The sequence below is a fragment of the Curtobacterium sp. MCBA15_009 genome (assembly GCF_001864895.1).
GTDB lineage: Bacteria > Actinomycetota > Actinomycetes > Actinomycetales > Microbacteriaceae > Curtobacterium.
Genome location: NZ_MJGO01000001.1, coordinates 1 through 55,815, shown reverse-complemented (window position 1 = coordinate 55,815; position 55,815 = coordinate 1). Strand labels below are relative to the sequence as shown.

General features: G+C 72.5%; 54 protein-coding genes (1 of these 54 only partly in view). 30 read left to right on the top strand and 24 right to left on the bottom strand.

What is annotated here, in order from left to right; all coding sequences use genetic code 11:
* Positions 1 to 1,289, top strand: partial view of an FGGY family carbohydrate kinase gene (locus tag BIU97_RS00265; RefSeq protein WP_071296791.1) — the 3' portion only. It extends 298 nt beyond the left edge of the window; only the last 1,289 of its 1,587 coding nucleotides appear in the window; its start codon lies off the left edge, out of view; its stop codon occupies positions 1,287 to 1,289.
* Between the two features lie 76 nt (positions 1,290 to 1,365).
* A complete protein-coding gene (locus tag BIU97_RS00260) occupies positions 1,366 to 2,352 on the top strand; it encodes an acetylxylan esterase (RefSeq protein WP_071296769.1) in 987 nt (328 codons plus the stop codon).
* A 7-nt stretch (positions 2,353 to 2,359) separates the two neighbouring features.
* On the opposite strand, the gene BIU97_RS00255 is transcribed toward BIU97_RS00260, so the two are convergent.
* On the bottom strand, positions 2,360 to 2,740 hold the full coding sequence (locus BIU97_RS00255; RefSeq protein WP_139195823.1) for a hypothetical protein: 381 nt from the start codon (positions 2,738 to 2,740) through the stop codon (positions 2,360 to 2,362).
* Positions 2,741 to 2,749: 9 nt separating this feature from the next.
* A complete protein-coding gene (locus BIU97_RS00250) occupies positions 2,750 to 3,214 on the bottom strand; it encodes a MarR family winged helix-turn-helix transcriptional regulator (protein ID WP_071253333.1) in 465 nt (154 codons plus the stop codon).
* Positions 3,215 to 3,398: 184 nt separating this feature from the next.
* Between BIU97_RS00250 and BIU97_RS00245 the strand changes: the two genes are divergently transcribed.
* The 7 genes from BIU97_RS00245 to BIU97_RS00215 all read left to right on the top strand — a co-directional run bounded on the left by BIU97_RS00245 (position 3,399) and on the right by BIU97_RS00215 (position 8,320).
* Positions 3,399 to 4,052, top strand: a complete 654-nt coding sequence (locus tag BIU97_RS00245; RefSeq protein ID WP_071296768.1) for a hypothetical protein — start codon at positions 3,399 to 3,401, stop codon at positions 4,050 to 4,052.
* Positions 4,053 to 4,168: 116 nt separating this feature from the next.
* On the top strand, positions 4,169 to 5,053 hold the full coding sequence (locus tag BIU97_RS00240; protein ID WP_071253335.1) for a S26 family signal peptidase: 885 nt from the start codon (positions 4,169 to 4,171) through the stop codon (positions 5,051 to 5,053).
* Positions 5,050 to 5,904 carry a LamG domain-containing protein gene (locus BIU97_RS00235; protein ID WP_071253336.1) on the top strand — a complete coding sequence of 285 codons (855 nt, stop codon included), beginning with the start codon at positions 5,050 to 5,052 and terminating at the stop codon, positions 5,902 to 5,904. Before BIU97_RS00240 ends, BIU97_RS00235 begins: the two co-directional genes overlap by 4 nt.
* A gap of 31 nt (positions 5,905 to 5,935) precedes the next feature.
* A complete protein-coding gene (locus BIU97_RS00230) occupies positions 5,936 to 6,421 on the top strand; it encodes a GNAT family N-acetyltransferase (RefSeq protein ID WP_071296767.1) in 486 nt (161 codons plus the stop codon).
* 75 nt (positions 6,422 to 6,496) lie between these two features.
* Positions 6,497 to 6,928, top strand: coding sequence for a chemotaxis protein CheY (locus BIU97_RS00225; RefSeq protein WP_071296766.1), 432 nt, complete (start codon positions 6,497 to 6,499; stop codon positions 6,926 to 6,928).
* The gene (locus BIU97_RS00220) at positions 6,925 to 7,236 is read left to right on the top strand and encodes a winged helix-turn-helix domain-containing protein (RefSeq protein WP_071296765.1); all 312 of its coding nucleotides are present in this window, start codon (positions 6,925 to 6,927) and stop codon (positions 7,234 to 7,236) included. The genes BIU97_RS00225 and BIU97_RS00220 overlap by 4 nt, the downstream gene beginning before the upstream one ends.
* 25 nt (positions 7,237 to 7,261) lie before the next feature.
* A complete protein-coding gene (locus BIU97_RS00215; protein WP_139195822.1) occupies positions 7,262 to 8,320 on the top strand; it encodes a glycosyl hydrolase family 18 protein in 1,059 nt (352 codons plus the stop codon).
* Here the strand turns inward: BIU97_RS00215 and BIU97_RS00210 are convergent.
* The 3 genes from BIU97_RS00210 to BIU97_RS00200 are packed head-to-tail and all read right to left on the bottom strand — an operon-like array spanning position 8,313 to position 11,078.
* A complete protein-coding gene (locus BIU97_RS00210; protein ID WP_071296763.1) occupies positions 8,313 to 9,296 on the bottom strand; it encodes a D-alanine--D-alanine ligase family protein in 984 nt (327 codons plus the stop codon). The genes BIU97_RS00215 and BIU97_RS00210 overlap by 8 nt on opposite strands.
* On the bottom strand, positions 9,289 to 10,431 hold the full coding sequence (gene alr, locus BIU97_RS00205; RefSeq protein WP_071296762.1) for an alanine racemase: 1,143 nt from the start codon (positions 10,429 to 10,431) through the stop codon (positions 9,289 to 9,291). Before alr ends, BIU97_RS00210 begins: the two co-directional genes overlap by 8 nt.
* Complete coding sequence (locus BIU97_RS00200) at positions 10,428 to 11,078, bottom strand: M15 family metallopeptidase (protein WP_071253352.1); 651 nt, start codon at positions 11,076 to 11,078, stop codon at positions 10,428 to 10,430. The genes alr and BIU97_RS00200 overlap by 4 nt, the downstream gene beginning before the upstream one ends.
* Positions 11,079 to 11,165: 87 nt before the next feature.
* Here BIU97_RS00200 and BIU97_RS00195 point away from each other — a divergent pair, with 87 nt between their 5' ends.
* The gene (locus BIU97_RS00195; protein WP_071253354.1) at positions 11,166 to 11,843 is read left to right on the top strand and encodes a response regulator transcription factor; all 678 of its coding nucleotides are present in this window, start codon (positions 11,166 to 11,168) and stop codon (positions 11,841 to 11,843) included.
* A complete protein-coding gene (locus BIU97_RS00190; RefSeq protein ID WP_071253356.1) occupies positions 11,840 to 12,922 on the top strand; it encodes a sensor histidine kinase in 1,083 nt (360 codons plus the stop codon). Before BIU97_RS00195 ends, BIU97_RS00190 begins: the two co-directional genes overlap by 4 nt.
* Positions 12,923 to 13,067: 145 nt before the next feature.
* Here BIU97_RS00190 and BIU97_RS00185 read toward each other — a convergent pair whose 3' ends face one another.
* The 4 genes from BIU97_RS00185 to BIU97_RS00170 form a co-directional block, all read right to left on the bottom strand.
* Positions 13,068 to 15,440 carry a glycoside hydrolase family 3 N-terminal domain-containing protein gene (locus BIU97_RS00185; RefSeq protein ID WP_139195828.1) on the bottom strand — a complete coding sequence of 791 codons (2,373 nt, stop codon included), beginning with the start codon at positions 15,438 to 15,440 and terminating at the stop codon, positions 13,068 to 13,070.
* Between the two features lie 137 nt (positions 15,441 to 15,577).
* A complete protein-coding gene (locus BIU97_RS00180; protein ID WP_071253358.1) occupies positions 15,578 to 16,459 on the bottom strand; it encodes a carbohydrate ABC transporter permease in 882 nt (293 codons plus the stop codon).
* Positions 16,459 to 17,481, bottom strand: coding sequence for a carbohydrate ABC transporter permease (locus BIU97_RS00175; protein ID WP_071253360.1), 1,023 nt, complete (start codon positions 17,479 to 17,481; stop codon positions 16,459 to 16,461). The genes BIU97_RS00180 and BIU97_RS00175 overlap by 1 nt, the downstream gene beginning before the upstream one ends.
* A gap of 2 nt (positions 17,482 to 17,483) precedes the next feature.
* Complete coding sequence (locus BIU97_RS00170; protein WP_071253362.1) at positions 17,484 to 18,779, bottom strand: ABC transporter substrate-binding protein; 1,296 nt, start codon at positions 18,777 to 18,779, stop codon at positions 17,484 to 17,486.
* Between the two features lie 146 nt (positions 18,780 to 18,925).
* On the opposite strand from BIU97_RS00170, the gene BIU97_RS00165 reads away from it, so the two are divergent.
* Positions 18,926 to 19,960, top strand: a complete 1,035-nt coding sequence (locus BIU97_RS00165) for a LacI family DNA-binding transcriptional regulator (RefSeq protein ID WP_071296761.1) — start codon at positions 18,926 to 18,928, stop codon at positions 19,958 to 19,960.
* 74 nt (positions 19,961 to 20,034) lie between these two features.
* Here the strand turns inward: BIU97_RS00165 and BIU97_RS00160 are convergent, their stop codons facing one another.
* On the bottom strand, positions 20,035 to 21,018 hold the full coding sequence (locus BIU97_RS00160) for an AraC family transcriptional regulator (protein ID WP_071296760.1): 984 nt from the start codon (positions 21,016 to 21,018) through the stop codon (positions 20,035 to 20,037).
* 122 nt (positions 21,019 to 21,140) lie between these two features.
* On the opposite strand from BIU97_RS00160, the gene BIU97_RS00155 reads away from it, so the two are divergent.
* A complete protein-coding gene (locus tag BIU97_RS00155; protein WP_071253370.1) occupies positions 21,141 to 21,587 on the top strand; it encodes a MarR family winged helix-turn-helix transcriptional regulator in 447 nt (148 codons plus the stop codon).
* 106 nt (positions 21,588 to 21,693) lie between these two features.
* Here the strand turns inward: BIU97_RS00155 and BIU97_RS00150 are convergent, their stop codons facing one another.
* The 4 genes from BIU97_RS00150 to BIU97_RS00135 form a co-directional block, all read right to left on the bottom strand.
* Positions 21,694 to 22,542: a carbohydrate ABC transporter permease gene (locus tag BIU97_RS00150; protein ID WP_071296758.1), complete on the bottom strand. Its 849-nt coding sequence runs from the start codon at positions 22,540 to 22,542 to the stop codon at positions 21,694 to 21,696.
* Positions 22,542 to 23,513: a carbohydrate ABC transporter permease gene (locus BIU97_RS00145; RefSeq protein WP_175472383.1), complete on the bottom strand. Its 972-nt coding sequence runs from the start codon at positions 23,511 to 23,513 to the stop codon at positions 22,542 to 22,544. The genes BIU97_RS00150 and BIU97_RS00145 overlap by 1 nt, the downstream gene beginning before the upstream one ends.
* Positions 23,510 to 24,829 (bottom strand): ABC transporter substrate-binding protein, encoded by a 1,320-nt coding sequence (locus BIU97_RS00140; protein ID WP_071296757.1) that lies wholly within the window; start codon positions 24,827 to 24,829, stop codon positions 23,510 to 23,512. Before BIU97_RS00140 ends, BIU97_RS00145 begins: the two co-directional genes overlap by 4 nt.
* A 661-nt stretch (positions 24,830 to 25,490) precedes the next feature.
* A complete protein-coding gene (locus BIU97_RS00135; RefSeq protein ID WP_254782798.1) occupies positions 25,491 to 26,507 on the bottom strand; it encodes a LacI family DNA-binding transcriptional regulator in 1,017 nt (338 codons plus the stop codon).
* A 202-nt stretch (positions 26,508 to 26,709) separates the two neighbouring features.
* Between BIU97_RS00135 and BIU97_RS00130 the strand changes: the two genes are divergently transcribed.
* The 9 genes from BIU97_RS00130 to BIU97_RS00090 all read left to right on the top strand — a co-directional run bounded on the left by BIU97_RS00130 (position 26,710) and on the right by BIU97_RS00090 (position 36,459).
* Positions 26,710 to 27,945: a sugar ABC transporter substrate-binding protein gene (locus BIU97_RS00130; RefSeq protein ID WP_071296756.1), complete on the top strand. Its 1,236-nt coding sequence runs from the start codon at positions 26,710 to 26,712 to the stop codon at positions 27,943 to 27,945.
* Between the two features lie 2 nt (positions 27,946 to 27,947).
* A complete protein-coding gene (locus tag BIU97_RS00125) occupies positions 27,948 to 28,913 on the top strand; it encodes a carbohydrate ABC transporter permease (protein ID WP_071253378.1) in 966 nt (321 codons plus the stop codon).
* Positions 28,906 to 29,775, top strand: a complete 870-nt coding sequence (locus BIU97_RS00120) for a carbohydrate ABC transporter permease (protein ID WP_071296755.1) — start codon at positions 28,906 to 28,908, stop codon at positions 29,773 to 29,775. The genes BIU97_RS00125 and BIU97_RS00120 overlap by 8 nt, the downstream gene beginning before the upstream one ends.
* A 53-nt stretch (positions 29,776 to 29,828) precedes the next feature.
* Positions 29,829 to 30,635, top strand: a complete 807-nt coding sequence (locus BIU97_RS00115; RefSeq protein ID WP_071296754.1) for a ThuA domain-containing protein — start codon at positions 29,829 to 29,831, stop codon at positions 30,633 to 30,635.
* On the top strand, positions 30,632 to 31,738 hold the full coding sequence (locus tag BIU97_RS00110; RefSeq protein WP_071296753.1) for a Gfo/Idh/MocA family protein: 1,107 nt from the start codon (positions 30,632 to 30,634) through the stop codon (positions 31,736 to 31,738). The genes BIU97_RS00115 and BIU97_RS00110 overlap by 4 nt, the downstream gene beginning before the upstream one ends.
* A gap of 51 nt (positions 31,739 to 31,789) precedes the next feature.
* The gene (locus BIU97_RS00105) at positions 31,790 to 33,160 is read left to right on the top strand and encodes a sensor histidine kinase (protein ID WP_071296752.1); all 1,371 of its coding nucleotides are present in this window, start codon (positions 31,790 to 31,792) and stop codon (positions 33,158 to 33,160) included.
* A complete protein-coding gene (locus tag BIU97_RS00100; protein ID WP_071253388.1) occupies positions 33,157 to 33,771 on the top strand; it encodes a response regulator in 615 nt (204 codons plus the stop codon). Before BIU97_RS00105 ends, BIU97_RS00100 begins: the two co-directional genes overlap by 4 nt.
* A 98-nt stretch (positions 33,772 to 33,869) precedes the next feature.
* The gene (locus BIU97_RS00095) at positions 33,870 to 34,763 is read left to right on the top strand and encodes a hypothetical protein (protein WP_071253390.1); all 894 of its coding nucleotides are present in this window, start codon (positions 33,870 to 33,872) and stop codon (positions 34,761 to 34,763) included.
* Between the two features lie 136 nt (positions 34,764 to 34,899).
* Positions 34,900 to 36,459 (top strand): AMP-binding protein, encoded by a 1,560-nt coding sequence (locus BIU97_RS00090; RefSeq protein ID WP_071296751.1) that lies wholly within the window; start codon positions 34,900 to 34,902, stop codon positions 36,457 to 36,459.
* Positions 36,460 to 36,626: 167 nt separating this feature from the next.
* On the opposite strand, the gene opgC is transcribed toward BIU97_RS00090, so the two are convergent.
* The 4 genes from opgC to BIU97_RS00070 form a co-directional block, all read right to left on the bottom strand.
* Positions 36,627 to 39,131 (bottom strand): OpgC domain-containing protein, encoded by a 2,505-nt coding sequence (opgC, locus tag BIU97_RS00085; RefSeq protein ID WP_071296788.1) that lies wholly within the window; start codon positions 39,129 to 39,131, stop codon positions 36,627 to 36,629.
* Complete coding sequence (locus BIU97_RS00080; RefSeq protein WP_071253394.1) at positions 39,128 to 39,538, bottom strand: ATP-binding protein; 411 nt, start codon at positions 39,536 to 39,538, stop codon at positions 39,128 to 39,130. Before BIU97_RS00080 ends, opgC begins: the two co-directional genes overlap by 4 nt.
* Positions 39,535 to 41,484 (bottom strand): glycosyltransferase, encoded by a 1,950-nt coding sequence (locus BIU97_RS00075; RefSeq protein ID WP_254782807.1) that lies wholly within the window; start codon positions 41,482 to 41,484, stop codon positions 39,535 to 39,537. Before BIU97_RS00075 ends, BIU97_RS00080 begins: the two co-directional genes overlap by 4 nt.
* Positions 41,485 to 41,799: 315 nt before the next feature.
* Positions 41,800 to 42,543 (bottom strand): TetR/AcrR family transcriptional regulator, encoded by a 744-nt coding sequence (locus tag BIU97_RS00070; protein ID WP_071296750.1) that lies wholly within the window; start codon positions 42,541 to 42,543, stop codon positions 41,800 to 41,802.
* Positions 42,544 to 42,669: 126 nt separating this feature from the next.
* Between BIU97_RS00070 and BIU97_RS00065 the strand changes: the two genes are divergently transcribed.
* On the top strand, positions 42,670 to 43,599 hold the full coding sequence (locus BIU97_RS00065; RefSeq protein ID WP_071253398.1) for an NAD-dependent epimerase/dehydratase family protein: 930 nt from the start codon (positions 42,670 to 42,672) through the stop codon (positions 43,597 to 43,599).
* A gap of 114 nt (positions 43,600 to 43,713) precedes the next feature.
* On the opposite strand, the gene BIU97_RS00060 is transcribed toward BIU97_RS00065, so the two are convergent.
* Both BIU97_RS00060 and BIU97_RS00055 read right to left on the bottom strand, forming a co-directional pair.
* Positions 43,714 to 45,072, bottom strand: a complete 1,359-nt coding sequence (locus tag BIU97_RS00060; RefSeq protein WP_071296749.1) for a fibronectin type III domain-containing protein — start codon at positions 45,070 to 45,072, stop codon at positions 43,714 to 43,716.
* Between the two features lie 363 nt (positions 45,073 to 45,435).
* Positions 45,436 to 47,229 (bottom strand): DEAD/DEAH box helicase, encoded by a 1,794-nt coding sequence (locus BIU97_RS00055; RefSeq protein ID WP_071296748.1) that lies wholly within the window; start codon positions 47,227 to 47,229, stop codon positions 45,436 to 45,438.
* A 148-nt stretch (positions 47,230 to 47,377) separates the two neighbouring features.
* Between BIU97_RS00055 and BIU97_RS00050 the strand changes: the two genes are divergently transcribed.
* Both BIU97_RS00050 and BIU97_RS00045 read left to right on the top strand, forming a co-directional pair.
* On the top strand, positions 47,378 to 49,426 hold the full coding sequence (locus BIU97_RS00050; RefSeq protein ID WP_071296747.1) for an MDR family MFS transporter: 2,049 nt from the start codon (positions 47,378 to 47,380) through the stop codon (positions 49,424 to 49,426).
* Between the two features lie 74 nt (positions 49,427 to 49,500).
* The gene (locus BIU97_RS00045; protein WP_071296746.1) at positions 49,501 to 50,088 is read left to right on the top strand and encodes a TetR/AcrR family transcriptional regulator; all 588 of its coding nucleotides are present in this window, start codon (positions 49,501 to 49,503) and stop codon (positions 50,086 to 50,088) included.
* Between the two features lie 122 nt (positions 50,089 to 50,210).
* On the opposite strand, the gene BIU97_RS18420 is transcribed toward BIU97_RS00045, so the two are convergent.
* Complete coding sequence (locus BIU97_RS18420; protein ID WP_302846688.1) at positions 50,211 to 50,336, bottom strand: hypothetical protein; 126 nt, start codon at positions 50,334 to 50,336, stop codon at positions 50,211 to 50,213.
* Positions 50,337 to 50,339: 3 nt separating this feature from the next.
* Here BIU97_RS18420 and BIU97_RS00040 point away from each other — a divergent pair, with 3 nt between their 5' ends.
* Positions 50,340 to 50,753: a VOC family protein gene (locus BIU97_RS00040; RefSeq protein WP_071296745.1), complete on the top strand. Its 414-nt coding sequence runs from the start codon at positions 50,340 to 50,342 to the stop codon at positions 50,751 to 50,753.
* A gap of 46 nt (positions 50,754 to 50,799) precedes the next feature.
* The gene (locus tag BIU97_RS00035) at positions 50,800 to 51,195 is read left to right on the top strand and encodes an arsenate reductase ArsC (protein WP_071296744.1); all 396 of its coding nucleotides are present in this window, start codon (positions 50,800 to 50,802) and stop codon (positions 51,193 to 51,195) included.
* A gap of 7 nt (positions 51,196 to 51,202) precedes the next feature.
* On the opposite strand, the gene BIU97_RS00030 is transcribed toward BIU97_RS00035, so the two are convergent.
* Complete coding sequence (locus tag BIU97_RS00030) at positions 51,203 to 51,472, bottom strand: hypothetical protein (protein WP_071296743.1); 270 nt, start codon at positions 51,470 to 51,472, stop codon at positions 51,203 to 51,205.
* Between the two features lie 99 nt (positions 51,473 to 51,571).
* Here BIU97_RS00030 and BIU97_RS00025 point away from each other — a divergent pair, with 99 nt between their 5' ends.
* The gene (locus tag BIU97_RS00025; RefSeq protein WP_071296742.1) at positions 51,572 to 52,444 is read left to right on the top strand and encodes a DUF808 domain-containing protein; all 873 of its coding nucleotides are present in this window, start codon (positions 51,572 to 51,574) and stop codon (positions 52,442 to 52,444) included.
* Positions 52,445 to 52,502: 58 nt separating this feature from the next.
* Here the strand turns inward: BIU97_RS00025 and BIU97_RS00020 are convergent, their stop codons facing one another.
* On the bottom strand, positions 52,503 to 53,183 hold the full coding sequence (locus tag BIU97_RS00020; protein ID WP_071296741.1) for an SDR family NAD(P)-dependent oxidoreductase: 681 nt from the start codon (positions 53,181 to 53,183) through the stop codon (positions 52,503 to 52,505).
* A gap of 101 nt (positions 53,184 to 53,284) precedes the next feature.
* Here BIU97_RS00020 and BIU97_RS00015 point away from each other — a divergent pair, with 101 nt between their 5' ends.
* Positions 53,285 to 54,127, top strand: a complete 843-nt coding sequence (locus BIU97_RS00015; RefSeq protein WP_071296740.1) for a helix-turn-helix transcriptional regulator — start codon at positions 53,285 to 53,287, stop codon at positions 54,125 to 54,127.
* A gap of 20 nt (positions 54,128 to 54,147) precedes the next feature.
* A complete protein-coding gene (locus BIU97_RS00010; RefSeq protein ID WP_071296739.1) occupies positions 54,148 to 54,582 on the top strand; it encodes a VOC family protein in 435 nt (144 codons plus the stop codon).
* Positions 54,583 to 54,681: 99 nt separating this feature from the next.
* Here BIU97_RS00010 and BIU97_RS00005 read toward each other — a convergent pair whose 3' ends face one another.
* Positions 54,682 to 55,635 carry a manganese catalase family protein gene (locus tag BIU97_RS00005; protein WP_071253428.1) on the bottom strand — a complete coding sequence of 318 codons (954 nt, stop codon included), beginning with the start codon at positions 55,633 to 55,635 and terminating at the stop codon, positions 54,682 to 54,684.
* Between the last annotated feature and the right edge of the window lie 180 nt (positions 55,636 to 55,815).

Here is a 55,815-nt window from a genome sequence, read left to right as displayed (position 1 = left end):
TCCGCAGTGCGGCCGCGGCCGCGCAGATGGTCGACGAGCTCGGTCAGGAGGCGTGGGTCGCCCGGACGGGGCTGGTCCCGGTGGCGTCGTTCACCGGGACCAAGCTGCGGTGGCTCCGCGACGCGGAGCCCGAGAACGCCGCCCGCGTCGCGGCCGTGGCGCTCCCCCACGACTGGCTGTCGTGGCGGCTCCGCGGCCACGGCCCGGCGGACGAGAGCCCGCTCGGCCCCGACCTCGACGCCCTGGCGACGGACGCGTCCGACGCCAGCGGCACGGCGTACTGGGACCCGGTGCGCCGCGAGTACGACCCGGAGCTGTTCGAGCTCGCGCTCGGGCGGCCGATGCGGGCCGCCGGCGACGGTGCGTCGGGCGTGTCGTCCGCCCGGTCGTCCGTCCGGAACCAGGTTCCGGACGGAGAACCGCGGAAGAGCGCGGTGCAGAGCCCGGAACCTGGTTCCGTGGGCTCGTCGGACGCCGTGGTCGTGCCCCGCGTGGTCGCTCCCGACGAGGCGATGGGCACCCTGTCCACCGACGTCGAGCTGCCCGGAGGCGCGGTCGCTCGGGCCGGCCTCGTCGTCGGCGCCGGACTCGGCGACAACGCCGGGGCAGCGCTCGGCCTGGGTCTCGGCCCGGGCGACGTCGCGGTGTCCCTCGGCACGAGCGGCACGGTCTTCGGGGTCAGCGACGCCGAGGTGCGCGACCCGAGCGGGACCGTGGCGGGCTTCGCCGACGGGACCGGGTCGCGCCTCCCGATCGTCACGACGCTCAACGCGGCCCGCGTGCTCGAGGTGGTCGGCGGCCTGCTCGGCGTGGACCACGACGCGCTCGGCGAGCTGGCGCTGCAGGCGCCGGCCGGGGCCGACGGCCTCGTCCTGGTGCCGTACTTCGTCGGCGAGCGCACACCGAACCGGCCGGACGCGACCGCATCGCTGCTCGGCATGACGCCGGCGACCACCGACCGGGCGCACCTGGCCCGGGCGGCCGTCGAGGGGATGCTCTGCGCCCTCGCCGACGGACTGGCCGCGGTGCAGGACACCGGCGTGACCGTCGAGCGGCTGCTGCTCATCGGCGGCGCCGCGCGGAACCCGGCGGTCCGGACCGTCGCCGCACAGGTGTTCGGCCGTGACGTCCTGGTGCCGGAGCCCGGCGAGTACGTCGCCGCCGGTGCCGCGAAGCAGGCCGCGTGGGCGCTCACCGGTGCCCTGCCGACGTGGGACACCGCGACGACCACCGTGCCGTCCGACCCGCACCCCGAGGTGCTCGAGCAGTACCGCGCCGCGGCGCGCTGACCGACGCACCGGACCGACACCCGCCCCCGGCGCCCTCGACGAGGGTGCCGGGGGCATCACCGTCCCAGGAGGACCCGTGCCACTGACCGACCTGCCCCTCGACGCGCTCCGCGCCCACCGCTCGGACGTCCGTCGCCCCGCCGACTTCGACGCCTTCTGGGCGGACACGATCGCCGCCGCCCGGACCGCGGGCGAGGGGGTCGAGACGACCCTCGTGCCGGCGGTGACCCCGGTGACCGGGCTCGTCGTCGAGGACCTGACGTTCCCCGGGTTCGCCGGCGACCCGGTCCGCGCCTGGGTCACGCGCCCGCTGGCATCCGCGGACGCACGGCTGCCCGTCGTCGTCGAGTTCCTCGGCTACGGCGGCGGACGCGGTCGACCCGGCGAGCGCGTCGCCTGGGCGCTGGCCGGCTCCGTGCACGTCGTGATGGACACCCGTGGCCAGGGCAGCGGCTGGGCCGGCGGCGACACCCCGGACCCGCACGGGTCGGGCCCGCACGCCAGCGGGTGGATGACGAACGGCATCGGTTCGCCCGCCGACCACTACTACCGCCGCGTCTACACCGACGCCGTGCGGCTCGTCGATGCGGTGCGGACGCTGCCCGGCGTGGACCCGGAGCGCATCGCCCTGACCGGTGGCAGCCAGGGCGGCGGCATCACGATCGCGGCGGCGGCACTGGTCGAGGCGCACGTCGGCCCGCTCACCGCGGTCATGCCGGACGTCGCGTTCCTGGCCGACTGGCGGAACGGCACCGACGTCGCGGTCGGTGGTCCGTACCTGGAGCTCGCGCAGTACCTCGCCGTGCACCGCGACGCCGCCGACACCGTGTGGGAGACCGCCGCGTACCTGGACGGCGTGAACCACGCCCCGGGGATCACCGCTCCCGCGCTGTTCTCGGTGGCGCTGATGGACGACGTCGTCCCGCCGCGCACGACGTTCGCCGCGTACAACGCCCTCGGCTCCGACGACCGCGAGATCGCGGTGTACCCGTACAACGGCCACGAGGGCGGCGGCTTCCGGCACTGGGAGCGGCAGGTGGCGTTCCTCCGCGCGCGCGGCTGACCTGCGCTCAGGCGGGGCGGCCGAGCACCCTCCGGAGGAGCTTGCCGAACGCGGTCCGCCGCGGCCGCCACCCGTGGGCGGCGAGCGTCTCGTTCACCGGACGGGTGATGTACCCGGTGCTGAAGCGCCAGCTCGTCGCACCGGGGACGACGGACGTCACGCTCGTCGACTTCATGATCCGCGTGTACTCGGCGGTCTCGGGGAGCAGTCGGACGACGTACCGGTACGTCGTCCGCTGCGAGTCCGCCTGCAGCACGTAGGTGGCGACGTAGCGCCCCTCGGCGTCGACCGACACGTCGAACGGGTGCTCCGTCGACCGGTGCAGCGCCAGCAGGGCGTCGTGCACGGCGGCAGGGGGCGAGGGGGTTCCGGGACCGGGCGTCGTCATGCCGGCACGCTACCGGTCCTCGGCCCCGTCCTGCGCGGTCGAGTGGGACGCGACGGCGCTCTCGAGCAGCGCGTTCGCGAGACCGGCGAGCGTCGCCTGCAGCGCCCCGGGGTCCTCGCCGGCGACCGACCGCAGTGCGTCGGTGTACCGGCGCCGGAGGTCCGCCACGACCTCGGTGCCGGCGTCCGTCAGCCGGAGCAGCGAGCCACGTCGGTCCGCCGGGTTCGGCAGGCGCTCGATGAGCCCGGCTGCGGTGAGCCGGTCGACCATGTTCGTGACCGCGCCCGACGTCAGGCGCAGGTAGCCGGCGACCTCGGTGGGCGTCGAGTACCCGGTGTCGCTGATGAGCGTGAGGGCCTGCAGTGCCCGCTCGTGCACGCCGGTGCGGGCGCTGAGCTCGGCCGCGAGGGTCGCCTGCGCGCGGACGACCGCGTCGAAGGCAGCGACCAGTTCGTCGTCCCCGGCACCCGTCATCGCTGCGTCCCTCCGGTCGCGTTCGTCCGCACGAGAGTACCGGCAACGGGCCGTGTCCCCCCTGGTCCCCCTCATTGGGGACAACCGCGGGGTACCAACTAGGCCATCGGTTCGTTATCTTAATGACTAAGCAATCACCACCGCGAAATGGTGAACCATCAACCCACGAACATCGAGGTACCCCGTGTCGAACCCGCACCGCATCTCCCCGCTGAAGCGCCTCCGCTTCGCCCCCGTGGCGCTCATCGCCGGCGTCTTCGCAGCACTCCTGCTCTCCCTCTCGCTCACCGGCACCCTGTCCGGGTTCGCGGCGAGCATCACGAACACCAGCAACACCGCCGGCAGCGGCACCCTGATCATGCAGGAGCAGAACGCCGGCGCGACCGTCACCTGCCTCAGCACGGACAGCGGCTCCGTCTCGACGAACTCGGCGTCCTGCTCGACCATCAACAAGTTCGGCGGCAGCACCACGATGACGCCGGGCAACACGGTCAACACCGCGATCACGATCAAGAACACCGGCACCGCCGCTGCGAGCACCTTCACGCTCACCCCGGGCGCCACCTGCACCCAGACGAACAACGGCCCCTCGAACGGCTCCGCGACCGACCTCTGCGCGAAGATGAACCTCGTCATCACGTCGGGCTCGACCACGGTCTTCTCCGGCACGCTCGCCAGCTTCAAGGGCGCCGCCGCCTCGGCCTTCACGATGCCCGCCGCCCCCGCCGCCGGTGGGAGCACCCCGTTCAACTTCGCCGTGACGCTCGACCCGAGCGCCGGCAACGCCTACCAGGGCCTGGCGGCCTCGGTCCCGATGACCTGGACCTTCACCGCCTAGTCCACGAGCACCACCACCCCACCCCCACACCGGGTGGTGCCCGGCCGGACCCGACGGCCGAGCACCACCCACCCCCACGTCACCCCAACACGTCACCCCAGCAGCAGGAGCAGCAGATGAGCCAGGCAACGGTCGTGCCGCTGAGCGGAACGCTCACCCGCCCGCTCCTCGGCGAACCGTCGGCCACGCGCTTCGAGTCCGGGATCGCCTGGCTGGTCGCCCTCGTCGCCGCGCTCCTGCTCGCCGGCGCCGCGCTCTTCCTGATGAGCGGTGGCCGCTGGTTCGTCGTCGAGACCCCCTCGATGGGCGAGGCCGCCCCCGTCGGGACCCTCGTCCTCGACCTGCCGGTGGACGCCTCCACCCTGCGGGTCGGCGACGTCGTGTCGTTCCAGGTCCCCTCGAACCCCGACGTGACCTACACGCACCGCGTCGTCTCGATCGACCCGGACGGCGGTCTGCACACCCGCGGTGACGTGAACGGCGCGACCGACCCGTGGACGCTCACGCAGGACAACCTCGTCGGTGCGCCGATGCTCCTCGTCCCGCACCTCGGCTGGCTCTTCCGCGCCGCACCGATCCTGGTGATCGGCACCCTGCTCATCTGGCTGCTGACGAGCCCCTTCACCGACCGCGTCACGCGCGGCTCCCTCCGGATCGCCGGCAGCGCGCTGACCGTCGCCTACGCGGCGTTCGTCCTCAAGCCCTTCGTGAACGTCACGACCATCACGAACACCGCCACCCCGCACTCGGTCACGGCCACGGTGGTCTCGTCCGGCATCTTCCCCGTCCGCGTCGACGCGCACGGCGGCACGAGCGTGCACCTGGTGGACGGCCAGGTCGGACGCGTGCACATCGACCAGCTCACCGCGAACGGGCACTACCAGCTGCACTCGACGATCGACCTCGGCCCCGCCGGGTGGGCGCTGCTCATCGCCGCCTGCCTGGTCCCGCTCGTGCTCTGCCTGTCGATCGGGCGCGTCCAGACGGTGCAGTCCGCATGAGGCCCCTGCGTCTGCGCGACGGCCGGCTCATCGCCCTCGTCCTCGTCCTCGCACTCGTCGCCCTCGTGTTCGCGATCGGCTCCGCCCCGACGCGGTCCGCGTTCTCCGCCAAGGTCACGAACTCCGGCAACACCGCGGCGACCGCGACCTACTTCACCTGCACCGGCGCGGTCGGCGCGGACACCGCCAACGCCGTCTTCGCCTACCGGCTGACCGAGGCATCGAACGCCACGACCGCGGTGGACTGGTCCGGCAAGGGCGCGAACGGCACGTACCAGGGCGCCATGACCGCGACCACCCCGTCCCCCAACGCCTGCCCGCGCGACCCCGGCAGCTCCTACCAGCTGAACGGTTCGACGAGCTTCGTCTCGACGCCGGCCTCGGTGCGGAACCCGACGACGTTCAGCGAGGAGGTCTGGTTCCGCACGACGGTCGCCGGGGGCCTGCTCATCGGCTTCGGCAGCAACCAGGTCGCCACCTCCGGCCAGCACGACCGGCAGGTGTACCTCAACACGAGCGGGCAGCTGGTGTTCGGGACGTACAGCGGGACGACGCAGGTCGTCACCTCGCCGAAGGCCTACAACGACGGCGCCTGGCACCACGTCGTCGCGACGATGTCCGCGAGCACCGGCATGCGGTTGTACGCCGACGGCACCCTCGTCGCCTCGAACGCGGCCTTCACCGCCCCCGAGAACTACACGGGCTACTGGCGCATCGGCTACGACACGATCAGCGGCTGGCCGGGAGCACCCGCCAACTACTCGTTCACCGGGTCGATGCGGTACGCGGCCGTGTACAGCACGGTGCTGACCCAGGCCCAGGTGACCGCACACGCCGCCGCCGGCTCCTGAGCCGCCACCGACGGTCTGCGAGGATCGGCGGATGACCCTGCAGAACGACACCGTCGCCCTCGAACGGATCACGCCCGCGCTCGCACGGCGGATCCTCGTCCGCGACGAACGGCCGGACGACGCGTGGCACGCGGAGTACCCGCTGGCCGACGAACTCGACCCGCTCCGGACCCTGGCCGGTTCATCCTCGCCCGACCCGGACTTCACGATGTACGTCGTGCGTCGGGCGGTCGACGGGGTCGCCGTCGGCGGACTCGGCTTCTTCGGTCCGCCCGACGCCGACGGGCGCGTGGAGTTCGGCTACGGGCTGGTGGCCGCGGCGCGGGGCGCGGGGATCGCGACCGCCGCGGTGGCGCTCGCGCTCGCACACGCCGCCCGCCGCGGCGCCCGCACGGCGGCTGCCGACACCGAGGCCGACAACACCGCGTCACGCCGGGTGCTCGAGAAGAACGGGTTCACCGAGACGGGGCGGCGTGGCAGCCTCGTGTTCCTGGAGCGGCGGCTGTCGGCGGACTGACGCGGAGCACGAGTAGAAACCACTTGCCATTATGGCAAGTGCATGCCAACATGGTGGCAACAGAGGGGAACCACCATGCAGCACCACACGGACGTCACACCCACCGAAGCCCGCCGCCTGCTCGACGACGCCGGTCGGATCAGCCGGCAGGCACACGAACAGACGCGGTGGCCCTACGTCACCTTCATCCTCGCGCTCGGCATGGTGACCTCGTTCGGCACCCTCGCGATGGGCCTGACCACCGGCTCCGCGTTCGGGCTGACCTACGTCGCCACGCTGGCCGCCTTCTTCGCCCTGATCGTCTTCTTCGCGGTGTCGATCCGCGGCCGGTCCGCCTTCGCGCGCAGCCGTCGGTGGACGGTCTACATCGCAGCCTGGTTCGTCACCTACGCGGCGGCGATCGTCGTCGTCGCCTGGGTGCACGGATCGGTCCTGTGGTCCGGGGTCACGTCCGGAGCGGTCCTCGCCGTGACCATGGCCTGCGCGGCGTACGAGGCTCGGCGGTGACCGTGACCGAGCAGTCGCACCCGCGCCACCGGCTCGACGACCGGCTGCAGAACCCGGTCCGGTTCTCGATCGTCGCGGCGCTCGACCGCGCCGGCACGCTCGGGTTCCGCGAGGTGCGCGACGCCGTCGAGGTCACCGACTCCGCCCTGAGCAAGCAGGTCGCCCTGCTCGAGGCAGCCGGGTGGGTGTCGGTCCGGAAGTCCTTCGTCGGCAAGGTCCCGCGCACCGCGCTGACCTTGACGCGGTCCGGGCGCGCCGCCTGGCAGGCACACCTGGCGGCGCTCCGCGAGATCGCGGGCCAGGCCTGACCGGACTCCTGCCATGATGGCGTCGATGCGCACCTCACCCCGGACCTCCGTCTCCCGTCGTCGCCGATCCGCAGCGGTCGCCGCCGTCGTCGTCACCGCGGGGCTCGTCCTCACCGCGTGCACGGTCCCGGCCGCGCCCTCGACCGACGCGGCGGCCATCGGCTCGGACCGTTTCGACGTCACCGGCTTCCAGCCGGAGAACGCCGACCCCGCCCTCATCGACGCCGACGCGGCGGCGATGACCGTCGTCGGCGTCGACGGGCTCCTGCTGAACCGGGCGGGCACGCGGGTCTCCGCGCCGAGCCGGGCCGCCAAGGCGCAGCGCAACCGGGCGCACGCCCGAGGGCTCGACGCGCAGCTCCTCGTGAGCAACTTCGCGGACGGCGACTTCAGCGAACCGATCGCCCGCAGGCTGCTGCGGTCGCCGGCGAACCGTGCCCGGGTGGTCCGTTCGCTCGCCACCCACCTCGAGCACGGCGGCTGGGACTCCGTGATGATCGACCTCGAGGCCCTCTCGGCGGCGGACCGCCCCGGACTCACCGCCTTCGCCCGCGAGCTCCGGGCACGGGTCGGTGACGACGTCCGCCTCGACATCGCGCTCTCCGCGTCGACGACGGTCGCGGGCTACGCCCGGCTCGGCTACGACGTCCGGGCCCTGCGTGCGCCGCTCGACCACCTGACCCTGATGGCGTACGACCAGCACGGGCCGTGGGAACCGGACGCGCCGGGGCCGGTCGGCTCGTTGCCGTGGGCCACGAAGGCAGTCCGCGCGCTCGCCCGCCTGGCGCCGGCCGACCAGATCGTGCTCGGCGTCGCCGGCTACGGCTACACGTGGAAGGGCCCGCGGCCCTCGGCGCAGGTGTCCGACGCCCAGGCACGACGTCGCGTCCGTGCGGCGGACGCGACCCCGCGGTGGGACGACGCCGCCGGCGAGTGGACCGCGACGCTGCGGAACGGCGAGGTGCTCTGGTGGTCCGACGCCCGGTCGCTCGAGGTGCGGGTCGCGCTCGCGCAGCGGCTCGGCCTGACCGGCGTGGCCGTCTGGTCGCTCGACCTGTCGGACCGGATCGCGCCGATCAGCTGACGGCCGCGCACCCGGCCGGCCGCGGCACCGCGAGTGCGGCGTCGACGAGCGCCGTGACCAGGTCGCCGTACCCGAGACCGACCGCGGCGTACATGCGGGGCACCTGCGAGCGCTCGGTGAAGCCCGGGGTGGTGTTCACCTCGTTCAGCACGACGCCCGTGCCGGTGACGAAGAAGTCGAACCGAGCCACCCCGGCGCACCCCAGGACCTCGTAGAGCCGCACCGCGGCGCCGACGACCGCGGCGTGCTCGGCGGTCGTGACCCGCGCGGGCACGACGAACCGGGCGGTGCCGTCGTACTTCTGGTCGCGGTCGAACACCGTGCGCTCCGCCAGGTCGACCTCGAGCGTCGAGCCGATCCGCAGCGCCCCGCTCCGGTCGCGGAACACCGCCACGTCGACCTCGCGACCGGACACGAACGACTCGACGAGGACCACGCTGCCCGCCGCCCGCGCGAGCCGGACCGCGTCGTCGAGTCCGGAACGCTCGCGCACGATGCCGACGCCGTTGCTGGACCCGCCCGTCGTCGGCTTCACCACGAGCGGCGGCTCGAGCGCGACCGGCTCCCCGTCGGCGACGACGACCCCGGGGGCGGTGGCGATCCCGACGGCCCCGGCGACGAGCTTCGTCACCCATTTGTCCATCGCGACCGCGCCGGCGCGGACCGGTGACCCGACGATCGGCACGCCGACCAGGTCGAGCAGGCCCGCCACCGTGCCGTCCTCGCCGTGCTCGCCGTGCAGCAGCGGGAAAGCGACGTCGCAGGTCACCAGGACGGCCACCGCGTCGACGGCCGACAGGGGGTCGCCGGCCGTCGTGCGCCACCGCCCGTCCGTGTCGACGGTGAGCGCCACGACGTCCTCGCCCTGTGCGCGGAGGGCGTCGGCGACCGCCGCTGCCGAGGCCAGCGAGACGTCGTGCTCGTCGTTCGCGCCGCCGCCGATGACGGCGATCCGTCGAGGGGTCCGGTCAGACATGGTCGTGCTCCTGGGTGCTCGTGGTGTCGGTCGTCGTCCGGTGGACCCTGGCGACGCGGCTGCCGATGCGGGTGACGATCTCGTGCGGGATGGTGTCCGACCACGTGGCCCACTCGGCGACGGTGGGTTCGCCCCCGTCGCCGGGGCCGAAGACGGTCACGTCCTCGCCGGGCGCCAGGGCGTCGTCGCCGGTGTCGACGACGACGCTGTCCATCGAGACGCGCCCGACGACGGGCCGCCGGCGCCCGCGCACGAGCACCTCGGCCCGGTGCGACGCCGCGCGCGGTACGCCGTCGCCGTAGCCGATCGGCAGCAGCGCCAGGTTGGTCGACCGGGTGGTGACGTGTTCGCGGCCGTACCCGACGCCGGTGCCGGCCGCCGCCGTCCGCGTGCCGACCACCCGGGTCCGCAGGGCGAGCGCCGGGCGGAGCCGGTCGGTCGTGCCGGACGGGTCGATGCCGAAGAGGCCCGCACCGACACGGTGCGGTCCGAAGGCGCCACCCACACCCGTGACCGTTGCCGCGGTGGCCGCGAGGTGCGTCACCCGCGGTGCGAGCCCGGCATGGCGCGCGGTGCGCACGGCGTTCGCGAAGACCAGCCGCTCCCGGGCGTTCCAGGGATCGGTCGGACGGTCGGCGCTCGACATGTGGCCCATCACGCCGACCACCGCGACGGTGCCGGCGTGCTCGAGCAGGCGGGCGGTCCGGCAGAGCGCCGGCCAGGCGGGGACCGGGCACCCGTCACGCGCCATCCCCACGTCGACGTGCAGGTGCAGGCGGGCGACGCGTCCGGCCCGGTGCGCGGCGGCCGAGACCGCGCCGAGCATCCCGGTGTCGGACACGGCGAGCCCGACGTCGGCGCGCAGGGCCCCCTCGAGGTCCGCGTCCGGCCCGTTGAGCCAGCTGAGCACCGGTGCCGTGACGCCGGCCGCCCGCACGGCGAGCGCCTCGTCGATGCTCGTCACGCCGATCGACGAGGCCCCGGCCGCGAGCACGGTCCGTGCGACCGCGCCGTGCCCGAAGCCGTCCGCCTTCACCACGCCCATCAGGCGCCCTCCGGTCAGCGCGGCGAAGAACGCGGTGTTCGCGCGGATCGCGTCGTCGTGGACGACGAGCTCGGAGACCGGTCGGTTCACCGCTGCATCCGGGGGTCCGAGGTTGGGTCGACGTACATCTGCGGGCAGCCCTCGGACGGGGCTGCCGGGCGGAGTTCGAAGTGCCAGGCCTCGTTCGTGTAGATCTGGCACAGTCCGTACGCGGCACCGTGCTCCTGCAGCCAGGCCGCCGCGTCCCAGTCGCCGATGTCGACGGCCTCGCCGCGCACGTGCAGCGACGTCTGCGGGGTCGAGACCCACCGGGCCGCCTCCTCGCGCGAGCCGTACTCCGCGACCGCGTCGTCGAGCAGCCGCTCCTGCAGGGCCGGCGACCGCCACCCGCTGTTGAGGACGAAGTGCACGTCCTCGCCCTCGGCGTCCCGCGCGGCCTGGCGCACGGCCCGGAGCAGGTCCGGGTCCAGGCGCGTGACCGCCGGCAGGCCGTCGTCGAAGACGGACGCGCCGGAGGGGACCTCGCCGCCGGCCCGACCCGTCGACGACACCGGACCCCGTTCCATCGACGAGACCACGGCGCCCAGCGACCTCGAGGCCGTCGGGTCGGTCACGACGGTGCGCACGGCGACGAGCGCGATCGCGGCGAGGACCACCACGATCGCGGTGACGAGGACGGCGACCACGCGGCGGTGGCGGGTCCCGGAGCGGACGGACGGAGGGGTGGTGTTCGGCATGCGGACCACTCCACCGTGCCGGCCGTTGCCGGAGCGTATGCGTTTCCGCATACGCTCACGACACACCCGTCCGCCTAGCATCGTCGTGTGCGCGTGCTGATCGTCGAGGACGAACCCCTGTTGGCCGAGGCCGTCCGTGACGGTCTGCGCCTCGAGGCGATCGCCGCCGACGTGGCCGGCGACGGGGACACCGCCCTCGAGCTGCTCGCCCGCAACCCGTACGACGTCGCCGTCCTCGACCGGGACGTGCCGGGCCCGTCGGGCGACGAGATCGCCGCGGCCGTGCTCGCCTCGGGCAGCGGCACGCCGGTGCTCATGCTGACCGCGGCCGACCGCATCGAGGACAAGGCGTCCGGCTTCCGGGCCGGTGCCGACGACTACCTGACGAAGCCGTTCGAGATGCGGGAGCTCGTCCTGCGACTGCGTGCGCTCGCCCGCCGGCGGGTGTCGCACCGACCACCCGTGCTCGAGGCGGCGGGGGTCCGGGTCGACCCGTTCCGCCGCGAGGTCGCGCGGGACGGGCGGCACGTCGCGCTCACCCGCAAGCAGTTCGCGGTCCTCGCGGTCCTGGTGGAGGCGCAGGGCGGGGTGGTGAGCGCGGAACAGCTGCTCGAGCGGGCGTGGGACGAGAACGCGGACCCGTTCACGAACGCGGTCCGGATCACCGTCTCGTCGCTGCGCAAGCGGCTCGGCGAACCGTGGGTGATCGCCACGGTCCCCGGCGTCGGCTACCGCATCGACCCCGACGCGGGCCCGACGTCGTGACGCGTCGACGGCCGGGACCGAGCGTCCGGCTCCGCCTCACCCTGACGTTCGCGGCCGTCGTCGTGGTCACCGGCACGCTCCTGCTCGCCGTGGTCTGGCTGTTCCTGCTCCGCTACGTCCCGAGCGGGTCGATCGACACGGCCAGGGACTTCGTGCCGAACCGGCGGGACCTGGTCCGCGCCTTCGCCCCGGCGGCAGCGGTGGTGCTCGTCGCGCTCCTCGCGCTCGGCACCGTCGGCGGCTGGTTCCTCGCGCGCCGTGTCCTCGCTCCGCTCGACCGCATCGCCGAGGCGACCCGGCTCGTCGCGTCCGGCTCCCTGTCGCACCGCGTCGCGATGGCCGGCCGCGACGACGAGTTCCGTGAACTCGCCGACGCCTTCGACGGCATGCTCACCCGCCTCGAGTCCGACGTCGGCGCGCAGCAGCGGTTCGCCGCGAACGCGTCGCACGAACTCCGCACACCGCTCGCGATCACGCAGTCGCTGCTCGAGGTCGCCGAACGGGATCCCGGGCGCGACCCGGCCACGCTCGTCGCACGGCTGCGGTCGGTCAACACGCGTGCCGTCGACCTCACCGAGGCGCTGCTCCTGCTCAGTCGGTCGGAGCAGCACGCGGTCGCGCACGAACCGCTCGACCTGTCGCTGCTCGCCGAGGAGGCCGTGGAGACGCTGCTCCCGCTCGCCGAGGCCGACGCCGTCGACCTGCGGGTCGACACCGGGCCGGCACCGACGGCCGGGTCCCCGGCGCTGCTCCTGCAACTCGTCACGAACCTCGTGCACAACGGGATCGTGCACAACGGTCCCGACGCGCAGGGCGCGCGCTGGATCGGCGTGCGGACCGGCACGGAGGACGGCCGCGCGGTCCTCGAGGTCCGGAACTCCGGGGCGACCGTGCCGCAGGACGTCGTGCCGACGCTCACCGAACCGTTCCAGCGGGGCGCAGCCCGCACGCGCAGCGGGACCGGGACCGGGCTGGGCCTGGCGATCGTCGCGGCGGTCGTCCGTGCCCATGACGGCGAGCTCGAGCTCGCGGCTCCGGCGGACGGCGGGCTCGCCGTCACGGTGCGGCTCGGTCGCTGACGTCCGGGAGGCCCGGCCCCCTCCGCCCCGCAGCTCCCGGTCCGTCCCGCATCACCACCACAACCCCGGTCCGGTGCCGCCCGGCACCGGACGGCGACGGCGCTCCGCACCGCGTGCGGAGCGCCGTCGCCCGTCGCGGGCGAGATCAGTCCTGGGCGACGACCGACCACGTCACGATGCGGGCGTCCCGCACCGTCACCTCGTGCAGCGGCCCGGTCACCGCGACCGTCGCGCGCTCCGTGGCGGAGCCGGGGACGGGCCGTCGGGCCGGTCCGCCGCCGGACGCGACGATCCCACCCGTCGGCACCGGGCCTCCCGGCCGGGACGCCGCGGCGTGCGACGCGACCCACACCTGCACGTCCCCGGGCTCGACCACCCGGCGCATCCGCAGGTCGGTGTGGGCGAAGCGCCCGGCGGGGACGCGGAAGCGCACCCGGGCGGACTCACCCGCGGCGAGCGCGACCCGCGCGTAGCCGAGCAGCTGCACCTCGGGCCGCGTGACGGTCGCGTGCAGGTCGTGCCCGTAGAGCTGCACGACCTCCTCGCCGTCGCGGCCACCGGTGTTGCCGACCGTGACCGTCGCCTCGAGGACACCGTCCGAGCGGACCTCCGGGTCGACGACCAGGTCCTCGACGACGAACGACGTGTAGCCGAGCCCGAACCCGAACGGCCGCACCGGCGTCGAGTCCGCCGCGGTGACGTCGGACGGACCGCCGAGGCGCGGGTGCAGGTAGGTGTACGGCTGCGCGCCCGCGGACCGCGGCAGCGACACCGGCAGCCGGCCGGACGGCGACGTGGCCCCGGTGAGCAGGTCCGCGATGGCCGGTCCCCCCTCTTCTCCGGGGAAGAACGCCTGCACGACGGCCGCCGGCCGTCGCGGGTGCGCGCCGTCGCCGTGGCCGTCCGGCTCGTCGTCGAGCGCCCAGCCGACGGCGTAGGGCCGCCCGGTCAGGAGCACCACGACCGTCGGCGTCCCGGTTGCGACGACGGCCTCGACGAGCTCGCGCTGCACGCCGGGCAGGTCGAGCGACTCGGTGTCGTTGCCCTCGCCGACCGTGCCGCGGCCGAACAGTCCGGCCTGGTCCCCCACCACGACCACCGCGACGTCCGAGGCGGACGCGGCGGCGACCGCCTCGTCGAAGCCCGAGCGGTCGGTGCCGGTGACGTCGCAGCCGACGGCGAAGCGCACCGTGCCCGGAGCGCTGACGCCCTCCAGGGCCTCGCGCACGGTCGGGATCGCGAAGCCGAGCGGCAGGTCCGGGTGCGCGGCGAGCACGTGGTTGGCGAACGAGTAGCAGCCCTGCAGCGCCTCGGCGCGGTCGGCGTTCGGGCCGATGACCGCGAGCGAGGTGCCCGGCGCGAGCGGCAGGACGGGCGTGTCCCCCGTGACCGGCTCGTTGGCGAGCAGCACGAGCGACCGTGCGGCCAGCCGGCGTGCGAGGTCCCGGTGCAGCGGGGTGTCGAGGTCGACCCCGGTGGGCGGCTCGTCCCGGAACGCGTCGTCGTCGAGCAGCCCGAGCCGCTCCTTCTGCCGCAGGACCCGGAGCACCGCCCGGTCGACGAGCGTCTCGTCGACCTGCCCCGACCGCACGCGCTCGACCAGCGGGCCGAGGTAGGCGTCCCCGGTGGGCAGTTCGACGTCGATGCCGGCCTCGAGCGCGAGCGCCGCGGCCGCACCACGGTCGGCGGCGATGCCGTGCATGACCTCGAGGAACGCCACCGAGAAGTAGTCGGCGACGACCGTCCCGGTGAAGCCGAGGCGGTCGCGGAGCAGGTCGGTCAACAGCGCCCCGTTCGCCGCGACGGGCACGCCGTCGATCTCGGCGTACGAGTTCATGACGCTGCGCGCACCGCCGTCGTGGAGCGCCATCTCGAACGGCGGCAGGAAGACGTCGGCGACCTCGCGCGGTCCGGCGTGCACCGGTGCGTGGTTGCGGCCCGCCTGCGACGCCGAGTACCCGAGGAAGTGCTTGAGGGTCGCGTCGACGCCCGCGCTCTGCAGACCGCGGACGTACGCGGTGCCCACGGTGCCGACCAGGTACGGGTCCTCGCCGATGCACTCGTCGACCCGCCCCCACCGCGGGTCGCGGACGACGTCGAGCACCGGGGCCAGCCCCTGGTGCACACCGAGCTCGCGCATCGAGGCACCGATCGCGGCGCCCACCTGCTCGACCAGGTCCGGGTCGAAGGCGGCACCCCACGCGAGCGGGGTCGGGAAGGTCGCGGCCTTCCACGCGGCGAGCCCGGTGAGGCACTCCTCGTGCACGAGCGCCGGGATGCCGAGACGGGTCTCCCGACGCAACCGGCGCTGCTCCGCCCAGAGCCACGCCGCCCGCTCGTCCGCTTCGACCGGCCGGGTGCCGTAGACGCGGGTGAACTGGCCGATCCCGTGCCGCGTGATGTCGGCCAGGGTGCGGCCGTCCGCCGCCGCCGTCATCTCGCCCTGCATCGGCGCGACGACGCCGTCCTGGTCGAGCCAGTAGCCGACGAGCTGCGCGGTCTTCTCCTCGAGCGTCATCTCGGCGAGCAGGGCGGTCGCGCGGTCGGCGCGGGTCGCGGTGTCGGTGTCCGTCACGGTGTCGGCGTCCGTCGCTGCCGCGGGGGCGGCCGGGAGGCGCGGCGTGCGTCCCGCGGTGCGGGTCGCGTCGGTCGCGGTCACCCCTTCACCGCCCCGGTCAGGCCGCCGACGATGCGACGCTGGAAGATCGTGAAGAACACGAGGGCCGGGATCATCGACATCGACGTGAACGCCAGGACCTTCGCCGTGTCGACCGAGTACTGCGACGAGAACGCCTGCACGCCGAGCGGCAGGGTGTAGCTGCCCTCGTTGTTCAGGATGAAGAGCGGCAGGATGTAGCTGTTCCAGCTCGCGATGAAGGCGAGGATGCCGACCGTCACGACACCCGGCAGCGACAGCGGCACGACCATCCGGAAGAAGAACCCGAGCCGGCTGGCGCCGTCGATCGAGGCGGCCTCCTCGAGCTCGTCCGGGATCGCCCGCAGGAACGGCACGAGGATGATGACGGTGGTCGGCAGGGCGAACGCGATCTGCGGCAGGATCACCCCGACCAGGCTGTTCGTCATGTGCAGGTCCTTGACGAGCAGGTACAGCGGGGTGATGGCGACCGTGATGGGGAACATCAGCCCGGCGGCGAACAACGCGTACAGGCCGCCGCGGCCGACGAACTGGTAGCGGGCGAGCACGAAGCTCACCATCAGCCCGAGCACGACGACGCCGACCGTGGTGGACACGGCGCTGATCGTCGAGTTGCCGAGCTGCTGCCAGAAGATGCCGCTCGACAGCACCGAGCCGTAGTTGCCGAACTCGAACGGTGCCGGCAGGCCCGCGGGGCTCGTGGTGATCTGCGAGTTCGTGCGGAACCCGCCGAGCACGATGTACGCCACCGGCGCGAGGTTCGCGGCGACGAACAGGATCGCCACCAGGTAGGTGAGCGGGTTCGCGCGGCCGATCGCCGCGCTGGACCGGCGCTCCCGCGTGGCCCGGCGCCCGGGGGCGACGATGGTCGTGGTGGCCATCAGTTCTTCCTCTCCGTGAGTGCACCGGCGGTGTCCCGGCGGAGCACGAAACGCTGGTAGACGAGGGCGACGGCGAGCGAGATCAGGAACATCACGACCGCGACCGCGCTGCCGAACCCGAAGTTGCCCGAGGTGCGGCCGTTGGCGACCATGTACGTCGCCATCGTCGAGGTGCCGGCGGTCGACGAGATGTACTGGCCCCAGATGATGTAGACGAGGTCGAACAGCTGCAGCGAGCCGATGATCGACAGGAACGCCCAGATCCGGATGGTCGGGCCGAGCAGCGGCAGGGTGATCCGCCGCTGGATCTGCCAGTAGCCGGCGCCGTCGATGGCGGCCGCCTCGAACAGCTCCTCCGGGATGCTCTGCAGCCCGGCGAGGAACAGGATCACCGCGAAGCCGATGTACTTCCACGAGATGATCACGAGCAGGGTCCAGATCGCGATGTCCGGGTTCGACAGCCAGTCGGCCCGGAGACCGCCGAGGCCGATGCTCTGGAACATGTCGTTGACGGCGCCGTTCGACTGGAGCATGAGGCTCCAACCGGTGCCCACGATGACCTCGGAGATCACGTAGGGCACGAACACGAGCACGCGGATGAGCCCGCGGCCGTGCATCTTCTGGTTGAGCAGCAGGGCGAGCACGATGGCGATCGGCCCCTGCAGGACGAGCGACAGCACGACGATGAAGCCGTTGTGCATGAGGACCGCGTGGAACGCCTTGTCCTGGAAGATGATGAGGTAGTTCTGCAGGCCGACGAAGTCGGTGGGCGGCCCGTAGCCCTGCCACTTGAAGAACCCGTAGTAGGCGGCGAGGCCCACGGGCAGGATCACGAACGTCACGAAGACGATGACCGCGGGCCCGGCGAGGACCGCGATCTCGACCCGCTTCCGCCAGTCCGCGATGCGGCGCGTGGACCGCCGTCCGGCGGGGAGCGGCGTACCGCTCCCCGCCGGGGACGTCCCCGCGGCGCTGTCCGACCCGGTGGTCGGGGTCGTGCCGAGCGAGGTGTCGAGGGTCATGGTCAGCCCTTGGCCGCAGCCTGGTTGGTCGCCGAGACGATGTCCTTCGCGTCGCCCTTGCCGGCGAGCACGTCCACGACGCTGGTGTTCAGCGCGTTGCCGACGTTCTGGCCGTACAGGGTGTCGAGGTACTGCGAGACGAACGGCGCCTCCTGGTAGGCGGCGAGCGCCGACTTCAGGTAGTCGGAGTCGACGACGGACTGCGCCTCCTTGTTGACGGGGATGGCGTTGAAGGCCTTGTAGTAGCCCTCCTGGTTGTCCTTCTGCACGATGAAGTTGAGGAAGTCGGTGCAGGCCTTCTTCGGGGCCTGGGCCGAGCAGGAGTTGCCGTCGACGCCGCCCATCATCGACTTCGGGTCACCCTTGCCGCCGTCGATGGTCGGGAACGGGAACCAGCCGAGGTCGGACAGCGGCTTGCCGTCCGGGGTGAGCGAGGCGATCACGCCCGGGTCCCAGGCACCCATGAGCTCCATGGCCGCCTTGTGGTTGGCGAGCAGGCCCGCCGAGCTGCCGGCGCCCTGCTGCGCCGCGGTGGTGAGGAAGCCGTTGTTGAAGGGCTTCGTCGCGTTGAAGTCCTCGAGCTGGTCGCCGGCCTTGGTCCAGCAGGCGTCGTCGAACTTGAGCGACTTGGCGGTGTCCTCGAGCGTCTTCTGGCTGCACTCGCGCAGGGCGAAGTTGTAGTACCAGTGCGCGGCGGGCCAGGCGTCCTTCGCGCCGACGGCGACCGGGTCGACCCCGGCGGACTTGAGCTTCGCGATGTCGTCGTTCAGCTCGTCCATCGTGGTGGGCGTGCCGTCGATGCCGGCCTTCTCGAACAGGTCCTTCGAGTACCAGATGCCCTCGGGGAGCACCGCGCCGGGCATGGCGTAGGTCTTGCCGTCCTTCTCGTAGCCGGCGAACGTGCCGGCGCTGATCGACTGCTTCGCGTCGGCGCTGATGGAGTCGGAGATGTCCATGAGCTGCCCGGCGGCGATCATCGCGTCCATCTTGCCGCCGCCGCGCTGCAGGAAGACGTCGGGAGCGTCACCGGAGTTGAGCGCGGTCTGCAGCTTGCCGTCCAGGTCCTCGTTCTGGATCGCCTGGATCTTGATGGTGACGTTCGGGTACTTGTCCTCGAACGCCTTGACGGTCGAGGCCCAGTAGGCCTTGCCCGGTCCGGTCGTCGAGTTGTGCCAGAAGGTCATCGTGACCTTCCCGCCGTCTGCGGAGGCATCGCTGCCCGCCGAGCAGCCGCTGGCAACCAGCGCTGTCGCCCCGATCAGCGCGATGGCTGCCGCGGCACGGATCTTCCTCGTCATCGTGGATCTCCTGTGTGTCGTCGTTGACATGCAGCGACATCGACTGCCGCTGCGGAGAGCGTGCCAGGCACTCCTCGGGCTTGTCAATCGATATCGATAACGTTTTCTTTACCGTTCCGGTCCCGGAGGCGCGGTACGGTGTGCCAATGGATCCAGCCGTCGGCGCGCATCCCGGTGCCGGCCGGGTGACGATCGGCGACGTGGCACGGGCGGCCGGGGTCTCGATCCCCACCGTGTCGAAGGTGATCAACCGACGCGACGGGGTCGCCCCCGCGACGATGGTCCGCGTGCAGCAGGTCGTCGACGACCTCGGGTACGAGACGTCGCTCGTGGCGAGGAGCCTGCGCAGCTCCCGGACCGGGGTGATCGGCATCCTCGTGCCCGAGTTCGAGCCGTTCTCGACCGAGCTGCTCCGCGGCATCTCGAGCGCGGCCACCGGCACCGGCTACGAGCTGCTCGCCTACGCGGGACTCATGACCGGCGCCGACCGGCCCGGCTGGGAACGCCGCTCGCTGTCCCGGCTGTCCGGCACGCTCATCGACGGTGCCATCGTGGTCACCCCCACGACGGCGCTGTCCAGCTCGACCATCCCCGTCGTGGCCATCGACCCGCACACCGGGCCCGAGGGGCACGCCACGGTGGACGCCGACAACGAGGGCGGCGCCGTGCTCGCGGTGGAGCACCTGCTCGCGCTCGGGCACACCCGCATCGCGCACGTGCAGGGCCGCGCCGACCTCGCCTCGGCCCAGCTCCGCGAGGCCGGGTACCGCTCGGCCCTGGCGGCCGCCGGCATCGCGGTCGACGAGCGGCTGCTCCGCGACGGCGGGTACCAGGAGGACCAGTCCGCGGTCGTCGCCCGACAGCTGCTGACCCTCGAGGACCGGCCGACCGCCGTGTTCGCCGCGAACGACTCCTCGGCCGTCGGTGTGCTGCGCGCCGCCGCCGACCTCGGGCTGCGCGTGCCCGAGGACCTGTCCGTCGTCGGCTTCGACGACGTGCCGCAGGCCTCGGTCACGACGCCGCCGCTCACCACGGTGTCGCAGCCCCTGGCCGAGCTCGGCACCCGGGCGGTCGAGATGCTCCTGACCATGCTCCGCGGCGAGGACGCGTCGGACCACGTCCGGCTGCCGACCACCCTGCGCACGCGTCGGAGCAGCGGACCGGCCCCGACTGCCGCCTGACCGTACCCCGACCGCCGCCGCCTGACCACACCCCGGCCAGCGCCGCAGCGCCGGTCAGCGCCGGTCAGCGCCGGTCAGCGCCGCAGCGTCTGCTTCGGGTACTCGCCGAACCGTGCCGCGTAGGACGCCGAGAAGCGGCCGAGGTGCGCGAACCCCCACCGGCGTGCGACGTCGCCGATGACGCCCGCCTGCGGGTCGAGCTCGAGCAGCTCCGCACGGACCCGGTCGAGTCGGACGTCGCGCAGGTACGCGAGCGGCGTGACGTCGAACACGCGGCGGAACGACTCCTGCACCGACCGCACGCTCAGGCCGGCGACGGCCGACAGCTCGGCGATGGTGACCGTCTCGGCCGCGTGCGCGTGGATGTACTCGACGGCCGCACGCAACCGCGCGTTCCGCGGCAGCGACAGCTCGTCGGGCAGGTCGTCGCGACGCGGCGGGAACGTCTCGAGGAACGCCGCCACGGTCTGCAGCTTCGCCTCGTGCCAGTCGTCGGTGCCGTGCCCGCCGAGCCGGAGCGAGCGGGACAGCGCGGACAGGGCCTGGTGCCAGCGGTCGGCGGTGCCGGGCTCCGGTTCACGGGCGTGGTCGAACCGCAGCGGCCGGTCGTCCTGGCCGAGCGTCCCCACGGCGACCCGGCGCACGAACTCGCGGTCCAGGTGCACGAGGCGCTGGTCGTGGTCGGCGGCGGAGAACACGAACTCGCCGTCGCACGGCAGGAGCACCGGGACGTCCCGGCGCAGCGCGATCCGGGAGCCGCTCGTGTCGACGTGCGCGCTGCCCTCGGTGATCCAGGTGACGACGTAGTCGCCGCCGACCGGCACCGGACCCCAGAGCGCTCCGCGCACCTGCGACCGCCGGATCGTCACGTCGGAGTCGCCGACCGCGGTGTACCGGTACGCGGGCTCGCCGTCGGTCGACCGGACGGACCACCGGTCGGCGCCGTGCACCCGTGCGAGGTCCCGCCCGGCCGATTCCGCGCCGGAACCGGCGACCTCGAAGCGCACGCCCTCGACCGGTCGCACCGCGGACGCCGTGCGCCCGCCGGACAGGCTCATGCCGGAACTCCCCGGGACATGACACGGGGCGCGTTCCGCGGATACGCTGACCCGGTGAGCGCAGCGCATCGTGGCACCGACCCGATCCGCACCGACCCGATCCGCACCGAGGGGGCGTGTCCGTGAGCGATCTCGACCTCATCGCCGCGCTGACCCGCCTCGAAGCCGCGGTGTCGGACCTCCGGGCGCGGCTGCGCGACCAGCTCGGGGTGTCCGGTGGCGACGTCAGCGTGCTGCAGTACGTCTCGCGGTCCCAGGACGCCGGCCGGACCGTGCGCGTGACCGACCTGGCGAAGTACCTGGGGCTCACCGGCCCGGCCGTGACGGGCATGGTCGACCGCCTCGAGCAGAGCGGGCACCTCTGCCGTGTCCCGAACCCCGACGACGGCCGCAGCCGGCACATCGAACTGACCACGACGGCCAGGCGTGACTACGCGCGCGCGATGGACGGCACGAACGAGCACCTGCACGAGCTGATGGCCTCCTTCTCGGAACGGGACAGGGCCAGGTTCGTCAGGATCGTCGACCGCATCGTCGCGGCCGTCGACGTCGGCGCACCGAGCCACTGACGGCAGAGTACGGGCGAGCACGGCTCGGACCGGACGATTGTCCGCCAAGCGCAATTACGTCACTTTCCTACCTATCTGGACCGCTCGTTCTGCTGCGCGGACGACCTCATCCCTTCACCGCCCCCGAGGTCAGGCCGGACACGATGGAGCGGCGGAACACCAGGACGAGGATGACGATCGGGACCGTCGCCGCGACGCTCGCGGCGAAGATCTGCGCGAACGGCACCGTGAACTGCGTGCCGAACAGGGCGATCCCGACCGGGATGGTGCGGAACGAGTTCTCGCTGTTGAACGTCAGCGCCATGAGGAACTCGCTCCACGACGCCGTGAACGTGAAGACCCCGACCGTGAACAGGCCGGGTTTCGCCATCGGCAGGATGACGGACAGCACCGTGCGCCACGCCCCGGCGCCGTCGATCTCGGACGCCTCCTCGATCGTCGACGGGATCCCCTGCAGGTAGTTCCGCATGATCCAGATGGCGAACGGCAGGTTGAACGCGACGTACGGCACGATGAGACCCGGGTACGAGTTGAGCAGCCCGAGGTTGCGCTCGAGCAGGTACAGCGGCGTCAGCACCGCGATCGCGGGGAAGACCGACAGCATGAGCAGCGAGGTCATGATGGCGGTGCGGCCGCGGATGAACCGCCCGGCGAGTGCGTAGCCGGCCAGGAACGCCAGCGCGAGCACGACGACGGTCGTCGACACCGACACGATGACGCTGTTGAGCATGTACTGGCCGAGCGCGTTGTCGCGGAACGCCACCACGAAGTTGTCGAAGGTGATCCGCTGCGGGAACGCCGTCGGCGGCGACTGGGCGATCTCGCCGGACGGCTTGAGCGACGTCGTGACGAGCCAGTACAGCGGCAGCGCGGTGAGCACCGCGATGACGACACCGCTGACGTTGACGGTGTTGACCCACTTGCGCCAGCCCTTGCGGACACGTTGACGGGGCATCAGTCGTCCCCTCCCTTCGCCTGGTTCCGGAACGCCCGGAGGAACAGCAGGCACCCGACCGCGACGATGACCGCCGTGGACGTCGCGATCGCCGCTCCCGGACCGATGTTGATGTCCTGGAAGAGCACCTTGTAGCCCATGATCGCGAGCGACTGGGTCGTGGTGCCCGGCCCCCCGTTCGTCAGCACGAACGGCAGGTCGAAGACACCGAACGCCTGCAGGATGCGGAACAGCACCGCGATCGTCAGCGTCGGGGTGAGCTGCGGGAGCACCACGCGCCAGAACGTCTGCCACGTGCTCGCGCCGTCGAGCTCGGCGGCCTCGTAGTGGTCCTCGGAGATCTGCACGAGCCCGGCGAGCAGGATGATCGCCACGAACGGCGTCGTCTTCCAGATGTCCGCGACCATCAGGCCGGTGATCGCCGGCACCGGCTCGCCGAGGATCACCGGCGCGTCCCCGAACAGGCCGAAGAACCAGGTCGCGACGCCGTAGGTGCTGTCGTAGACGTACTTCCAGAGCTGCGCGTTGACGATCGTGACGAGCGACCACGGCACGAGCATGAGCGCGAGCATCCAGCCGCGGGTGGCCCCGAGCCGCTCGAGCACCAGGGCCACGAGCATGCCGAGCACGAGCTCGACCGAGACCGTCACGACCGTGTACAGGACGGTGAACCCGAGCGCCCGGTACCAGTCGGCGCTCTGCAGCAGGGCCGCGTAGTTGCCGAACCCGAAGGACTGGATCGTGAACCCCTCGTAGCCGACCTCGACGTCCGCGAAGCTCAGGACGATCGAGTACACCACCGGGAAGATCGTCACCGCGGCGACGACCAGGAGCGCCGGGGCCGCGAAGCCCCACGCGCCCCGTGCCCGGATGCGGTCGAGACGCGACCGCCCCGTCGGCCGGGGCGGCGGGTCGAGCCGACCCGGGCCTCCCGACCCGACCGTCGTCCGCGTCGCGGTGCCGGCGCTCACAGCGCTTCACCCGACAGCGCGAGCGAGATGGCGGAGGCCATCGCGCTCGTGCCGCCGTCCACCGACGCCTGGCCCCCGAGGATGCTGTTGCCGTTCTGGTAGACGCCCTGCGAGACCTTCGGGTAGTACGCCGTCGAGGTCGGCCGGGGCACGAGCGTGATGCCGGCCGCGGTGTCGTAGGTGGGCCGCTGCTGCCGCTTCGCGTCCTCGCTGACGAGCGAGGCGCTGCGCGCGGGCAGGACACCGCCCTCGCGGGTCAGGAACTGCTGGGCGGTCTCGCTCGACATCCAGCTCGCGAAGGTGAGCGCCGCCGCGGGCTGCTGGGTGTGCGGGTTGATGTAGTTCCCCCACCCGCCGATCGTCGAGTGGTGGTCGTCCATGCCGTCGAACGTCGGCCGCGCCGCCAGCCCGACCTTGCCGGCGACCTGGCTGTCCGGTCCGTTCGCGATCCCCCACGCGTACGACCAGTTCCGCAGGAACGCGGCCCGGCCGCCCGAGAACGCGTCGTTCGTGTCCTGCTCCTGGTAGGTCAGGGTGGCCCGCGGGGACGCCCCCTCGGTGACCAGCGAGCGCATGAACTCGAACGCGCGCTTCGTCTCCGAGCTCGTGGTCTCGGGTCTCGTCAGGTCGTCGTTGAGCAGCGACCCGCCCGCGTCGGCGACGAACTCGGTGACGTTGCAGGTCAGACCCTCGTACACGTCGCCCTGGAACGCGAACCCGTAGGACACGTCGCCGGTGTCCACGAGCTTCGCTGCGGTCTCGCGCACCTCTTCCCACGAGCCCGGCACCTGCAGGGAGTGCTTCGCGAGCAGGTCCTTCCGGTACAGGAAGAACGACTCGTCGATGTAGAGCGGGAACATGTAGTACGTCCCGTCGACGCTCGCCGCCTGCCGCAGCCCCTCCGGGAACTGGTCGAAGAAGTCCTCGCCGACGAGCTGGTTCACGGGGGTCGCGAGCTTGTTCTTCGCGAACTGGCCGGGCCACGCCACGTCGCCGAGGTACACGTCCGGCGTGCTGCTGCCGGCCGCGATCTGGGTCGTCAGGCTCGTGCGGTTCGTGTCGGTGTCGCTCGGGGCGCTGACGATCCGCACCCGGATGTTCGGGTGCTCCTTCTGGAACTCCGTGATGAGCCGCCGCCGCAGGTCCCCGCCGTCCTTCGACGCGACCTGGCCGGCCCACCAGCTGATCGTCGCCTCGCCCTCGGGCGGCTCGGTGGGCCAGTCCTCGACCCTCGTGCGCTCGGGTCGGGTGGAGCAGCCGGCGAGCAGCAGCACCCCCGCTCCCCCGAGCAGGAACATCCTCCGGTCGATGGCCATCCGTCCTCCTCGACGTGTGGTGCTGCGAACCTGTGCGTCCACACAACCAGGCGGCGCCTGGTCTGTCCGCAGGTGGCGCTGGCGGGCAGCGGGGTGCGTGGCGGGCGACGCGTGTCGGGCGGCGCGTGGGCGCGAGAGCGACAGATCCCCCACCGGCGGCCCCGTCAGCACTGCGGAAGCGACAGTGTGCGACGAACTGTTCGCGGAGGACTGTCGCTCTCGCGAGGCGGGGCGGCGGACCTGGTCACCGCGAGGTGGCGGACCGCGAGGCGGCGGCCAGGAGGCTCGTGGCGGGGCCGGCCCGCGCCTCCCGGCCGACAGGTGAGCGCGAAAGCGACAGATCCCGCACTGGCGGCCCCGTCCGTGCTGCGAAGGCGACAGTGTGCGGCGAACTGTTCGCGGAGAACTGTCGCTTTCGCGAGGCGGGGCGGCGGACATCGTGACCGCGGAACGGCAGGCCGCGGAGGCGGCGGCCGGGAGGCTCGTGGCGGGGCCGGCCCGCGCCTCCCGGCCGACAGGTGGGCGCGAAAGCGACAGATCCCGTACCGGCGGCCCCGTCAGCGCTGCGGAAGCGACAATGTGCGGCGAACTGTTCGCGGAGGACTGTCGCTTTCGCGAGGCGGGCCACGGGGCGCGGGCCGCGAGGCCGCGAGGCTCAAGCTCAGGCGGGAGCGGGGGCGGTCGAGTCGGCGAGGTGCAGGGCGCACGGGATGAGGGTGTGCGTGCGGTCCGTCGTGCCGCCCTCGAGGCGGTCGACCAGGGACTCGACGGCAAGGCGGCCGAGTGCCGGGCCGGGCGCGTTCAGCGTCGTGAGGACGGGTTCGGTGGCGGCGCCGGCGCCGTCCGACGAGACGATCGCGACGACCGAGACGTCCTCGGGGACGCGTCGACCACCGGCGCGGAGACCGCTCACGAGCCCGAAGTTCGAGTCGTCCTTCATGATGATCGCGGCCGTGAGGTCGGGGTCGCGCGCCAGCAGGTCCGCCGCCGCGCGACGGCCGCCCTCGGCGGAGGCCCCCGCCGCGACGACGGTGCCGCTGAGACCGCGGCGTTCGACGGAGGCGCGGAACGCGGCCTCGGACCGGACCTTCGGGCCGTAGTCGGCCATCGCGGTGCCGTCGAGGTCCTCGACGACGAGGCCGATGCGGCGGTGCCCGAGGCCGGTCAGGTGGTCGAGGGCGTCCTCGACGGTGCGCTCGAAGTCGATGTCGACGAAGGAGATGCCCGACGGGTCCGCGGTCCGGCCGATGGCGACGAAGGGGACGTCGAGCTCGACGAGGCGCTCGATGCGGGGGTCGCGCATGGTGACCTCCATGACGACGACGCCGTCGGCGAGTCCCCCGGAGATGAGCTCCTGCACGTCGTCGCCGGTGGCCGCGGCGGGCCAGAGGACCAGGTGGTACCCGAGCTCCGAGGCGCGGCCGGCGGCGCTCGTGAAGAACTGCAGCGCCGTCTGCCCGAGCCGGTGCTCGAGGACCGGGAAGACCAGCGCGAGGATGCGGCTGCGACGCGACGCGAGTGCCCGCGCGACCACGTTGTTGCGGTAGCCGAGTTCGCGCATCGCGGCGGTGACGCGCGCTCGGGTGGCCGCGGACACCCGCTTGTTCCCGTTCACCACGAAGGACACGGTCGCGATCGAGACGCCCGCCCGGTCGGCGACCTGCTGCATCGTCGCCATGCCGCCCCCTCACCCTGTTCCGCTCACTGTAGCGGGGGTGACCCATGAGAAAGTTCGTTTAAGCGCTTTACCATCTAACCGCTTCGATGCTAGCTTCGACCCCACTCGGGACGCGACGGAGCGGTTCTGGTCCGGTTCGCCCCCGATCCACGAGCAGCACGTCGCGTTCGTGTCCGGCAACCATCCAGAGAAGAGCGAAGCAATGAAGCCTCGACACCGCAGGATCGCACCGGTCCTCAGCACGGTCGCCATGCTGGCGACCGTCCCCCTCGTCCTCGCCGGCTGTTCCGGCGGTTCGTCGGCGAACCCCGGCGGCAAGGTGGACTCCATCACCGTGCTCGACTACTACAACCAGGGCAACGACAAGAAGGTCATCGGCGAGTACCTCGACAAGTGCGGCGCCGAGAACGACGTCACCATCAAGCGCACCCAGGTGCCGGGCTCGTCCCTCATCCAGAAGGTGCTGCAGCAGGCGTCGTCGCGGACCCTGCCGGACGTCCTCATGCTCGACAACCCGGACATGCAGCAGATCGCCGAGACCGGTGCGCTGTCGCCGCTGTCCGACTACGACATCTCGACCGACGGCTACGCGGAGGGCGTGCTGCAGGCCGGCACCTACGAGGGCAAGGTCTACGGGCTCGCGCCGACCGTGAACACGATCGCGCTCGTCTACAACAAGAAGGTGCTGTCCGAGGCCGGGGTCACCCCGCCGAAGACCTGGGACGAGCTGCAGTCCGCCGCGGCGAAGCTCACGAAGGGCAGCCAGTACGGCTTCGCGGTCGACGCGAACGCCACGTACGAGGGCACCTGGCAGTTCCTGCCGTTCATGTGGTCGAACGGTGGTGACGAGAAGGACATCGCCACGCCCGAGACCGCCGAGGCCCTGACGCTGTGGAAGGACCTGATCGACGACGGCTCGATGTCGAAGAGCGTCCTGAACTGGACCCAGGCGGACGTGAACGACCAGTTCATGGCCGGCAAGGCCGCGATGATGATCAACGGTCCGTGGCAGATCCCCGGGCTCAAGGAGTCGGGGGTCGACTACGGCATCGCCCAGATCCCCGTGCAGTCCGCCAGCGACACGGCCGTCGCACCGCTCGGGGGCGAGGTCTGGACCGTCCCGAACACCGGCGACAAGGCGAAGCAGGCCGTCGCCGCGAAGATCGTCGACTGCATGAACAGCGACGCGAACCAGCTCGCGATGGCGAAGCTGCGGTACACGATCCCCTCGAAGACGGCCGTCGCCCAGCAGTTCGGGAAGGACGTCCCCGAGGAGCAGGTCTTCGTCGACCTGGTCGCCGACGCCCGGGCCCGCACGGGCGAGCTCGGCGCCGACTGGCCGAAGGCCGCGACGAAGATCTACACGGCCGTGCAGGCTGCGCTCACCGGCCAGGACTCGCCGGCCGACGCCCTGCAGAACGCCCAGTCGAGCAACTGAGCATGACGAGCACCGCGACCCCCGTCGCCCCACGGCGGGCCGCCGGGGACGGAGCACCCGCTCCGTCCCGGCGGCCCCGCCCGGGCCGCTCGCTGCGCTTCGAACGGATCGCGCAGCTGCTGTTCCTGCTGCCGGCCGTCCTGTTCCTGCTGCTGTTCTTCGGCTTCCCGGTCGTCAAGAACGTCGTCATGAGCTTCCAGGCGTACACGACGTCGACGTTCTACACGGGCGAGGCCCCCTGGGTCGGCTTCGCGAACTACGCCTCCGTCGTCTCGTCGCAGCTCTTCGACACGGCGCTGCTCAACACCGCGCTGTTCACGGTCGGGTCGATCGTCGGCCAGTTCGTGATCGGGCTGCTGCTCGCGCTGTTCTTCCGGCGCAACTTCCCGCTCTCCGGGCTGCTCCGGTCCCTGCTCCTGCTGCCCTGGCTGCTGCCGCTCATCGTGTCGAGCGCGGTGTGGAAGTGGATGCTCGACCAGGACTCGGGCGTCGTGAACCAGTTCCTCGGCTCGTTCGGCGTCCCGTCGGTCCCGTGGCTGACGAGCCCCGCGGTCGCGCTCATCACCGTCATCGCGGTGAACATCTGGATCGGGATCCCCTTCAACACCACGATCCTGTACGGCGGGCTGCAGGACATCCCGACCGAGCTCTACGAGGCCGCGGCCCTCGACGGCGCCACCGGCTGGAAGGCGTTCTGGGCGATCACCTGGCCGATGCTGCGCCCCGTCGTGAGCGTCACGCTCGTGCTCGGTGTCGTCTACACGATCAAGGTGCTCGACATCATCCTCGGGTTGACGAACGGCGGGCCGGCGAACGCCACGCAGACCATCGCCACGCAGTCGTACGACCTGTCGTTCAAGCAGTTCGACTTCGGGCAGGGCGCCGCGCTGAGCAACATCCTCATCGTCATCTCCGCCCTGTTCGCGATCGTCTACCTCCGCCTCAACAGGAAGGCCGTCGATGACTGACGCAACCGCGACGCGCGCCGTGGTGACCCGCGGCACCCGTCGCCCCACCCGGCCGACCACCCCGAAGCAGTGGGTGCTCTCCGGCATCGGGATCCTGATCCTCGCCGTCATGCTGTTCCCGGTCTACTGGATGGTCAACATCTCGCTGCAGCCGACCGGCTCCGCGATCGAGGCCGCCTGGTTCCCGATCAACGCGCAGCTCGGCGGGTACGCCCAGGCCATCGCCGACCAGGGCGGCGCCCTGGTGACGAGCCTGCTCATCGCGCTCGGCAGCGTCGTGGTGAGCCTGCTCATCGCGACGCCGGCGGCCTACGCGCTCGCCCAGTTCAAGGTGAAGGGCGTCGGACCGGTCCTGTTCGGCATCCTCATCTCGCAGATGATCCCGGGCATCGTCGTCGCGAACGCCCTGTACGCGGCGTACAACGACCTCGGACTGCTCAACACCGTACCGGGGCTGATCCTGGCCGACAGCACGGCCGGCGTGCCGTTCGCGATCCTCATCATGCGGGCGTTCATGCAGAACATCCCGCCGTCGATCATCGAGGCCGCGAAGGTCGACGGCGCCGGCAACTTCCGGGCCTTCCGCTCCGTCGTCGTCCCGATCAGCGCGAACGCCCTCATCACCGCCGGGCTCTTCACGTTCCTGTTCACCTGGAGCGACTTCCTGTTCGCCCTGACCCTCACCACCACCGAGGACGTCCGACCGATCACGCTCGGCATCTACAACTACATCGGCACGTTCACCGCCGACTGGTCGACCGTCATGGCCGCGGCGGTGATGGCGTCGATCCCCGCCATCGTGCTGCTGCTCGTGGCGCAGAAGTTCATCGCGGCCGGCGCGACCGGCGGCGCGGTCAAGTGACCCGCGGCCGAGCGACCCGCACCGGCTCTCCCCACCCCCGAAAGGCATCCACCATGACCACCACACCGTTGCGCGTCACCGTCTGGGGCGAGAACGTCCACGAACAGGTCGAGCAGCACGTCGCCGAGCGCTACCCCGACGGCATGCACGGCGCGATCGCGGACGGGATCCGCGAGCACCTGCCCGAGGCCGTCGTCCGCACCGCCACCATGCAGGAACCCGAGCACGGCCTCACCGACGAGGTCCTCGCGGACACCGACGTCCTCACCTGGTGGGGGCACGCCGCCCACCAGGACGTCGACGACGCCGTCGTCGACCGGGTGCACAAGCACGTGCTGTCCGGCATGGGCCTGGTCGTGCTGCACTCCGGCCACTGGTCGAAGATCTTCGGCAAGCTCATGGGCACCACCTGCACGCTGCGCTGGCGGAGCGAGCACGACCAGGAGCTCGTCTGGACGGTGAACCCGCAGCACCCGATCACCCGCGGGGTGCCGAACCCGATCGTCATCCCCGAGCAGGAGATGTACGGCGAGTACTTCGACGTCCCGACGCCCGACGAGCTCGTGTTCATCTCGGGCTTCACCGGCGGCGAGGTGTTCCGGAGCGGGATGACCTACCGCCGGGGCCTCGGGAAGATCTTCTACTTCTCCCCCGGTGACCAGGACTTCCCCGTCTACCACCACCCGGACGTCCGCCGTGTCGTCGCGAACGGCGCCGAGTGGGCCCGACCGGAACGCGAGCGGGAGATCCCGACGCTCCGCCGCTACGACCTCGGCGAGTACTTCGACGGCCAGCACTACCGCGGCCCGTTCGACGACGCTCCCGTCGAGGACCCGGCAACGGCCGAGGCCCGCGCGTGAGCGCGCTCCGCGTCGTCCAGGTCGGTGCCGGCGGGATGGGGCGCGCCTGGCTCGCCACCGTCGCCGCCGACCCGGAGGTCGAGCTCGTCGGCGTCGTCGACCTCGACCTCGACGCGGCCCGCGCCGGGGCCGCGCACGCCGGCGACCCGACCCTGCCGGTCGGGACGGACCTGACCGCGCTGGCCGCCGAGACCGGTGCCGAGGCCGTCCTCGACATCACCGTCCCGGTCGCGCACCACCCAGTGACGATGCAGGCGTTGCGCGCCGGTCTGCCGGTGCTCGGAGAGAAGCCGGCGGCGCAGACGGTCGCCGAGGCGCTGTCGCTCGCGGCCGCCGCCGAGGTCACGGGCAAGCTGTTCATGGTGTCGCAGTCGCGCCGCCACAACGACCAGCTCGTCGCCTTCCGCCAGCACGTCCGCGGCCTCGGCGGCGTCGGCGGGCTGAGCACCCGCTTCGCGAAGGCCCCGCACTTCGGGGGCTTCCGCGAGGAGATGGACGACGTCCTGCTGCTCGACATGGCGATCCACGCCTTCGACTCCGCCCGGTACGTGCTCGAACGCGACCCGGTGTCGGTGTACTGCGAGTCGTGGAACCCGTCGTGGTCCTGGTACCGGGGCGACGCGGCCGCCGCGGCCGTCTTCACCTTCGAGGACGACGTCCGTTACGTCTACGACGGCTCGTGGTGCGCCCCGGGCGCGGAGACGTCGTGGAACGGCGACTGGCGGGCCTCCGGCGCGGCCGGCACCGCGCTGTGGGACGGCGACCACGACCCCTCCAGCGACCTCGACGGCGTGCCCGGCACCCCCGGGTCCGCGCCGAGCGTCGGGCACGAGATCGCGGGGGCGCTCACCTCGTTCGTCCGCGCGGTCCGCTCCGGCACCGCGCCGGACGGCGAGGTCCACGGCAACGTCATGAGCCTCACCATGGTCGACGCCGCGATCGCGTCGGCGCGGAGCGGGCGCCGCGTCGTCATCGACGAGGTGCTCGAGCAGGCGCACGCCGACGCCCTCGCCGCCGAGCGGGACGACGAGGTGCGCGAGCGCCTCGCGTCGTGGAGCTCGGTCCGCCACGCGCTCGGCACGTCGGTCGTCGCACCCGGCTGAGCAGGGGCCGGACAGGAGGCGCGGCGCGGCCCCGGCGGTTACGGTTGCCTGGTGCGTGGACAACGGTCGTCGGACGCGGGGGCCGTCGCCCCCGTCGTGCTCGTGGTCGCCGACCCCCGCCGCCGGGCCGGCCGCACCCCGTGGCGCCGCGTGCTCGTCGGGGTGGTGCTCGCCGCCCTCGTCGGCGGCGCGGCGGTCGCCACCGCCGGCGCGCTCGTCTCCCAGCGCACGGCGGAGGCCTTCGCCGTGCGCGACGCGACCGCCGACACCGCCGCGCTCGCCCGGGTCGTCGTCGAACCCGCACTCGTCGACGCGATCGCCGACCCGGACGCCACCGTCGCCGAACGCGCTGCGGCCCGTGCCCGGCTCGGCGACGCCGTCGCGGGCGAGCTGCGCGCCGGTTCGGCGGTGCGGATGAAGCTCTGGCGGGCCGACGGCACCGTGATCTGGTCGGACGAGCCGCGGCTCGTGGGCGACCGGTTCCCGCTCTCCGACGAGGACCTCGAGGCGCTCCGCACCGACCGCTCGGACGCCGAGGTGTCCGACCTCGACGAGCCGGAGAACCGGTTCGAACGCGGGAGCGGCCCCCTGCTCGAGGCGTACCAGGCGGTGCACACCCCCTCCGGCGAGGCCCTGCTGTTCGAGGCGTACCTGCCGTACGACGAGGTCCTCGAGCGGGCCGCCGACCTGCGCCACGCGTTCGCGGTGCTGGCGTTCGGCACGGTCGCGGTCGTGCTCGGCCTGCTCGTGCCGCTCCTGCTCTGGCTGCTGGTGCGCATCCGGTCCGGCCAGCGGCTCCGGGAACGCCTGCTCGGCCGTGCGCTCGACGCCGAGGCCGCCGAGCGGCGCCGGATGGCCGGCGAGCTGCACGACGGTCCGGTGCAGGACGTCGCCGGGCTGGCCCTGTCGCTCGGCGCCGCCCCGGAGACCCGCGACGCCGCGACGACGCTGCGCCGGGCGGTGTCGTCGCTCCGGACCTCGATGGCGGCGATCCGACCGGCGGCCCCGGACCGCGACGGCCTCGGCGCCGCGCTCGACGACGCCTGTGCCCGCGCCCGCGCGGCCGGCGTGACGACGACGGTGCACGTGCCGGACACCGTCGAGGCCTCGCCCGCCGCACTGCTGGCGGTCGTGCGGTTCGTGCGCGAGGCCGTCTGGAACACGGTGAAGCACGCCGGAGCCACCACGGTCGACGTCCAGGTGGCCCACGACGGCGACCACCTGGCGGTGACGGTGGCCGACGACGGCTCCGGCTTCGACCCGGCGGTCGTCGCCGGACCGACCCGTGCCGGTCACCTCGGCACGACGCTGCTGCGCGAGGTCGCCGAGGACACCGGCGGCTCGCTGCTGCTCCGCACCGCCCCGGGGCGCGGGACCACCTGGGACCTCACGGTCCCGACCGACGTGGAGACCCTGCGGTGAGGGTGCTGCTGGTCGACGACCACGCGCTCGTGCGCGGCGGCCTCCGTGCGGTGCTCGCGACCACCGACGACTGCGAGGTGGTCGGTGAGGCCGCGACCGGCGAGGAGGCCGTCGACCGTGCGGCGGACCTGCGCCCGGACGTCGTCGTCATGGACCTGTCGATGCCGGGCGCCGGGGGCGTCGACGCCACCGCCCGGCTGCGGGCGGCGATGCCCGCGGTCCGGGTGCTCGTCCTGACGACGTTCTCCGATGACCACCGGGTCCGCGCCGCCCTGGCCGCGGGCGCCACCGGGTACCTGCTGAAGGACGCCGCGCCGGACGACGTCGTCGCCGCGGTCCGGGCGGCCGCCCGCGACGAGACCCCGATCGACCCGCGGGTCGCCCGAGCGCTGCTCCCCGGCGCCGCCGCGACCGACCGAGGCCCCGACCTGCCGCCGCGGGAGCGTGACGTGCTGGTCCGCATCGCCCGCGGGCTGTCGAACCGGCAGATCGCCACCGAGCTCGGCATCGCGGAGCGGACGGTGAAGGTGCACGTCGGCTCGCTGTTCCGCCGGATCGGCGTCGCGGACCGCACGAGCGCCGCTCTGTGGGCACGCGACCACGGCTGGTGACGAGGTACTAGTACCAAGGTCCGATGGTGGGCGCGCGCGGCTCGGGCGACGATCGACGTGTACGGGCCATCCAGGCCCCTTCGCCCCAGGAGGCACCCATGCACACGGCACCCACCACCGCCCGGCGCTCGCGCCGCCGCTTCGCCGGCATCGCCGCCGTGATGACCCTCGGCACCGTCGCCGCCGCCGCCCTCGTCGGGGTCTCCCCCGCGAACGCGTCCGGCAAGACCTCCACCGGTGGCGACTACGCGGTGACCGTCAACGGCACCACGACGAACCCCGCCCAGGGCAAGGACTACAAGGTGAAGGACCTGGCCGTGTCCGGCACCATCGCGGTCCGCGGCAAGCACAACGGCTTCGACATCCGCATCGCCGACCTCGGCGTGTACGACTACACGCTCACCGGCGCCGCGGACACGCAGCGCATGGTCACGAAGCCGACCGTCGTCTTCGCGTCGAAGGTGCCGTCGCTCACGCCCGCGCAGCTCGCCGGCACGAAGCTGTCGTCGCTCGAGGTCCGCGACGACACCCTGGTCGCGATCTTCGGCACCGGCGCGGGCAAGTACAAGATCCAGGCGAAGGACGGCGCTCAGGGCGGCGTCTTCCAGATGGAGACCGAGTTCGCCGCGCCCGTGACCTTCACCCACACCCTCGGTGCCGGGCTGTTCTACTTCACGAACCCGTACACCGGGAAGATCAACTTCGGCGACGGTGTCGCCGCCGTGGCGTCGGGCAGCGGCGCGCACCAGATGCTCCTCGGCAAGGACAGCCCGCAGGTCGCCACGAAGACCTCGCAGACCGCGACGACCACCACGTGGACCGTCCAGCCCGGCGGTCGCCTGGGCGGTGTGCTCGGCGAGGACGCCGTCGAGCTCTCGCAGGGCGCCACGAACTGCACGAGCGACTGCCAGGCCCAGAACCAGATCCGCGGCTCGCTGCCGGTCCCGCCGGACCCGGTGGACCCGACCCCGCTGGTGGTCGCGGTCCGCTGACGCGACCGGTCTGCGGACGGAAGGCGCGGTGCCGGCTGGCACCGCGCCTCCTGTCTGTCGTCCCGGTCACGTCGGAAGCCGCACCGCGCGCCCGCGAGGTGGGCGCTCGGACACGCGCGTGGGTAGCGTCTGCGCCATGGACGGACTCGGACTGGGGACCCTCAACGTCGCGACGATCGTGGTCGAGGGGGCACGGCGTCACCGCAACAAGACCGCCGTCCTCACCGCGCTGCCCGACGGGCTGCACGAGACGAGCTACGGCGAGCTCTGGGAGCAGGTGCGCGCGGCCGCCGGCGGGCTGCGTGCCCGCGGAGTGGAGCGGGGTGACCGGGTCGCGGTGATGCTGCCGAACGTCCCGCAGTTCATCGTCGCGTACTTCGCGGTGCTGTCCCTCGGTGCCGTGGTCGTGCCGATCCACCTGCTGTTCAAGCGCGAGGAGATCACGCACGTGCTCTCGCGCTCCGGGGCCGGGGTGCTCATCGCCTCCGGCACGGCGCTGGCCGAGGCGGGGCCGGCCGCCGTCGACACCGGGACGACCGTCGTCGGGGTCGGCCCGGTGCCGGACGGGGTGCCGGTGCCCGCGGTGTCGCTCGACGACCTCGCCACCGAGGGGACCCCGCTCGACGCCGTCGTCGGCACGAACCCGCTCGACCCGGCCACCGTGCTGTTCACGAGCGGCACGACCGGAGCGCCGAAGGGCGCGGTCGGCACGCACTTCGCGCTCGTCGAGCAGGCGAACGTGTGCATCATCGACCTGTTCGACCTGCGCGAGGACGACGTCGTCTTCGGCGGCCTGCCGCTGTTCCACACCTTCGGGCAGACCGTCGTGATGAACACGACGCTGCGCCGCGGTGCCACGATCGTGCTGCTCCCCCGGTTCGACGCCGCCACCGCGCTGGCCCTGTGCGTCGAGCAGCGGGTCACCGCGTTCCTCGGGGTGCCGACGATGTTCATCGCGCTGCTCGAGGCGTCGCGGACCTCAGCCGAGCGGCCGCCGTTCCGCTGGGCGGTCTCCGGCGGGGCCGCCCTGCCGTCCGCAGTGCTGGAACGCTTCGAGACGACGTTCCGCTCGCCCGTCCAGGAGGGCTACGGCATGACCGAGACCTCGCCCGTCATCTCGGTGAACCCGCGCGGGGTGCCGAGCCGAGCCGGCAGCGTCGGACCGGCCATCTGGGGCGTCGACGTCGTCATCGCGGACGCCGAGGTCGAGGGCCGCATCGAACCGCTGCCCGTCGGCGAGGTCGGCGAGATCGTCGTGCGGGGGCACAACCTGTTCGCCGGGTACCTCGACGACCCGGAGGCGACCGCCGAGGCGATGGCTGACGGGTTCCTGCGCACCGGCGACGTCGGCCTGCTGTCCGAGGACGGCTACGTGACGATCGTCGACCGCAAGAAGGACCTCATCCTGCGGAACGGCTACAACGTGTACCCGTCCGAGCTCGAGTCGGTGCTGCACCGGCACGAGGACGTCGCCTCGGCGGCGGTGTTCGGCGTCGACCACCCGGTGCACGGACAAGAGGTGCACGCGGCGGTCGTGCTGCGCGACGGCGCCGCCGGCACCGAGGCCGTCGACGCGTTCGTGCAGGACCGGGTCGCTGCCTTCAAGTACCCGCGGGTGTACCACGTCGTCGACAGCCTGCCCCTCGGGCCGAGCGGCAAGGTGCTGCGCCGGGAGCTCGCCGCCCGCGACTGGTGACCGACGGCGGCGCCGGCCGGTGGTGAGGTCGCACTTCGGCCCGCTTCGCCGGCCGCGATCCGGTCCGGAGTGCGATCTCACCGGCCGACGGGCCGTCGTGCTGCGCGGACCGGAGGCGCGACACCGGCCCGGTCCGTTGGCCGCGGGCCGCGGGTCGCCCGCTGCGCTCAGCGCGGGATGACCGAGAACAGGAACCGCTTCCGCACCATGTACCAGGCGAGCAGGATGAGCGCCGAGTGCACGACGAAGCCGATCCAGAAGTCGCCCCACGGCACCCCGGGGATCGACGCCACCGCGAGCGCGAAGAACACCTGCCACACGAAGACGTAGAGCGACGCCTGCCCGAGCGGGATCCACAGCCAGCCGATGACCGCGTTGATCGGCTTCCAGAACACCGTGAGGATCGCGTACGACACGATCGCGAAGAACGCGATGTCGACCAGGCGTCCCCACTGCAGGTCGACCCGCTGGTAGGCCGTGTTGTAGAGGCTCTCGTACATCGACGCCGGGAACGGGGCCGGCACGAACCCGAAGTGGTCGCCGGCCCACACGTACACCAGGAAGGCGGCGTACAGGGCGACGACGACACCGACCAGCACCTTGCCGATCCGCCCCGTCAGGGCACCGACGACCTGCCGCCGGTAGTACCCGAGCACGAGTCCGTGCGTGAAGACGACCTGCCAGGTGAGCAGGGGGAACACCGCGTCGAACTGCGAGTTCAACGGCCGGAAGTCCGGGTGCAGGGCCTGGAACACGTAGAGCGCCCAGCTCACGACGAGCAGCGCCCACCAGAACCCGCGCCGGATCACCCAGAGGAACACCGGGATGAACAGGCTGAGCACCACGAACAGGCCCATGATGTTGAACGGCCACGGTCCCATCTCGAGCAGCAGGAACTGCCGGATCGCGTACCAGGGCGGCGGGTAACCGAGCAGCTGCATCGCGTTCGGGTACAGGTCGTAGACCCGTCCCTCGGCATCGACGCCGCCGGTCCCGGTGCCGCGGTCGGTGAACGTCGTGATCGCGTCCGTGTTCAGGAACGGCACGAAGGACAGCACGAAGACGACGGCGATGACCGCGAGCGTGACGAGGTACTGCTTGCGGGCGCGCTTCCACGCCCCGACCGCCGCGACCCACTCGCCCGCCTTCTTGATGGCGAACGGGTAGGTCATGCCGAGCACCATGCCGGACAGGAACACGAACATCTCGGCGCCGGTGATCGCGCCGACCGCGTGCAGCGTGAGGTACGAGTACGGGCCGCCGATCTCGATGTGCGTGATCACCACCGCGAGGATGATGAAGCCACGGAACAGGTCGAGTCGCAGGTCGCGCCCCGGCTTGCCGTCGTCGGGGTAGCGCCAGCTCGGCAGCAACCGGCCGACGAGGCCGCTCAGCAGGAACACGACCGCCAGCCCGACCGCGAGCCAGACGATCCACGCCATCTGGTCGCCGCCGGTCTCGTACTGCTGGCTCGTGGCGGCGTTGCCCTCGCGGGTGGTGACCCGCTCGGTGACCGGGCCGAACGCGAAGTGGTCGGACCGCTCGAGGTCGGTCCGGAACGACCCGGCGATCCCGCGCGCCGCGGTGTCCCGCCAGTCGGCCACGCGGTTGCCGGCCTCGGGCTCGCGCCGGTTCGTCTCGACGAACGTCACGCCGCGCACGAGCGGGCGGTCCCGGACGGCCGCGATCACCTGCCGCCACCAGCCCTGCTTCACCGCGAGCTCGGCGGCGCCGGGCAGCGAGTGCACGTACAGCGCTCCGGTGTCGAGCAGCATCGGTCGGTCGCCGGCGACGGCGAAGCGGTCGTAGAACGACTCGGGCTGCGGGTCCTCGTACCCCCACGTCTCGTCGAAGCGTGCGGCGACCTCGCCGGCGTCCGGCACGTCGTTGCGGGTGAGCGGCACGTCGCGGCCGGCCGCCTCGGTCGACTTGCCCTTGCCGAAGGAGTACATCGACAGCCCGACCCAGTCGACCGCCTCGGCGCCGGGCCAGTAGGGCTCGTAGGGGTCGTCGGCCGCGGTGAGGCGACCGTCGCCGTCCGTGTCGAGCTTCGTGACGTCCGCGGTGGACAGGTCGCGCAGGCGCCCGGCGGACTCGCCGAACGGGTACCCGGCGCCGTAGGAGGGCGACCACACCATGCGGGCGTCGGAGTCGCCGCCGTGCACGGCCGCGGCGAGCGACCGGAACGCGGACACGAAGTCCGTGGGCTGCTGTCCCCACCGCACCCACGTGCCGTTCATCTGCGGCGCGAAGCGGACGAGCACCTGCGTGCCGTACTGGTCGTGGGCGTCCTGGAACAGGGCGTTCGCGGCACGGGCGTCGGCGGCGTCGAGCGAGCCGAGCGACGACCCGGGCAGCAGGCTCACCACGAGCACCGCGCCCTGCGTCGCAGCGGCGCGGGTCGCCCGCTGGAACTCGCGTCGCGCCGAGCGGTCGAGCGGGTACGCGATCTCGACGCCGTACATCGACGGGGTGGCGCCGAGACGGCCCTCGTACCCGTCGGGGGCGTCGTCGCCCCAGTCGAGGTCGGGACCGAACCAGGTCGTCCCGGCCGCCGGCGTCACGGCCGCCGCACGCTGCACCGGCACGGCGGACGCGGGCAGCGCACCGCCGAGCAGGAGGGTGGCGACGACGACGAGGAACGCGACCGCGCGGGCGGCCGAGCGCCTCACCGGTCGCACGCCAGGGTCCAGACGTTGTGCCCGTGCTCGTGCCGGTGCTCGAGGCGGTCGAGCGCTGCGATGGCCAGTGCCAGCCCACGCCCGCTCTCCTCGTCGACGTCGGCCATCGTCACCGCGCTGAGGTCGATGTCCACCGGCAGCCCGTTGTCGGTGAGCACGGCGGTGACGGTGCGGTCGGTCGCGCCGAGGTGCACGGTGTACCGCCGGCCGGCCTCGCGGTCCGCGCGCTTGGTGTGCTCGACGATGTTCGCGGCGACCTCGGCGAGCGCCGTCTCGAGCGCGAAGCGGAGCCGCAGGTCGTCGACGCCGAGCCCGTCCCACCAGGCGCCGAAGCGGTCCTGGACCTCGTCGAGCGAGTCGGGGGTGGCGGGGACCTCGAAGGTGGTCTCGGTGCTCACAGGGGACCTCCGACGGTGCTCGACTCGTGTTCGGACTGGACACCCTCGCCCGGGCCCCGGTACAGGACGGCGCGGATGACGATGCTGAAGATGAAGAGGTCGAAGACGACCCACGCCGTGTTGACGAGCGGGGCGATGCCGGACGCCTGACCGGTGAGGTAGCGGACGCCGATGAGCACCAGGGCGCCGACCAGGGCGCCCATCGCGATGAGCTGCGGCTTGACGAGGTCCCACCGCGGCTTCTGCTCGGACTCGTCGCGCACCTTGGGCGTGACGCGGAAGCCGAGCGGCTTGCCGCGGAAGACGTTCTCGAACGCGCTCGTCACCGACTCGATCCAGACCGGGAAGAGCGCGAGCGAGTACTGCTGCCCGCGCCACGTCGGCCGGCCGGCGGCCACCACCCAGAAGAGCAGCTGGTTGAGCACGAGGAACGGGATGAGGCGCGCGAAGAAGTCGACGCTGTAGGCCTGCACCGGCACCACCCCGAAGGACAGGCAGAGCACGGGCGCGGCGATGTAGACGACGGCGGCGAAGCCGGACAGGTAGCTCCACATCGTCGAGAAGTACATGAGGCGCTGCCCCCAGGACAGGCCCTTCTGCACGAGGGGGTTCTCGCGGAAGAAGACCTGCATGGTGCCCTGCGCCCAGCGGAGCCGCTGCACGAGCATGGTCGGCAGGTCCTCGGGGGCCAGGCCCTTCGCCAGGATCTCGTCGTGGTACGCGGACTTCCACCCGAGGCCGTGCAGGCGCATCGCGGTCGCCATGTCCTCGGTCACCGAGATCGTGGCGAGCGGCATGACGGGCTGCGCCTCGTCGTCGCGGTTGACGTCGAGCGCGCGGGCGAGCACCGCGATGGACTCGATCGCGGCGACCGGGGACGCGTCGCGCCGGCCGAGCACGTCGAGGGCGGCGTCGTCGAGGCCGGCGAAGGTGTTCGCGTCGGTGGACATGGCCGCGAGCTCCTGCAGGTCGTTCCGGACCGCCTCGAGGTCGGCGGCGGCGAACCGGAAGGCGATGGCGTCGATGCCGCGCTGGAAGGCGTAGGTGACGTCACCGAGCGGTTCGCCCGAGCGCACCTGGTCGCGTGCCCGGTCGACGACCCGCTCGGCCTCGGCGAGCGCGTCGAGCACGCGGGGGTCGGTCTCGGTCTCGCGGGCCCGGGCGAGCAGCTTGCGCGAGGTGGTCAGGGTGCGCTGCACCGACGCCTCGACCTCGGCCACGTAGCGGGTGATGCCGAGCTGCATGAGGGCCTCGCGCCGCAGGATGGCGTTGGAGCCGCAGAAGAACGCGGCGTTCCAGCCGTCCTTCGACTGCTGGATGGGGCCGTAGAAGAGCGGGGCCTGGCTGCCGAGCAGGTCGGCGTCGGGGACGTTCTCGAACCACTGCGGGGTCTGCACCAGGGCCATCCGCGGGTCCTTGAAGTAGCCGAGGGTGCGGTCGAGGATCGCCGGGTCGGGGACCTGGTCGGCGTCGAGGATGAGCAGGAACTCGCCCTGGGTGGCGAGCAGGGCGTTGTTGAGGTTGCCGGCCTTGGCGTGCCGCGGGCGGTCGACCCAGTCGGCCCCGCGGGTGATGACGCCGATGCCGAGCGCCTCGGCGGCTGCGCGCATCTCCGGGCGGTCGCCGTCGTCGAGGATCCACGTCGCGTGCGGGTGCGTGATCGCCTTCGCCGCCCGTGCGGTGCGGACCACCAGGTCGACGGGCTCGTTGTACGTCGTGATGAACACGTCGACGGTGACGTCGGTGGAGGGCTTCGTCGGCGGTTCGCCGCGCTCGCGGAGCCGCCAGGCGCCGAAGGCGAAGAGCAGCGAGTCGATGACGCTGTAGGTCTCGGCGAGGATGAGCGGGACCGCGATCCACCACGAGTGCCAGTTGACCGAGGCGGCCCACCGCCACACGACGTAGTTCAGCCCGGCGACCGAGGCGAGGAGCGCGACCACCCGCACGGACAGGAGCCGACGGCGGGCGGTGCCGGTGGTGAGCCGGCGGCGGTCCTGTCGGCTGACGTCGAGCGCCGTCACCGGTCCGCTCCCTGGGTGGTGCCGACGCACGTGCTCCGTCGCAAGCCCTGCCTCCTGATCCGCGCATCCCCCGGGACGCAGCGCGCCCGGGCGTGGTCACGGCCGGGCACCGTGGTGATCGGTGCGTCGGTCGTCCGCTCCGGTCGTCGGGCCGACCTCGGCGTAGGGACCTGTCTACCGCAGCCGACGGCGTCCTGTCAGTCCCCCGCCCCGATCGGGGGCCGGGACTGCGGTGTCCGGTCAGAACCGCGCCGCGAACCCGAGGTCGTCGGCGAGCCGGGCGACCACCTGGTCGAAGTATGCGGCGCCGTCGGAGACCGACCCCACGAAGTGGCCGAAGAGCTCGAACGAGATCGATCCGAACACCGTCGACCAGGCCATCAGCGTGCGCACCAGGACCTCGTCCGGCAGCGCGAGGTCGGCGGCCCGCAGGGACGCGACGGCGTCCGCGACGGCGGGGCCGGCCACCCCGGGGGCTGCCGTCGGGGCGGTGGGCGACCCGGGCCTCCCGTCCGTCCCGTCTCTCGTCTCCGGTGCCGCCGCGCCGGACGCGACCGCGTCGGCGACGACGCGCACCAGCACGAAGGTGGTGCGCGAGGCGGGCTCGATCGTCTCGCGCGGCGCCACGTAGCCGGGCACGGGCGAGCCGTACAGCAGGGCGAAGTCACCCGGGTGCGTCACCGACCACTGCCGGATCGCTCGGCAGGTGGCGACCCACCGGGTCCCCGGGTCGGGTCCGGCGGCGCGGTCGGCGTCCTCGACCGCTGCGCCGAGTTCGTCGTAGTCGGCGACGAGGAGCGCGGTGAGCAGGTCGTCGCGGCTCGGGAAGTACCGGTAGACGGCGGACGAGACCATCCCGACGTCACGGGCCACGGCGCGCAGGCTGAGCTGGGCCGGACCCTCGTCCGTCAGGCGCGCTCGGGCGGCGGCGAGGATCGACGCCGTCACCGTCTCGCGGGCGAGGGCTCGTGCGGTCGGGGGCATGCTCCGAGGATGCCACGCGAGAGCAGTGCACACAAACGAGAGCGGTGCTCTTGCAATTCGCCCGCCGCTCGTGCATGCTCTTTCCGAGAGCACCGCTCTCGCAGAGCTGGATCCGAAGGAGACCCCATGTCGCAGCACCACCTCGTCATCGGCGCCGGGCCCGTGGGCCGCCACGTCGCCGCCCTGCTCGCCGACCGCGGCGAGCAGGTCACGATCGGCACCCGCTCGGGCCGCGACACCGGGCTGCCGGGCGTCCGGCACGTCGCGCTCGACGCCTCCGACGCCGACGCCCTCACCCGTGCCGCCACGGACGCCACCGCGCTGTACAACTGCGCCAACCCGGGCGACTACACGCAGTGGGAGCGGACGTGGCCGCCGCTCGCGGCCGCGCTGCTGACGGCCGCCGAACGCACCGGCGCCGTGTACGCGATCACCGGGAACCTGTACCCGTACGGCCCCGTCGACGGACCGATGCACGCCGGGCTGCCGGATGCCGCGACCGACCACAAGGGCGTCCTGCGCGCTCGGCTCTGGGCGGACGCGCTCGCCGCCCACCGCGCCGGCCGACTCCGAGCCGTCGAGGTGCGCGGCTCGGACTACGTCGGCCCCGGCACCGGCGAGAACGGACACGTCACCCGGGTCCTGCCCGCCGCCCTGCGGGGGAAGGCCGTGACGATGATCGGCCGGACCGACCTGCCGCACAGCTTCACCGACGTGCTCGACGTCGCCAGGACGATCGTCGCGGCGGCGGCCGACGAGACCGCGCACGGCCGCACCTGGATCGTGCCGAGCAACCCGCCACGGTCGCAGCGGCAGGCGCTCACCGAGGTGCTCGCGGCCGCGGGACGTCCGCCCGTGCCGGTGCGCCGCCTGCCGGTCCCGGCCGTGCGCGCCGTCGGGCTGGTGTCCCCGATGATGCGCGAGGTCGCCGAGATGGGGTACCAGTGGACCGCGCCCTACGTCGTCGACGACGACGAGACCCGGCGCCACTTCGGCATCGAGCCCACCCCGTGGGACGAGGTGTGCCGCCGGACGGCCGACGGGGTCGACGCCTGACGGCGGCCCCGGGACGCCGTGGCGCCGGCGCCGCGGGCGGCGCACCGACGCCGGGCAGCGGGACGGGGTGGGACGCGCCGTTGCGCCCCACCCCGTCCGGTCCTGGTCGCGGCTTCAGCTCACCGAGAGCCGCGAGTACTGCGCCGCGGACAGCTGCTGCGCCGCCCCGCCCTCGGCCGGCACCCGCCAGAGGCCCGGCGTCGGGCCGCTGTCGACGTCGACGAACACGTCGCCGTGCGCGTCGGCCGCCCCGGTGTTCGGCCCGCGCGACCCCGCGGTCAGCCCCGACACGGGCGTCGTGGACGTCCCACCGGGTCCGACGACGAGCTTCTCCGGCACCGAGCGGTCGACGTTGCAGCCGGTGTGGCTGATCGGGTACTCGGCGGGCGCGGCACACCACCCGGCCGACTGCAGCAGCGAGAACCCGTCGGCGTTCGCGGCGGCGTACTCGAACGCGAGCCGCGGCTCGACCTTGGTCAGGGCCGACTCCCCCGGCCGCAGTTCGTACCAGGCCCACGACCCCGCGGCACCCGGCGAGCGGATGTCGACGAAGACGTCGCCGTGGTCGTCGGCGAGCACCGCGGCGGGGTAGCCGACACCGTTGCTGCCCGGCAGTGTGGTCGACCGCGCGGCGACACCCGTGCCCTTGACGTACGGGGACGTCGTGGACCCGCCGAGCACGACGACCCGGCCGCCCGGCGTCACCGTCCAGAACCGCTGGTCGGGACCCACCGCCGGCCCGCCGAGGTCCAGGACGGTCCGGGCCGTGGTGGCGCCCACCGGGAGCTGCTCGATCGCGCCGGACACCGCGTCGGCCCAGTACAGGTTGCCGGCCCCGTCCGACCGCAGGTCGGCGGTGAGGTGCAGGCCGCTCGCGCGGGTCCGCGCCGCTCCCCCGCCCGCCGGGTGCTCGACGATCGTGGTCAGGTCGGCCGACGGGGTGTAGACGTCGCCGTTCGGGTCGGCGGCGTAGCCCGCACCGTCGGCGGCGACGGTGGTCGCCGCGCCCGCACCGGACGTCGGGAACCGCACCACGGCACCCGAGGCGTCGAGTGCGTACAACGACTGCGCCACGGGCTGCGCCTCCGGCGCCGTCCAGCGCACGGACACGACACGACCGGCGCCGCGGTGCCCGAGTGCGCGGACCGACAGCCGGTAGGTCCGCTCCGCACGGAGACCGTCGAACCGGGCGGAGCGTGCCCGGGCCGGCAGCCGGTCGGTCTGCGTGCCGCCGCGGTGGGCTCGGTGGGCGCTGTGCGCGCGGTGCACCGGTGTCAGCACGACCTTCCAGCCGGTGACGCGTGCGCCGGACCGCGGACGGTGCCAGGACACGACCGCGTGGTCGGCGGTCCCGGTCACCTGCACGGACGTCGGCGCGCCCGGCACCGAGGACGGCGGGGATGCCGTCGCGGGCGCCGCACCTCCGATGACGAGCGCCGCCGCTGTCGCGGCCATGAGCAGTGCTCGGTACATGACGATTCCCCTGACTCCTCCGCGGCTCCCTGCGTCACGGCTGCGGGCATCACAGCACCGCGCCGGTGCGATGGGAACGCCTGCGCGGCCGATCTGCGGTTCCCCGCAAGCGCGCGCGGCATCCGGGAGGTCCCATCACCCCTGCGATGGGAAGCAGTTCCGCGCGTCGGAGGTCAGACCTTCCGCCGCACCACGCGCGGATCCGCTCACCACGCGCAGTTCCGCGTACCACGCGCAGTTCCGCGCACCACGCGCGGTTCCGCTCACCACGCGCGGATCCGCCCACCACGCGCGCGGGGGCGCAGACGGACGGGAGGCCCGGTGCCAGCTGGCATCGGGCCTCCCGTCTGTCAGGGGGTCGCGTCAGGAGCGCGGGCGGCGCGCCGGACGGTCGTCGCGGTCACCGTCGCGGTCGTAGCGGCGACCGCCACCGCGACGGTCGGGCTTGATCTCGATGAGCTTGCCGCTGATCCGGGTGTCGGTCAGGCGGTCGAGCACACCGCCGTCCATGTCGGCGGGCAGCTCGACGATGGAGAAGTCCGGCTGGATGCGGATCGCGCCGAAGTCGTCGCGGCGCAGCCCGCCCTCGTTCGCGAGGGCGCCCACGATCTGGCGCGGCTCGACGCGGTGCCGACGACCGACCTCGATGCGGTAGGCGGTCATCGGCTGCGACCGACGGGGGCCGCGGTCGCGGTCGCCGCCACGGTCGCTGCGCGGGCCGCGGTCGTCGCGTCCGCCGCGGTCGTCGCGCTCGCCACGGCGGGCGTCGCGGTCCATCTGGCTGCGGAGCGCGTCGTCGGAGGCGCTCAGGAGCAACGGGTCGTCGCCCTGCGCCACGACCGCCAGGGCCGCGGCGACGTCGTCCGCGGGCACGTCGTGGTTCCGGACGTAGTGCGCGATGACGTCACGGAACGCGGTGATGCGGTCCTGCTGCTCGAGCGCGGCGGTGATGGCGTCGTCGAAGCGCGTCAGACGCGTCTCGTTGACGTCGTCGATCGTCGGCAGCTGCATCTGCGTGAGCGGCTGCTTCGTGTGGCGCTCGATCGCCGACAGCAGACGACGCTCGCGCGGGGTGACGAAGCTGATCGAGTCACCCGAGCGGCCGGCACGACCGGTGCGGCCGATGCGGTGCACGTAGGACTCGATGTCGACGGGGATGTCGTAGTTCACGACGTGCGTGATGCGGTCGACGTCGAGGCCACGGGCGGCGACGTCGGTGGCGACCAGGATGTCGAGCTTGCCGGACTTCAGCTGGTTGACCGTGCGCTCGCGCTGGGCCTGGGCGACGTCACCGCTGATCGCAGCGGCCGCGTACCCACGGGCACGGAGCTTCTCGGCGAGGGTCTCGGTCTCGCTCTTCGTGCGGACGAAGATGATCATGCCCTCGAAGTCCTCGACCTCGAGGATGCGGGTGAGCGCGTCGACCTTCTGCGGGTACGAGACCATGAGGTAGCGCTGCGTGATGTTCGCGGCGGTCTTCGTCTTCGTCTTGACGGTGATCTCGGCCGGGTCGGTCAGGTACTGCTGCGAGATGCGGCGGATCTGCGCGGGCATCGTCGCGGAGAACAGGGCGACCTGCTTGTCGTCCGGGGTGTCCGCCAGGATCGTCTCGACGTCCTCGGCGAAGCCCATCTTGAGCATCTCGTCGGCCTCGTCGAGCACCAGGTACTTCAGCTCGGACAGGTCGAGCGTGCCCTTCGCCAGGTGGTCCATGATGCGACCCGGGGTGCCGACGACGACGTCGACGCCGCGGCGCAGCGCGGAGAGCTGCACGCCGTAGGCCTGACCGCCGTAGACCGGCAGGACGTGCACGTTCTTCATGTGCGACGCGAACTGCTCGAACGCCTCGCACACCTGCAGTGCGAGCTCGCGGGTCGGGGACAGCACGAGGGCCTGCGGCTTCTTGCTGCCGGACTCCATGCGGGACAGGATCGGCAGCGCGAAGGCCGCGGTCTTGCCGGTACCGGTCTGCGCCAGGCCGACGACGTCGCGGCCGTCGAGCAGCGTGGGGATCGTGGCCTCCTGGATGGCGGAGGGGGTCTCGTAGCCGATGTCCTTGACGGCCTTGAGCACAGCATCGCTCAGGCCGAGGTCGGCGAAGGTCACCACTGGCCCGTCGTCGAGGGTCTCAGTGGTGGTGGCGGTGTCCGTGCTCATGCTGAAACGGTATCTCGAATACGCCTGCAGCAGTGACGGACGAGCACCCCCTGTGCACCATCGGACGCCCGTCTTTAGTTGCATTGCGGAACTAGTGGATGTATCGTTGCGCGGTCTGCAAAGTTTCACAGTCCGAAAAAGGAGTTCGATGACCGCCACCGCACCCGTCCCGGTGCAGCCCGGTCGGAGCTCGTCCGAGGCCGCTCCGGCCTCCGGCGGCCCCGGCCAGCAGCCGCTGATGACCCACCGCCAGATCCTCCTCGTGATCTACGGGCTGATGGCGGGCATGTTCCTGTCCTCCCTCGGACAGACGGTGTTCGGCACGGCGATCCGCACCATCGGTGACGACCTGCACGGCCTCGACCAGCAGGCGTGGGTGACGACGGCGTACCTCATCACCTCGACGATCGCGACGCCGATCTACGGCAAGCTCTCCGACATCTTCGGCCGCCGCCCGCTCTACATCTTCGGCATCGTCGTGTTCATCGTCGGCGCCGTGCTGTCGTCGATGGCGACCTCGATGCTCATGCTCGCGGCCTTCCGCGCCGTGCAGGGCATCGGCGCCGGCGCGCTCATGTCGCTCCCGCTCGCGATCATGGGCGACATCCTCGCCCCGCGCGAACGCGCCAAGTACCAGGGCTACTTCCTCGCGGTCTTCGGCATCTCGTCGGTCATCGGCCCGCTCATCGGCGGCCTGCTCGCCGGCTCGTCCGAGATCCTCTGGATCACCGGCTGGCGCTGGGTCCTCCTGATCAACGTCCCGATCGGCATCGCGGCGCTCGTCATGGTCATCGTCTTCCTGCACCTGCCGAAGGTGCACGACAAGACCGACAAGCCGAAGGTCGACTGGTGGGGCGCGACCGCCGTCATCGTCACCCTCGTGCCGCTCCTGCTCGTGGCCGAACAGGGACGCACCTGGGGCTGGGGCTCCCCCGCCGCGCTCGCCTGCTACGTCATCGGCGTCGTCGGGCTCGTCGGCCTGCTGCTCATCGAGTCGAAGATGGGCGACGCGGCGATCATCCCGCTCAAGCTCTTCCGTTCCGGCACGTTCTCGATGGCGACCGTCATCGGGTTCCTCGTCGGCTTCGCGATGTTCGGCGCGATGCTCACCATCCCGCTCTACCTGCAGATCGTCGTCGGCCTGACCCCGACCGAGTCGGGCTTCGCGACCCTGCCCCTCGTCGGCGGCCTCATGATCGCGTCGATCACCAGCGGGCAGATCGTGGCCCGCGTCGGCCGCTACCGGATCTTCCCGGTCATCGGCACGGCGCTCGTGTCCGCCGGCTACGTCGTGCTGACCTTCATGTCCATCGACAAGCCGCTCTGGTTCCTCATGATCGGCATGTTCCTCATCGGCCTCGGGCTCGGCTCCGTCATGCAGTCGCTGACGCTCGCCTCGCAGGGGTCCGTCGAGGCCCGGGACATGGGCGTCGCGACGTCGTCGGCCACGTTCTTCCGCCAGATCGGCGGGACGCTCGGCACCGCCGTCCTGCTCTCCATCCTGTTCTCGGTCATGCCGGCGAACATCCTGCACGCCACCTCGAACCAGAAGGACCTGAACGCCGCCCTCGACGCGGCGACGAACCCGACGGTCGCCACCGCCCCGCGGAACCAGGGTGCGATGGAGAAGATCTGGACGCCGATCGTCACCCCGCTCGAGCAGGGCATCCAGCGCCAGCTCGACCAGGCCTCGGCGCAGGCGATCACCGCCGCCGGCCCCTCGGCTCCCGAGTCCGTGGTCCTGCAGGCCGTCGCCGAGCGGGCGCACGCCTCGGTGCAGGACGGCAAGGTCGTCGTCGACTGGTCGGACGCCGCCCAGCGCACCTACTGGGTCGACCAGGTCACGCCCGACCTGGCGAAGCAGATCGACGCCGGTGACAGCAGCAGCTCGAGCAGCACGAGCACGAACGACACGTCGTTCCTGACCGGTGCCGACAGCGCCCTGACCCGCCCGTTCATGGCCGGGTTCAACGCCTCGTCGGTCACGATCTACTGGGTCGGCCTCGGCGTGATCCTGCTCGCGTTCGTGCTCACCTGGTTCTTCCGGGTGCCGCCGCTGCGCCAGCGGTCCGCGCTCCAGGAGCGTGCCGACATGTCCGCCGAGGCACAGCTCGAGTCCGACGCTGGGCTCGCCGCGGCCGAGGCCGGCAGCTTCACCGGTCCGATGACCGGCTCCACGCCGACGCAGCGCCGGTGACCGACCGGGCCGCCCGTGCCGTGCCGACATCCCGGCACGGGCGGCCCACCACCCCCCGAACCCCAGGAGTGCCCGTGCCCACCACCGCAGCACCGCCGGACGCCGCAGCACCGTGCACCCTGCGGGAGCGCAAGAAGCAGCAGACCCGTCAGGCGCTCCACAACGCGGCGCTCACGCTCGTGTCGGCGCACGGTCTCGACGGCGTCACCATCGAACAGATCTGCGCGGACGCCGACGTCTCCCCGCGCACCTTCTTCAACTACTTCACGTCGAAGGCGCACGCAGCGCTCGGCCTCGACTCGGTCGAGGTCCCGGAGCGCAGCGCCGCCTGGTTCGAGCAGGCCGACGGCGCACTCGTCGACGACCTGTGCGTGCTCATCGCCGCCACCGTGCCGCTGTCACAGGACCGCCGCCGCATGAAGGAACTGCTCGTGCTGCGCCCGGAGATGTCCTCGACGGTCATGCAGTGGATGGCCGAGTCGCGGCAGTCCCTGCTCAGTGTCGTGGGCACCCGGACCGACGAGCAGACCGCCCGGACCGCCGTGACGCTCGTCATGTCGGCCCTGAGCGAGGTCGCCCACCGGGACACGGTGCGGAGCAACGACGAGCTCGCCGAGCGCCTGCGTGCCGTCGTGGGCGAGATGGTGGCGCTCGCGTCCTGACGGGGCCGCAGGCGCGGGGCACCGCCCCCGGCCCCCGAGACACGCTCCGGACACGACCGTCCGGTGGACGGGAGGCCCGTGGCGGGCGCGCCACGGGCCTCACGTCCGTCGCTCGGCCGGGCTCAGCCCATCGCGCGCTCCCCGCGGACGGTCAGGCCCTGTCGGCCGAGGGTGCGCTGCTGCATGGTCGGTCGGACCGACCCGCTGACGACGACGGCACACCCGGCGACCGGCGGCGGTACGGTCACGCCATGGACGCCACCGCACCGACGCCGTACCTCCGCTTCGCCGGCACGGCCCGGCAGGCCCTCGAGCACTGGCAGGGCGTGTTCGGCGGCGAGGTCCGGATCGCCACCTTCGCCGACCTCGCCCGCACGGACGGCCCCGCCGACGCGGTGGCACACGGGCAGTTGACCGGCGCGGTCGACCTGTTCGCCACCGACACGAGCGGGCACGAGGAACCGTTCGCGGCGTCCGGTCTGCTCTTCGCGCTGCTCGGGACGGCCACGCCCGACGTCCTGCGCCGGTGGTTCGACGGGCTCGCCACGGGCGGCACCGTCCTCGACGCCCTGCAGGAACGCCCGTGGGGCGACTGGGACGGCACCGTGCGGGACGCGTTCGGCGTCACGTGGCTGATCGGCTTCGAGGCGTCCGCCCTGCGCTGACCCGGTCCGGCACGCCGAGGACGGTCACCGCTGGGATGATGGCGGCATGACCGACCGCCCCACCGTCCTGTTCGTGTGCGTCCACAACGCGGGCCGCTCGCAGATGGCCGCCGGCTGGCTGCGCCACCTCGCCGGTGACCGCGTCCGCGTGTTCTCGGCCGGCAGCGAACCGGCCGACCGGGTGAACGCCGTGGCCGTCCGGGCCATGGCCGAGGCCGGCATCGACATCGCCGGTGCGCAGCCCGCCGTGCTCGCGACCGACACCGTGCGCGAGTCGGACGTCGTCGTCACGATGGGGTGCGGGGACGCCTGCCCGGTCTTCCCCGGCAAGCGGTACGAGGACTGGGCGCTCGAGGACCCGGCCGGGCAGCCGATCGAGCGCGTCCGCCCGATCCGCGACGACATCCGCGCCCGCGTGGAAGCGCTGGTCGCGTCGCTGTAGCGGCGCCCTACTGCTGGTCGGCCGGCAGCAGCGGCGCCCAGAAGACGCCGAGCGCCTCGGTCTGCACCGCGTCGCGCTCGAACCGGAAGCCGTACTCGCGGACGAAGTCGAGCGCGGCGGTCTGCTCGTCCTCGGCGTCGTCGTGGTCGGCGTCGAAGAGGTACACGCCGTGGCCCATCGCCACACCGGAGTCGCTGATGAGCGAGAGGTCCCAGCGGCCCTCCTCTGCGCGCTCGATCCGGACGACGGCGGCCTGGGCAGCGGTGAAGTCAGCCATGCCGCGAGCATACGGACGGCCGACCGGTGGCGTTCAGGCTCGGTGCCGGCCAGTACGCTGAGCATCGCCACAGGGGCGGATCGATCGGAGTGCGTCACCATGTCAGTCGGATTGCTCGCCGTGGTGGACGACATCCTGTCCGCGGCGCTGAAGGCCAGCGCGAAGACCGCCGGCGTCGTCATCGACGACGCCGCCGTCACGCCGCAGTACGTGCAGGGCCTCGCCCCCGCGCGGGAGCTGCCCGTCGTCGGGCGGATCGCGCTCGGCAGCCTGTTCAACAAGTTCGTCATCATCATCCCGCTCGCGCTGCTGCTCACGGCGTTCGCACCCGGGGTGCTGCCGTGGCTCCTGCTGCTCGGGGGCACGTACCTGTGCTTCGAGGGCGCGGAGAAGGTCACCGAGTGGTTCGGCGTCCACCACGAGGGCGGCGCGACCGAGGCGGTGTCCGAGGGCAAGCTCGTGTTCGGCGCGATCCGCACCGACCTGATCCTCAGCACCGAGATCATGCTCATCGCCCTCGACGGCCTCGACCCGGACCTCGGGCTCTGGCCGACGCTCGGCGCACTCGTCGTGATCGGCCTCGTCATGACGGCCGTCGTCTACGGCGCGGTCGCCCTGCTCGTGAAGGTCGACGACGTCGGCCTGCAGATGATGAAGCAGCCCACCCGAGGGACCCGGCGGACCGGTGCCCGGATCGTGCGGGCGATGCCGACCGTCTTCCGGGTGATCAGCGTGATCGGCACCGTCGCGATGCTCTGGGTCGGCGGGCACCTGGTGATCGCGAACCTCGCCGAGACCTTCTGGCACGGTCCGTACGACGTGCTGCACGCCGTCACGCACGCCGTCGAGGCCGCCGGCCCCGTCGTGGTCTGGATCGTCGACACCGCGGTGTCCGCGGTCGCCGGTGTCGTCCTCGGCATGGTCGTCGTGGCGGTCGTCCTGGGCATCGGCCGCCTGCGCGGTAAGCACTGACGCAGCACGGACGGGTCGACGGTGCGGGGCGCCGGACGACCGGCGCCCCGCGGTGCGCTCAGTACTCGATGCGCCCGCGCCGGTCGTGGAACTCACCGGTCGGCCCGTCGGCGCCGAGGAGTGCGAGCGCGACGGTCGCGTCCGTCCCCTCGGTGACGGTCTGGTGGCCGCCGTGCCCGTTGAAGTCCGTGGCCGTGTACCCGGGGTCGCTGACGTTGATCCGGAAGTCCGGCAGGTTCTTCGCGTACTGCACGGTGAGCGCGATGAGGGCGGCCTTCGAGGCGGCGTAGGGCACCGCCGGCACCGGGTACTCGTCGCGGCCCTCGGTGGTCAGCCAGCGCGGCCAGCCGACCCCCGACGCCACGTTCACGATGACGGGCTGCTCGGAGCGCCGGAGCAGCGGCAGCGCGGCCTGCGTCACCCGGACCACGCCGACGACGTTGACGTCGAACACGTCCTGCAGGCGCTCGGGCGTCAGGTCGTCGACCCCGAACGACGCACCGAGCACGCCGGCGTTGTTCACGAGCACGTCGAGCCCGGGCAGCGAGGCGATCGCGGCGTCGACGCTCGCCTGGTCGGTGACGTCGAGCTGCACGGCCGTGGCCCCGAGCTCCCGGGCGGCGTCGCCGCTGTCGAGGTCGCGCATGCCGGCGTAGACGGTGTGGCCGGCGTCGACGAGTCGTCGGGCGGTCTCGAGTCCGAGGCTCTTGTTCGCCCCGGTGATGAGTGTGGTGGTCATGGGTCCATCGTGCGCCGGCTGCTGACGGACTCCCAGGTCCCGCACGACGGTGGGACTGCCGGTACCACCGAGCGCAGCCGTCCCGCGGGCAGGATGGACGCATGAGCGAGTTCGCGAGCGTGCTGCGGGCCTGGCGCGACCGCGTCACCCCCGCCGAGGTGGGGCTGCCGTCCGGGGCCGGCCGCCGCACGTCCGGTCTGCGCCGCGAGGAGCTCGCCGCCCTCGCCGGGGTCAGCGTCGACTACGTCGTCCGCCTCGAGCAGGGCCGGGCGTCGAACCCGTCCCCGCAGATGCTCCGTGCGCTGTCCGTCGCACTCCGCCTGACCGACGAAGAGCGCGACCACCTGTACCGGGTCGCCGGCGCGGCTCCCCCGTCCGCCGGCACCGTCCCCCGGCACATCGGCCCCGGCGTACAGCGCATCGTGGACCGGCTCGGCGACGTCCCGCTCGCGGTCTTCTCCGCCAGCCACGACATCCTGCTGTGGAACCCGCTGTGGGCCGCGATCGGCGGCGACCCCGCGGCGCACACCGGCCTCGACCGCAACCTGGTGTGGCGGCACTTCACCGCGGGCCACGCGGGTGTCGAGTTCGACGCCCAGCACGAGGAGGACTTCGCCAGCGACCTCGCCGCCGACCTCCGGACCGCCGTCGGCCGCTACCCGCGCGACGCCGCGCTCGCCCACCTGGTGCAGCGGCTCCGCACCAGCGCGCCGGAGTTCGAGCGACGCTGGGCCGAGGCGAAGGTCGCCGAGCACCGGTCGAGTCGCAAGACCCTCACGGACACGCCGGTCGGCCCGATCACGGTCGACTGCGACGTGCTCACCGCCCCCGGGAGCGACCTGCGGATCGTGGTCTACACGGCCGTGCCGGGGTCGGAGGACGAGCAGCGGCTCGACCTGCTGCGCGTCACCGGCACCCAGCGGCTGTCCGCGACACCGGCCTGACCGCGTCGTACGCTGGCGCCATGTCCACGGTGCGACAGGTCCAGGTCACGTTCGACTGCGCGGAACCCGAGCGCCTCGCCCGCTTCTGGTGCGAGGTCCTCGGCTACGTGGTGCCGCCGCCCCCACCGGGCTCCGAGTCGTGGCAGGCGTTCGACGACCAGCTGCCGCCGGAGCACCGCGGTCGGGCGTTCGCCTGCGTCGACCCGCAGGGCGTCGGACCGCGCCTCTTCTTCCAGCGCGTCCCCGAGGGCAAGGTGGTGAAGAACCGGGTGCACCTCGACGTGCGGGTGGGGCCCGGCCTGGTCGGTGCGGAGCGCCTCGCGGCGCTCGACGCGGAGCGCGACCGCCTCGTCGCGCTCGGCGCGACGCAGGTGCGTCGCATGCTCGCCGACGGCGTCGACGAGTCCTGCATCGTCATGCAGGACGTCGAGGGCAACGAGTTCTGCCTCGACTGACGGACGGGAGGCCCGTGGCGGGGTCGCCACGGGCCTCCCGTCCGGTCCCTGGCGCGTCCACCGCACGTGGTGCGGTGACGACGTCGGCGACCGGAGCCGTCAGGCGACGGGTCCGTACAGCGGGTCCTCCGCCTCGTCGAGCTCGAGTTCGGCGGTCTGCTGGATGAGCGCCAGCAGGTCGGCGTCGAGACCCGGCGAGAACTCCTCGAGCCGCTCGGGCGCGATGAACGAGGGCGAACCGGTGGGGGCCTGCTCGGTGGCCGACAGGTCGGTGCCGTCCTTCGACGGCGACGCCCCGCGGAAGATCTTGCCGGCCTCGGACGCGCCGTCGAGGTCGAAGCTGTACTGCTTGCTCTGCAGTCCGAGGTCGACGAGCTGCTTGACCTCCGGGAACTGCTCGGCGTTCGTCTTCGGGATCGGCAGGAGTGTCTTCCAGTCCACCCCGAGGGTCTCGAGCGCCTTCGCGTAGGCGTTCTCGTGCGCCTGGTCGCGGACGATGAGGTACGCGATGGTGCCGCGGGCGGTCGGGTTGTCCGTCATCTCGTAGATGCGGCACTTCTGCAGCCGACCGGTGGACTCGAGCATCAGGTTGTAGAGCAGGTCGAGCGGCAGGTTGCCGGAGTTGTAGACGTAGCTGCCGCTCCAGGGGTTGCCCGCCGAGTCGACGGGCAGGGCGCCCTGCGCTCCGACCAGGTAGTGGTGGATGTTGCTCGTGTCGAGCGCGATGGAGAGCGGCGTCGCGCCCTTCGCCCCGGGGGTGTCGAGCGGGTCGGTGAGCTTGCCCGAGTACTCGGGCGACCCGTCGAGCAGACGGGAGATCGTGGTGCCGATGAGCTCGACGTGGCTGATCTCCTCGGTCCCGACTCCCTGGATGAGGTCGCGGTACGGCTTCGCGGCGGGACCACGGAAGTTCATCGCCTGGAAGAGGTACTGCATCATCGTGCGCATCTCGCCGAACTGGCCGCCGAGTCCCTCCTGGAGGGCGTTGGCCGCTGCGGGGTCGGGCTCGCCGTCGGCGATCTCGTTGATCCAGGTCTGTGCGTGGAAGTACATGGAGCCTCCTTGCTGTCGACGGCGGATCCGCCGTGGGCCTCACGGTCCTCGGCCGTGCCTGGCAGAGAACACGGTCGCCGCGTCCAGCGGACGTGACGGCTCCGTCGACCCCGGAGGTCACGGAGAGGTAACGACGTGGAATCGACCCAATCGACTTCGCGGGTGGTGCCGAATCACCTG

Excerpts from the sequence above, each read along its gene's own strand:
- BIU97_RS00160 (WP_071296760.1), bottom strand. The coding sequence starts at position 21,018 with ATGAGCCTGTCCGGCGGGCGCACGGCGTCCGCGGTGCGACCGGTCGAG.
- BIU97_RS00210 (WP_071296763.1), bottom strand. The coding sequence starts at position 9,296 with ATGTCTGACCGGACCCCTCGACGGATCGCCGTCATCGGCGGCGGCGCG.
- BIU97_RS00070 (WP_071296750.1), bottom strand. The coding sequence starts at position 42,543 with ATGCCCCCGACCGCACGAGCCCTCGCCCGCGAGACGGTGACGGCGTCG.
- BIU97_RS00020 (WP_071296741.1), bottom strand. The coding sequence starts at position 53,183 with ATGACCACCACACTCATCACCGGGGCGAACAAGAGCCTCGGACTCGAG.
- BIU97_RS00015 (WP_071296740.1), top strand. The coding sequence starts at position 53,285 with ATGAGCGAGTTCGCGAGCGTGCTGCGGGCCTGGCGCGACCGCGTCACC.
- BIU97_RS00225 (WP_071296766.1), top strand. The coding sequence starts at position 6,497 with ATGCAGCACCACACGGACGTCACACCCACCGAAGCCCGCCGCCTGCTC.
- BIU97_RS00240 (WP_071253335.1), top strand. The coding sequence starts at position 4,169 with ATGAGCCAGGCAACGGTCGTGCCGCTGAGCGGAACGCTCACCCGCCCG.
- BIU97_RS00065 (WP_071253398.1), top strand. The coding sequence starts at position 42,670 with ATGTCGCAGCACCACCTCGTCATCGGCGCCGGGCCCGTGGGCCGCCAC.
- BIU97_RS00200 (WP_071253352.1), bottom strand. The coding sequence starts at position 11,078 with ATGCCGAACACCACCCCTCCGTCCGTCCGCTCCGGGACCCGCCACCGC.
- BIU97_RS00165 (WP_071296761.1), top strand. The coding sequence starts at position 18,926 with ATGGATCCAGCCGTCGGCGCGCATCCCGGTGCCGGCCGGGTGACGATC.
- BIU97_RS00060 (WP_071296749.1), bottom strand. The coding sequence starts at position 45,072 with ATGTACCGAGCACTGCTCATGGCCGCGACAGCGGCGGCGCTCGTCATC.
- BIU97_RS00030 (WP_071296743.1), bottom strand. The coding sequence starts at position 51,472 with ATGGCTGACTTCACCGCTGCCCAGGCCGCCGTCGTCCGGATCGAGCGC.
- BIU97_RS00235 (WP_071253336.1), top strand. The coding sequence starts at position 5,050 with ATGAGGCCCCTGCGTCTGCGCGACGGCCGGCTCATCGCCCTCGTCCTC.
- BIU97_RS00005 (WP_071253428.1), bottom strand. The coding sequence starts at position 55,635 with ATGTACTTCCACGCACAGACCTGGATCAACGAGATCGCCGACGGCGAG.
- BIU97_RS00150 (WP_071296758.1), bottom strand. The coding sequence starts at position 22,542 with ATGCCCCGTCAACGTGTCCGCAAGGGCTGGCGCAAGTGGGTCAACACC.
- BIU97_RS00055 (WP_071296748.1), bottom strand. The coding sequence starts at position 47,229 with ATGAGCACGGACACCGCCACCACCACTGAGACCCTCGACGACGGGCCA.
- BIU97_RS00130 (WP_071296756.1), top strand. The coding sequence starts at position 26,710 with ATGAAGCCTCGACACCGCAGGATCGCACCGGTCCTCAGCACGGTCGCC.
- BIU97_RS00120 (WP_071296755.1), top strand. The coding sequence starts at position 28,906 with ATGACTGACGCAACCGCGACGCGCGCCGTGGTGACCCGCGGCACCCGT.
- BIU97_RS00215 (WP_139195822.1), top strand. The coding sequence starts at position 7,262 with ATGCGCACCTCACCCCGGACCTCCGTCTCCCGTCGTCGCCGATCCGCA.
- BIU97_RS00125 (WP_071253378.1), top strand. The coding sequence starts at position 27,948 with ATGACGAGCACCGCGACCCCCGTCGCCCCACGGCGGGCCGCCGGGGAC.
- BIU97_RS00025 (WP_071296742.1), top strand. The coding sequence starts at position 51,572 with ATGTCAGTCGGATTGCTCGCCGTGGTGGACGACATCCTGTCCGCGGCG.
- BIU97_RS00175 (WP_071253360.1), bottom strand. The coding sequence starts at position 17,481 with ATGACCCTCGACACCTCGCTCGGCACGACCCCGACCACCGGGTCGGAC.
- BIU97_RS00115 (WP_071296754.1), top strand. The coding sequence starts at position 29,829 with ATGACCACCACACCGTTGCGCGTCACCGTCTGGGGCGAGAACGTCCAC.
- BIU97_RS00250 (WP_071253333.1), bottom strand. The coding sequence starts at position 3,214 with ATGACGGGTGCCGGGGACGACGAACTGGTCGCTGCCTTCGACGCGGTC.
- BIU97_RS00185 (WP_139195828.1), bottom strand. The coding sequence starts at position 15,440 with ATGACGCTCGAGGAGAAGACCGCGCAGCTCGTCGGCTACTGGCTCGAC.
- BIU97_RS00140 (WP_071296757.1), bottom strand. The coding sequence starts at position 24,829 with ATGGCCATCGACCGGAGGATGTTCCTGCTCGGGGGAGCGGGGGTGCTG.
- BIU97_RS00035 (WP_071296744.1), top strand. The coding sequence starts at position 50,800 with ATGACCGACCGCCCCACCGTCCTGTTCGTGTGCGTCCACAACGCGGGC.
- BIU97_RS00230 (WP_071296767.1), top strand. The coding sequence starts at position 5,936 with ATGACCCTGCAGAACGACACCGTCGCCCTCGAACGGATCACGCCCGCG.
- BIU97_RS00180 (WP_071253358.1), bottom strand. The coding sequence starts at position 16,459 with ATGGCCACCACGACCATCGTCGCCCCCGGGCGCCGGGCCACGCGGGAG.
- BIU97_RS00050 (WP_071296747.1), top strand. The coding sequence starts at position 47,378 with ATGACCGCCACCGCACCCGTCCCGGTGCAGCCCGGTCGGAGCTCGTCC.
- BIU97_RS00135 (WP_254782798.1), bottom strand. The coding sequence starts at position 26,507 with ATGGCGACGATGCAGCAGGTCGCCGACCGGGCGGGCGTCTCGATCGCG.
- BIU97_RS00170 (WP_071253362.1), bottom strand. The coding sequence starts at position 18,779 with ATGACGAGGAAGATCCGTGCCGCGGCAGCCATCGCGCTGATCGGGGCG.
- BIU97_RS00040 (WP_071296745.1), top strand. The coding sequence starts at position 50,340 with ATGGACGCCACCGCACCGACGCCGTACCTCCGCTTCGCCGGCACGGCC.
- BIU97_RS00255 (WP_139195823.1), bottom strand. The coding sequence starts at position 2,740 with ATGACGACGCCCGGTCCCGGAACCCCCTCGCCCCCTGCCGCCGTGCAC.
- BIU97_RS00010 (WP_071296739.1), top strand. The coding sequence starts at position 54,148 with ATGTCCACGGTGCGACAGGTCCAGGTCACGTTCGACTGCGCGGAACCC.
- BIU97_RS00090 (WP_071296751.1), top strand. The coding sequence starts at position 34,900 with ATGGACGGACTCGGACTGGGGACCCTCAACGTCGCGACGATCGTGGTC.
- BIU97_RS00095 (WP_071253390.1), top strand. The coding sequence starts at position 33,870 with ATGCACACGGCACCCACCACCGCCCGGCGCTCGCGCCGCCGCTTCGCC.